Annotated in this window: 41 protein-coding genes and 2 pseudogenes (1 of these 43 running past the window's edge); 20 read left to right on the top strand and 23 right to left on the bottom strand. The window is 74.6% G+C overall.

The features are described 5' to 3' along the window. Positions 1–1224 precede the first annotated feature (1224 nt). Positions 1225–2655 carry a cation:dicarboxylate symporter family transporter gene (locus HCK00_RS09445; RefSeq protein ID WP_375781947.1) on the bottom strand — a complete coding sequence of 477 codons (1431 nt, stop codon included), beginning with the start codon at positions 2653–2655 and terminating at the stop codon, positions 1225–1227. 251 nt (positions 2656–2906) lie between these two features. On the opposite strand from HCK00_RS09445, the gene HCK00_RS09450 reads away from it, so the two are divergent. After that, positions 2907–4745, top strand: a complete 1839-nt coding sequence (locus HCK00_RS09450) for an ATP-binding protein (protein WP_168101382.1) — start codon at positions 2907–2909, stop codon at positions 4743–4745. 65 nt (positions 4746–4810) lie between these two features. Then, positions 4811–5431, top strand: coding sequence for a response regulator (locus tag HCK00_RS09455; RefSeq protein WP_240965446.1), 621 nt, complete (start codon positions 4811–4813; stop codon positions 5429–5431). Positions 5432–5833: 402 nt separating this feature from the next. On the opposite strand, the gene HCK00_RS09460 is transcribed toward HCK00_RS09455, so the two are convergent. Both HCK00_RS09460 and HCK00_RS09465 read right to left on the bottom strand, forming a co-directional pair. After that, positions 5834–6610: a DUF4142 domain-containing protein gene (locus HCK00_RS09460; RefSeq protein ID WP_311765236.1), complete on the bottom strand. Its 777-nt coding sequence runs from the start codon at positions 6608–6610 to the stop codon at positions 5834–5836. A 290-nt stretch (positions 6611–6900) separates the two neighbouring features. Next, positions 6901–7926, bottom strand: a complete 1026-nt coding sequence (locus HCK00_RS09465) for a 6-phosphofructokinase (protein ID WP_168101384.1) — start codon at positions 7924–7926, stop codon at positions 6901–6903. Positions 7927–8351: 425 nt separating this feature from the next. Between HCK00_RS09465 and pta the strand changes: the two are divergent. The 3 genes and pseudogenes from pta to pyk all read left to right on the top strand — a co-directional run. After that, a pseudogene (gene pta / locus HCK00_RS09470) lies at positions 8352–10442 on the top strand (phosphate acetyltransferase); the annotation flags it as partial. Positions 10443–11125: 683 nt separating this feature from the next. Beyond that, complete coding sequence (locus HCK00_RS09480; RefSeq protein ID WP_168101607.1) at positions 11126–12346, top strand: acetate kinase; 1221 nt, start codon at positions 11126–11128, stop codon at positions 12344–12346. 150 nt (positions 12347–12496) lie between these two features. Continuing rightward, positions 12497–13921 (top strand): pyruvate kinase, encoded by a 1425-nt coding sequence (gene pyk, locus HCK00_RS09485; protein ID WP_168101385.1) that lies wholly within the window; start codon positions 12497–12499, stop codon positions 13919–13921. 319 nt (positions 13922–14240) lie between these two features. Here the strand turns inward: pyk and HCK00_RS09490 are convergent, their stop codons facing one another. The 4 genes from HCK00_RS09490 to HCK00_RS09505 all read right to left on the bottom strand — a co-directional run bounded on the left by HCK00_RS09490 (position 14241) and on the right by HCK00_RS09505 (position 19158). Beyond that, positions 14241–15398, bottom strand: coding sequence for an XdhC family protein (locus HCK00_RS09490; RefSeq protein ID WP_168101386.1), 1158 nt, complete (start codon positions 15396–15398; stop codon positions 14241–14243). Then, positions 15391–17508, bottom strand: a complete 2118-nt coding sequence (locus tag HCK00_RS09495; protein WP_168101387.1) for a xanthine dehydrogenase family protein molybdopterin-binding subunit — start codon at positions 17506–17508, stop codon at positions 15391–15393. The genes HCK00_RS09490 and HCK00_RS09495 overlap by 8 nt, the downstream gene beginning before the upstream one ends. Before the next feature lie 100 nt (positions 17509–17608). Continuing rightward, entirely contained in the window at positions 17609–18607 is a 999-nt protein-coding gene (locus tag HCK00_RS09500) for an FAD binding domain-containing protein (protein WP_168101388.1), read from the bottom strand. Beyond that, complete coding sequence (locus HCK00_RS09505) at positions 18604–19158, bottom strand: (2Fe-2S)-binding protein (protein WP_168101389.1); 555 nt, start codon at positions 19156–19158, stop codon at positions 18604–18606. The genes HCK00_RS09500 and HCK00_RS09505 overlap by 4 nt, the downstream gene beginning before the upstream one ends. Before the next feature lie 285 nt (positions 19159–19443). Between HCK00_RS09505 and HCK00_RS09510 the strand changes: the two genes are divergently transcribed. Beyond that, a complete protein-coding gene (locus HCK00_RS09510) occupies positions 19444–20022 on the top strand; it encodes a TetR/AcrR family transcriptional regulator (protein WP_168101390.1) in 579 nt (192 codons plus the stop codon). A gap of 450 nt (positions 20023–20472) precedes the next feature. Here HCK00_RS09510 and HCK00_RS09515 read toward each other — a convergent pair whose 3' ends face one another. The 7 genes from HCK00_RS09515 to HCK00_RS09550 all read right to left on the bottom strand — a co-directional run bounded on the left by HCK00_RS09515 (position 20473) and on the right by HCK00_RS09550 (position 28509). Beyond that, entirely contained in the window at positions 20473–21765 is a 1293-nt protein-coding gene (locus HCK00_RS09515; protein WP_206320137.1) for a hydrogenase expression protein HypF, read from the bottom strand. Between the two features lie 76 nt (positions 21766–21841). Further along, positions 21842–22357 (bottom strand): DUF6114 domain-containing protein, encoded by a 516-nt coding sequence (locus tag HCK00_RS09520; RefSeq protein WP_168101391.1) that lies wholly within the window; start codon positions 22355–22357, stop codon positions 21842–21844. Between the two features lie 112 nt (positions 22358–22469). Then, positions 22470–23105, bottom strand: coding sequence for a DUF6230 family protein (locus HCK00_RS09525; protein WP_168101392.1), 636 nt, complete (start codon positions 23103–23105; stop codon positions 22470–22472). A gap of 1039 nt (positions 23106–24144) precedes the next feature. Further along, positions 24145–25104: a tetratricopeptide repeat protein gene (locus tag HCK00_RS09535; RefSeq protein ID WP_168101393.1), complete on the bottom strand. Its 960-nt coding sequence runs from the start codon at positions 25102–25104 to the stop codon at positions 24145–24147. A gap of 112 nt (positions 25105–25216) precedes the next feature. Next, positions 25217–26917 (bottom strand): coenzyme B12-dependent isobutyryl-CoA mutase large subunit, encoded by a 1701-nt coding sequence (icmA, locus tag HCK00_RS09540; protein ID WP_168101394.1) that lies wholly within the window; start codon positions 26915–26917, stop codon positions 25217–25219. 606 nt (positions 26918–27523) lie between these two features. Beyond that, positions 27524–27856: a DUF3817 domain-containing protein gene (locus HCK00_RS09545; protein ID WP_168101395.1), complete on the bottom strand. Its 333-nt coding sequence runs from the start codon at positions 27854–27856 to the stop codon at positions 27524–27526. A 143-nt stretch (positions 27857–27999) separates the two neighbouring features. Then, positions 28000–28509 carry a MarR family winged helix-turn-helix transcriptional regulator gene (locus HCK00_RS09550; protein ID WP_168101396.1) on the bottom strand — a complete coding sequence of 170 codons (510 nt, stop codon included), beginning with the start codon at positions 28507–28509 and terminating at the stop codon, positions 28000–28002. 294 nt (positions 28510–28803) lie between these two features. On the opposite strand from HCK00_RS09550, the gene HCK00_RS09555 reads away from it, so the two are divergent. After that, a complete protein-coding gene (locus HCK00_RS09555; protein ID WP_240965431.1) occupies positions 28804–29808 on the top strand; it encodes an ArsR/SmtB family transcription factor in 1005 nt (334 codons plus the stop codon). 319 nt (positions 29809–30127) lie between these two features. Here the strand turns inward: HCK00_RS09555 and HCK00_RS09560 are convergent, their stop codons facing one another. Further along, positions 30128–30472: a DUF3817 domain-containing protein gene (locus tag HCK00_RS09560; RefSeq protein ID WP_168101397.1), complete on the bottom strand. Its 345-nt coding sequence runs from the start codon at positions 30470–30472 to the stop codon at positions 30128–30130. Positions 30473–30738: 266 nt separating this feature from the next. Here HCK00_RS09560 and HCK00_RS09565 point away from each other — a divergent pair, with 266 nt between their 5' ends. From HCK00_RS09565 to HCK00_RS09580, 4 genes are all read left to right on the top strand, one after another. After that, entirely contained in the window at positions 30739–31377 is a 639-nt protein-coding gene (locus HCK00_RS09565; protein ID WP_168101398.1) for an AIM24 family protein, read from the top strand. Next, on the top strand, positions 31377–32027 hold the full coding sequence (locus HCK00_RS09570) for an AIM24 family protein (RefSeq protein ID WP_168101399.1): 651 nt from the start codon (positions 31377–31379) through the stop codon (positions 32025–32027). Before HCK00_RS09565 ends, HCK00_RS09570 begins: the two co-directional genes overlap by 1 nt. Beyond that, positions 32024–32809 carry an AIM24 family protein gene (locus tag HCK00_RS09575; protein WP_168101400.1) on the top strand — a complete coding sequence of 262 codons (786 nt, stop codon included), beginning with the start codon at positions 32024–32026 and terminating at the stop codon, positions 32807–32809. The genes HCK00_RS09570 and HCK00_RS09575 overlap by 4 nt, the downstream gene beginning before the upstream one ends. A gap of 123 nt (positions 32810–32932) precedes the next feature. After that, complete coding sequence (locus HCK00_RS09580) at positions 32933–33406, top strand: MarR family winged helix-turn-helix transcriptional regulator (RefSeq protein WP_168101401.1); 474 nt, start codon at positions 32933–32935, stop codon at positions 33404–33406. A gap of 362 nt (positions 33407–33768) precedes the next feature. On the opposite strand, the pseudogene HCK00_RS09585 reads toward HCK00_RS09580, so the two are convergent. Beyond that, positions 33769–34482, bottom strand: a pseudogene (locus HCK00_RS09585) (SDR family oxidoreductase); the annotation flags it as partial. A 208-nt stretch (positions 34483–34690) separates the two neighbouring features. Here HCK00_RS09585 and HCK00_RS09590 point away from each other — a divergent pair. Then, entirely contained in the window at positions 34691–35563 is an 873-nt protein-coding gene (locus HCK00_RS09590) for a helix-turn-helix domain-containing protein (protein ID WP_168101402.1), read from the top strand. 75 nt (positions 35564–35638) lie between these two features. Here HCK00_RS09590 and HCK00_RS09595 read toward each other — a convergent pair whose 3' ends face one another. Together HCK00_RS09595 and HCK00_RS09600 are read right to left on the bottom strand one after the other, a co-directional pair. Further along, a complete protein-coding gene (locus HCK00_RS09595) occupies positions 35639–37285 on the bottom strand; it encodes a sensor histidine kinase (protein WP_311765238.1) in 1647 nt (548 codons plus the stop codon). Between the two features lie 4 nt (positions 37286–37289). Beyond that, the gene (locus tag HCK00_RS09600; RefSeq protein WP_168101404.1) at positions 37290–37952 is read right to left on the bottom strand and encodes a response regulator transcription factor; all 663 of its coding nucleotides are present in this window, start codon (positions 37950–37952) and stop codon (positions 37290–37292) included. Positions 37953–38158: 206 nt separating this feature from the next. On the opposite strand from HCK00_RS09600, the gene HCK00_RS09605 reads away from it, so the two are divergent. Continuing rightward, positions 38159–38932 carry a PepSY domain-containing protein gene (locus tag HCK00_RS09605; protein WP_168101405.1) on the top strand — a complete coding sequence of 258 codons (774 nt, stop codon included), beginning with the start codon at positions 38159–38161 and terminating at the stop codon, positions 38930–38932. A gap of 341 nt (positions 38933–39273) precedes the next feature. On the opposite strand, the gene meaB is transcribed toward HCK00_RS09605, so the two are convergent. Beyond that, positions 39274–40233 carry a methylmalonyl Co-A mutase-associated GTPase MeaB gene (gene meaB, locus HCK00_RS09610; protein ID WP_168101406.1) on the bottom strand — a complete coding sequence of 320 codons (960 nt, stop codon included), beginning with the start codon at positions 40231–40233 and terminating at the stop codon, positions 39274–39276. Positions 40234–40721: 488 nt separating this feature from the next. Beyond that, the gene (locus HCK00_RS09615) at positions 40722–41924 is read right to left on the bottom strand and encodes an acetyl-CoA C-acetyltransferase (protein ID WP_206320140.1); all 1203 of its coding nucleotides are present in this window, start codon (positions 41922–41924) and stop codon (positions 40722–40724) included. A gap of 165 nt (positions 41925–42089) precedes the next feature. Between HCK00_RS09615 and mce the strand changes: the two genes are divergently transcribed. The 5 genes from mce to HCK00_RS09640 all read left to right on the top strand — a co-directional run bounded on the left by mce (position 42090) and on the right by HCK00_RS09640 (position 50788). Further along, positions 42090–42542: a methylmalonyl-CoA epimerase gene (mce, locus tag HCK00_RS09620; RefSeq protein ID WP_168101407.1), complete on the top strand. Its 453-nt coding sequence runs from the start codon at positions 42090–42092 to the stop codon at positions 42540–42542. Between the two features lie 268 nt (positions 42543–42810). Beyond that, positions 42811–46422 carry a polarized growth protein Scy gene (gene scy / locus HCK00_RS09625; protein WP_168101611.1) on the top strand — a complete coding sequence of 1204 codons (3612 nt, stop codon included), beginning with the start codon at positions 42811–42813 and terminating at the stop codon, positions 46420–46422. 137 nt (positions 46423–46559) lie between these two features. Next, positions 46560–47495, top strand: a complete 936-nt coding sequence (locus tag HCK00_RS09630; protein ID WP_168101408.1) for a coiled-coil domain-containing protein — start codon at positions 46560–46562, stop codon at positions 47493–47495. A 342-nt stretch (positions 47496–47837) separates the two neighbouring features. Beyond that, positions 47838–49109, top strand: coding sequence for an ABC transporter ATP-binding protein (locus HCK00_RS09635; RefSeq protein ID WP_168101409.1), 1272 nt, complete (start codon positions 47838–47840; stop codon positions 49107–49109). A 494-nt stretch (positions 49110–49603) separates the two neighbouring features. Continuing rightward, on the top strand, positions 49604–50788 hold the full coding sequence (locus HCK00_RS09640) for an ABC transporter permease subunit (protein ID WP_206320142.1): 1185 nt from the start codon (positions 49604–49606) through the stop codon (positions 50786–50788). A gap of 245 nt (positions 50789–51033) precedes the next feature. Here HCK00_RS09640 and HCK00_RS09645 read toward each other — a convergent pair whose 3' ends face one another. Continuing rightward, the gene (locus HCK00_RS09645; RefSeq protein ID WP_168101411.1) at positions 51034–51378 is read right to left on the bottom strand and encodes an Rv1322 family protein; all 345 of its coding nucleotides are present in this window, start codon (positions 51376–51378) and stop codon (positions 51034–51036) included. A 479-nt stretch (positions 51379–51857) separates the two neighbouring features. On the opposite strand from HCK00_RS09645, the gene HCK00_RS09650 reads away from it, so the two are divergent. Then, positions 51858–52886 carry an LLM class flavin-dependent oxidoreductase gene (locus HCK00_RS09650; RefSeq protein WP_168101412.1) on the top strand — a complete coding sequence of 343 codons (1029 nt, stop codon included), beginning with the start codon at positions 51858–51860 and terminating at the stop codon, positions 52884–52886. Between the two features lie 246 nt (positions 52887–53132). On the opposite strand, the gene HCK00_RS09655 is transcribed toward HCK00_RS09650, so the two are convergent. Continuing rightward, the gene (locus HCK00_RS09655; RefSeq protein WP_168101413.1) at positions 53133–53525 is read right to left on the bottom strand and encodes an SCO5389 family protein; all 393 of its coding nucleotides are present in this window, start codon (positions 53523–53525) and stop codon (positions 53133–53135) included. 229 nt (positions 53526–53754) lie between these two features. Here HCK00_RS09655 and nucS point away from each other — a divergent pair, with 229 nt between their 5' ends. Beyond that, on the top strand, positions 53755–54417 hold the full coding sequence (nucS, locus tag HCK00_RS09660; RefSeq protein ID WP_168101414.1) for an endonuclease NucS: 663 nt from the start codon (positions 53755–53757) through the stop codon (positions 54415–54417). Between the two features lie 207 nt (positions 54418–54624). On the opposite strand, the gene HCK00_RS09665 is transcribed toward nucS, so the two are convergent. Continuing rightward, a protein-coding gene (locus tag HCK00_RS09665; RefSeq protein WP_168101415.1) for an ATP-binding protein crosses the window boundary here: on the bottom strand, positions 54625–57671 show its 3' portion. It continues 82 nt past the right edge of the window; only the last 3047 of its 3129 coding nucleotides appear in the window; the start codon falls outside the window, past its right edge; its stop codon occupies positions 54625–54627.

Below are 57671 nucleotides of genomic sequence, written 5' to 3' on the forward strand. Positions count from 1 at the left end.
GCCGCCTGAACACCCACCACCGCCCCCACTCCGGCCAACCGAAGCGGTGCAGCAGGCGACAGGCCGGCCCCGGCAAAGACCACCCCGGCAGGCAACCCCTCGGCCACCACCCCGAGGGGTCCACACCCCTGCCCGGAACACAACTCGGGGAGAACGGAAGACACCAGGAGACCGAAGACACCTGAGAGGCCGTGGACACCCGAGGGACGGGAGCCACCAAAGACACCAGAGACACCGGAGCGGAGAAGATCCACACCGTCGCCACAAGAGCAGCCAGCCCCTCACCGCAACCACCGACAGCCCGCCACGACGGCAGGACAGCCGAGAAACAACGCACGCGTGTGCCCCGCGCACCCCCACCCACCCCAGCCACTCCGTCTTGTCGAACTCGCCCACCGGGCACGCCCGACCCCGAGTGGCGAAAGGCACCGCGAACCCCCGGCCCCGGCGCCGTAACCCCCGCCCCTCACAAACCCGCCGGCCCGCAACCCACCCCCCACCACCACCGCGCCGCCCACCCGGCGCCGTAACAGCACCCCACCACCACCGCGCCGCCCACCCGGCGCCGTAACAGCACCCCACCACGACCGGGACGGGCCAGGACGACGAGAGGAACAACCCAGCACAGCCGACGAGAGAGCGTGATCAGGTCGAGGATGCCGTCCGGACCGCCCTGCGGGGGTGTCGGCCCAGGCGGAAGCGCATCGGCCGGATCGGACGAGCGCAGCCCCGGGCGCGGAACCTTCCCGGCGCCGCACGAGCCCGGCGCGCGGAGCGGCTCCCCGGTCAGGGGGGCGATGGCTCCCCGGACACGGGAAGGCGCTCCTCCCACGGTCAGGGGGAGACCGTGGGAGGAGCGCCGGGGAGGTTGGACTGGGGTGGTTGTCGAACCGGGGTGGTCGGACCGGGAGGCTGGGCCGAGGCGGTCGGACCGGGGAAGTGCCGGACCGGGGAAGTTGAGCCGGGAAGCCCGGCCGGGCCGGTTGGAGCGGGTCAGTTGGGCCGAGCCGGTTGGGCCAGGCCGGTTGAACCGGGCCGGTTCGACTGGGCCGGTTCGCCTGGGCCGGCTCGACTGGGCCGGTTGGGCCGGTGGCTTTCCGTGCCGGTAGCGGAAGAAGCCCGTGGGTGCCGGACGGGTCCGGGCCGGCCTCGGGAAGCGCCGGGTGGTCGCCCCAGGCTCACCGTGGGCCGTTCACGGTGAGTCAGGGGGCCGGGGCCGGCCTGTCAGACGCCGACGCGCTCCTTCGTCCCGTCACCACCGCCGGGGTGCTCTCCTCCGGGACCGGTCTGCGCCGCTTCGGAGGGCTGCTCCGCCCCACCGGGAGCGCCGTGATCGTCGACGAAGGTCTGCTCGTCGAACGGGATCTTGCCGCTGAGGACCTCGTCGACCCGGGCGCGGTCGATCTCCTTGGTCCATGTGCCGACGAGCACCGTGGCCACGGCGTTGCCCGCGAAGTTGGTGAGGGCGCGGGCCTCACTCATGAAGCGGTCGATGCCGACGATCAGGCCGACGCCGTCGACGAGGTCGGGGCGGTGCGACTGCAGGCCGCCGGCGAGGGTGGCGAGCCCGGCGCCGGTGACACCGGCGGCACCCTTGGAGGCAATGATCATGAAGACGAGCAGCGAGATCTGCTGGCCGACGGAGAGCGGGTCGCCCAGCGCCTGGGCCACGAAGAGAGAGGCCATCGTCAGGTAGATCGCCGTGCCGTCCAGGTTGAAGGAGTAGCCGGTGGGCACGGTGATGCCGACCACGGGCTTGCTGACGCCCAGGTGCTCCATCTTGGCGATGAGCCGCGGCAGGGCGGACTCCGACGACGAGGTCGAGACGATGAGGAGGAACTCCCGGCCGAGGTACTTCAGGAACGTGAAGATGTTGAGCCCGGCGACGACCCGCAGCAGCAGGCCGAGGACGACGAAGACGAAGACCACACAGGTCGCGTAGAAGCCGATCATGATGACGGCCAGCGACTTCAGGGCGTCCATCCCCGTTTCGCCGACGACCGCGGCGATGGCGCCGAAGGCGCCGACCGGCGCCACCCACATGATCATGGCAAGCACGCGGAAGACCAGGCGCTGGATGTGGCCGATGCCGCGGATCACCGGCTCGCCCACGGACCCCATGGCCTGGAGGGCGAAGCCGACGAGGAGGGCGATGAGGAGGGTCTGCAGCACTTCACCCTCGGTGAAGGCGGACACCATGGTGGCCGGGATGATCCCGAGCAGGAAGTCGACGGTGGACTCGCTCGCCCCGGCCGCCTGCGCGGTGCCGGCGTCCCGCGCGGCCTCGCTGAGGTGGAGCTCGACACCGGGGAGCATGTTGCCCACGACCAGGCCGATGGCGAGCGCCACGGTCGACATGACCATGAAGTAGCCCAGGGCCAGTCCGCCCACGGCGCCGACCTTCGCGGCCTTCCGTACCGAACCGACGCCCAGCACGATCGTGCAGAAGATGATCGGGGAGATCATCATCTTGATGAGGCTGACGAACCCGGTGCCCAGCGGCTTCAGCTCGACCGCGACGCCCGGCGCCGCGAAGCCGACCAGGATGCCCGCGATCACCGCCACGATGACGGCTATGTACAGGTAATGCGTTCTGTCGCGCCTCGTCCGGCCGCCCTGAGATGGGGCTTGAGTGGTCACGGCCGTCCTCCTGATCTGTGTGCGGTCCGGTGCCGACGGGCCGGGCCGGTCGTCCTCCGGTCCGGAGTCGGTGTCCCGGTGACTATCCACCTGCGTGTGCCGGGGGTCACCCTTACGTTCATTGAGTTCACGGCCGCCGCGGAACCATCGCCGAAGGGGACGGACCGGAGCCGTCCCCCTGCGGTCCGTCACCCTCGGGGCACAAACGCGCAAAGGTCCTGCCCACCGCTTTCCCCCAGGTGGGGACGGCCCGGCAGACTGGCCTCATGCGTGTCCCCCGTCCCCGGAGCCTGGCCGGCCAGCTGTTCGCGATGCAGGTGGTGCTGGTCGCCGTCGTGGTGGCCGGGTACGCGGTGTTCACCCACGCCGCCGACTGTCGGCAGACGGAGGAGACCGCCCGGCTGCGGGCGCTGTCCACGGCACGGACGGTTGCCGCGTCACCGTCCGTCACGGCCGCGATCCGCGGCGACGACCCGACGGCGGTGCTCCAGCCGTACGCCGAGGAGGTGCGCCGCGGGACCGGCGTCACCTTCGTCACGATCATGGACCCGCGCGGTATCCGCTGGACGCACCCCGACCCCGAGCGCATAGGGGAGAAGTTCCTGGGCCACACCGAGCAGGCGCTGGCGGGCCACACCTTCTTCGAGACCTACACCGGCACTCTCGGCCCCTCGGTCCGGGTGGTGACACCGGTGCGGGACCAGGGCCGGATCGTGGGGCTGGTCAGCGCGGGGATCACGGTGGAGGAGATCTCCGAGGAGGTGCGGAAGCAGATGGCCGTCCCCCTCCTGGTGGCGCTCGCCGCGCTGGTCCTGGGCGGATTCGGGACCTATGTGATCAACGCGCGGCTGCGCCGTCACACGCACGGGATGAACACGACGGAGCTGAGCCGCATGCACGACTACCACCAGGCCGCGCTGCACGCCGTCCGCGAAGGGCTGCTGATGCTCGACGGCGGGCGGCGCATCGCGCTGGTCAACGACGGCGCCCGGGAGCTGCTGGGGCTCGGCCGGGACACCGTCGGGCGGTACGTCGCCGACCTGGGGCTGCCCCCGTCGCTGACCGGGGCACTGCTGTCCGCCGAGCCGCGGGTGGACGAGGTGCACCTCACCGCCGACCGGACGGTGGTGGTGAACACCTCGCCCGTCTCCGGTGGCGAACGGCGCGGCACGGTGGTGACCCTGCGCGATCACACGGAGCTTCAGGCGCTCTCCGGGGAGCTGGACTCGGTGCGCGGGTTCGCGGAAGCGCTGCGGTCGCAGGCGCACGAGGCGGCGAACCGGCTGCACACCGTGGTCTCGCTGATCGAACTGGGCCGGACGCAGGAGGCGGTCCGGTTCGCCACGGCCGAGCTGGAGCTGGCACAGGCGCTGACGGACCAGGTGGTCGGGGCGGTCGAGGAACCCGTGCTGGCCGCGCTGCTGCTGGGCAAGGCGGCGCAGGCGAACGAGCGGGGCGTGGAGCTGGTGCTGACGCCGGAGAGCCGGATCGACGACGGGGTGCTGCCCCCGGAGCTGTCCCCCCGGGATCTGGTCACCGTCCTCGGCAACCTGATCGACAACGCCGTGGACGCGACGGCCGCCGACGGCACGGCCGACCGGCAGCGTCGGCCGCGGGTGACCGTCACCGCCCGCGCGGCGGACGGCGAACTGCTGTTGCAGGTACGGGACTCCGGACCGGGCATCACCCCGGAGACGCTCAACGGCATGTTCGAACGGGGCTGGACGACGAAGGGCCCGTCCCGGGACGACCACCCGAGCGGGCGCGGCGACAGGAACGGGGCCGGGGACGTGCGGGGTGCCGCGCCGGTGGGCCCCGGACGCGGGCTCGGCCTGGCGCTGGTCCAGCAGGCGGTGCGGCGCAACAGCGGGACGATCGAGGTCGCGGTGGCGGGCCGCGCCGGGGTGCCGGGGGCCCTCGGCCCCGGGCAGCGGGCGGCGTCCGCCGGCGAGGGCTCGCCGCCGGCCCGGCCGGACGGTCCTCCGCCCCGGCCCGTGGCCGCGGACGGCTCCGCCGGGAGCGCGGCCTTCACGGGCGGCGCGCAGTTCACCGTACGGCTGCCGCTCAGGGCCGACGTGAGAGCCCCGGCCGGGGTGGAGCAGTGAGCAGGCCGGGCCCGATCCGGGTGCTGGTCGTCGAGGACGACCCCGTGGCCGCGGACGCGCACGCGATGTACGTGGAGCGGGTGCCCGGCTTCGTCGTCGCCGGAACCGTGCACTCCGGGGCGGAGGCGCGGCGCCACCTGGACCGCGAACCGGTGGACCTGCTGCTCCTGGATCTCTACCTGCCGGACGGGCACGGTCTCGCGCTGCTGCGTTCGCTGCGTGCCGCGGGCCGCTCCACGGACGTGATCGCGGTGACCTCGGCGCGCGATCTGACCGTGGTGCGGGAGGGCGTGTCCCTCGGCGTGGTGCAGCACGTGCTGAAGCCCTTCGCGTTCCCCACCCTGCGGGAGCGTCTCGTCCGGTACGCGGAGTTCCGCACCGCGGCCGGTGAGGCGAGTGGCCAGGAGGAGGTGGACCGGGCGCTGTCCGTCCTGCGCGCCCCGTCCCCGGCCTCGCTGCCGAAGGGGCTCAGCGGGCCGACCCTGGAGGCCGTGACCCGGGTACTGCGCGACGCGGACGGGAACGGCATCACGGCGCTCTCGGCCGGTGAGGCGGTGGGCACCTCCCGGATCACGGCCCGGCGCTACCTGGAACACCTGGTGGACACGGGCCGGGCCGAGCGGCGGCCGCAGTACGGCCAGGTGGGCCGGCCCGAGCTGTACTACCGGTGGGTCAGCGGGTCCTGAGCGGGAGCCTCCCGGGCCGGGAGCCGAGGCTGCATTCCCGGCCCCCGGCCCCCCGCCCCGGGGCCGCCGGAACATCCGGACGGGTCCGGGACCGGGAGCCGGGGCGCGAGTCCGGGGCGGGAAGTCGGGGCGGGGAGTCGGGGCGGAGCGGCGCGCTCCCCGGCCTCCCTCACCGGCCTGACCGCTCGGCCTGACTGATGCTTGGCCTGCCTGACCGCTCGGCCTGACTGATGCTTGGCCTGCCTGATGCCCGGCCCTGACCGATGCTTGGCCTGCCTGACCGCCCGCCTGCCCGATCTGCTCCGCCTGCCTGATTCGGCCTGCCTGATTCGGCTGGGCTCGTTCGATCCGCTCGGCCTGACCGATCCGCCCCGCCTGCCTGATCCGCTCGCCCTGCGCGATCTACTTGGTCACGGCTTCCTCGACCTCGGCGAAGGTCTTGGCGTCGACCAGGCCGGTGTCCTCCAGTACTTCGAGGTGGTCCATGACGGTCTGGTTGGCCTGCCGTGCGTGGCGGCGGATCAGATCGTTCTGGGTGGAGCCGCGGACCTCGCCGATGGTGGCGAAGATCTTGCCGTGCGAGGCCCGCAGCAGATTGGCGAAGATCTTGTCGAACTCGGCGCCCTTGGCGGCCTTCATCTGGGCCACCCAGCCCTGCTGCTCCTCCGTGGCCTCGTCGGGGATCTGCACGCCGAGGATCTTGGCGTCCTCCCGGACGAGCTGGTCCAGCTTGGAGTGGCCGTCGATCAGGTGGTGACCGGCGCGCTTGACCGCCTCGCTGGAGGCGTTCGTCTGGGCCAGCCGACCGGCCGGGATCTCCCAGAGCCCGGCCTGGCGCACGGCCACCAGGAACTTCTTGTCCACCTCCGTCACGGTCCCGGCGCTGGTCGAGGTCGCCCCCTGGGCGGAACCGTCCTGCGCCGCCCCGCCCTCCTGCGCCGCCCCGCCCTGCTGGGGCGCGGAGCCGTCCTGCGGGGCCGAGCCCTGGGGCGCGGTCCCCTGGTCCCCCGCCTGGGGCAGACCGCCGGCGACGGTGCCGGGCTCCTGGTTGGCCTGGCTGCTGGTGGTCTGGAGGTTGATCAGTACGGGTATGAGTGCCAGAACGGCGACAATCGCGAGTGCGATGGCCGCCGTGCGCATCGACACTCTGGGCCTTTCGGCCCGACGGTTGCTGCGCACGGTGCCTCCTCCTCGGAACGGGTGTTCTTCGGGGTACGCAGCGGGCGGAGGGGGCGTTCACGGGCCCGGCCGGAAAACTCGATCACCTCGGTCCGGGGCCGCTCGGCCCAGGCGTCCGGCGTCCGGCTGCCGCACCGGCCCGGCGCCGCGGGACCAGGGAACGAGAAAAGGGAGCGGCCCCGGGGAACGCGGCCGGGAACCGGCCGGCCACCGCACACGGCAGCCCCCGGCACGCGACGACGGGCCCGGGGATCCGGCATCCCGGGGCCGGGCACCCCGGCCCCCACCGCTCAGTAGACCGACTCCGCCTCGCTCATCCGGTGCCCCGGCACCGTCTTCAGCGCCGCGGTCGCCTCGGCCAGCGGCACGAGCGTGATGTCGTTGCCGCGCAGCGCGGTCATCTTGCCGAACTGCCGCTCGTGTGCCGCCTCCACCGCGTGCCAGCCGAAGCGGGTGGCGAGCACCCGGTCGTACGCGGTGGGCGTGCCGCCGCGCTGGACGTGGCCGAGGATGACGGGGCGGGCCTCCTTGCCGAGCCGGTGTTCGAGTTCGGCGGCGAGGCGGTTGCCGATGCCGGTGAACCGCTCGTGACCGTACTGGTCGATGGCGCCCTTCTCGTACCGCATGGTGCCCTCGGCGGGGTGCGCGCCCTCGGCGACGCAGACGACGGCGAACTTCTTCCCGCGGGCGAAGCGCTCCTCGATCATCGCGCAGAGGGCGTCGATCTGGAACGGCCGTTCGGGCAGCAGGATCCCGTGGGCGCCACCGGCCATGCCGGACTCCAGGGCGATCCACCCGGCGTGCCGGCCCATGACCTCGACGACCATGACGCGCTGGTGGGACTCGGCCGTCGTCTTGAGCCGGTCCAGGGCCTCGGTGGCGACGCCCACAGCGGTGTCGAAGCCGAAGGTGCGGTCGGTGGCGGAGATGTCGTTGTCGATGGTCTTGGGCACGCCGACGACGGGCATCCCCGCGTCGGACAGCATCCGGGCGGCGGTGAGGGTGCCCTCGCCGCCGATGGGGATGAGGGCGTCGAGCCCCAGTTCGCGGCTGAGCTCCTCGGCGTGACCGCACGCCTCGTCGAGCCGGCCGCGCTCCAGCCGCGCGGACCCCAGGATGGTTCCGCCGCGGGCGAGGATGCCGCTGACGGAGTCCAGGTCCAGCTTGCGGTAGCGGTGCTCCAGCAGTCCCTTGAAGCCGTCCTCGAACCCGATGACCTCGTCACCGTGGCCGGTCAGGGCACGGTGCACGACCGACCGGATCACGGCGTTCAGTCCGGGGCAGTCACCGCCTGCGGTGAGGACTCCGATGCGCATCGTGCTCTGTCTCCTGAGGTTGGATTCCCGGGTCACGAGTGGGGGGAGATACGGACGGGCCGACCATCCGATTGTTCCACGCCCCGCGAGCGGGCGGCGCTCCCAGCCGTCCGGACGAGCGCGGCCCTCGGCGGGGCGGGTCCTGGCGGATACTGTCAGCAGGAGCGCTCGTCGTTCCGGAGGCGGTCCGCCCCCGGAGCGGCCGGAGGCGGTCCGTCCCCCGGAACGGCCGCGCGCCGTCCGGCCACGGACGGCCGGGGACGGTCCGGGCGGGCCGGCCCCGGACCCGTGAGGCTTCCCCGTACCGGGGTCGCGCACACGGGGCGGTGCGGGCATTGGGGGGCGGAGGGCCGGGCAGCCGCGAGCGAGAACCACGGCGTGAGCCCGGCGCGACCGGCCGGGACGAGCGAGAACGGAGAGCAGGCGTGACGCGCAGCGTGTACGTCACCGGCATCGAACGGGGCGACGGCCGTCAGGTGGTCGAGCTGGGAGTGATGGAGCTCCTGACCCGTCACGTGGACCGGGTCGGCGTCTTCCGCCCGCTGGTGCACGACAGCCCCGACCGCCTGTTCGAGCTCCTGCGCGCCCGTTACCGGCTCGCCCAGGACGCCGCCACCGCCCATGGCATGAGTTACCGGGAGGCCGCCGCCCTCCAGGCCGAGGAGGGCACCGACGCGCTGGTGTCCGCCTTGGTGGACCGCTTCCACGCGATGGCCGGGGAGTTCGAGTTCGTGCTCGTCCTGGGCACGGACTACGCCGAGACGGGCGTCCCCGCCGAACTCAACCTCAACGCGCGGCTGGCCAACGAGTTCGGCGCGGCGCTGATCGCGGTCGTGGGCGGGCGGAAGCAGACGCCCGAGTCCGTGCGGGCGGAGGTCCACAACGCCTACGCCGCGTTCGACTCCCTGGGCTGCGACGTCGTCGCGATGGCCGCCAACCGGGTGGCGCCCGAGGACGCCCGGGAAATCGCCGGCGTGCTGGCCGAGCGGTTGCCGGTGCCCTGCTACGTGCTGCCGGAGGAGCCCTCGCTGTCCGCGCCCACGGTGCAGCAGATCGTGCAGGCCCTCGGCGCGGAGGTGCTCCTCGGGGACGCGGCGGGACTGGCGCGGGACGCCCGGGACTTCGTCTTCGGCGGTGCGATGCTGCCGAACTTCCTCGCCGCCCTGACGGAGGGCGCGCTGGTCGTGACGCCCGGGGACCGGGCGGACCTGATCATCGGCGCGCTGGCCGCCCACGCCGCGGGCTCGCCACCCGTCGCCGGGGTGCTGCTGACCCTCGACGAGCGGCCGGGACCGGACATCATGGCGCTGGCGGAACGGCTGGCCCCCGGCACGCCCGTCGTCTCCGTACCGGGCAAGAGCTTCCCCACGGCGGCCGAACTCTTCGCGCTGGAGGGCAAGCTGAACGCCTGGTCACCGCGGAAGACGGAGACGGCGCTGGGACTGTTCGACCGGCACGTGGACACCGCCGATCTGACGGCCCGGATCTCCCTGGCCCCGCGTTCGGACCGGGTCACCCCGATGATGTTCGAACACGCGCTGATCGAGCGGGCCCGGGCGCACCGCCGCCGGATCGTCCTCCCGGAGGGGACCGAGGAGCGGGTGCTGCGCGCCGCGGACGTCCTGCTCCGCCGCGACATCTGCGATCTGACCCTGCTCGGCGACCCGGAGACGATCCGCCGCCGCGCGTCCGAACTCACCGTCGACCTGGGCGCGGCCGATCTGATCGACCCGCGGGTCTCACCGCTCCGCGAGCGCTTCGCCGAGCTGTACGCGGGGCTCCGCGCCCACAAGGGCGTCGACCACGAGCTGGCCTACGACGTGGTCGCCGACGTCTCCTACTTCGGCACGCTGATGGTCCGCGAAGGGCTGGCCGACGGGATGGTCTCCGGAGCCGCGCACTCCACGGCCGCGACCCTCCGCCCCGGTTTCGAGATCATCCGGACGGCGCCGGGCGCGCAGATCGTCAGCTCCGTGTTCTTCATGTGCCTGGCCGACCGGGTGCTGGTCTACGGCGACTGCGCGGTCAACCCGGACCCGGACGCCGAGCAGCTCGCCGACATCGCCATCCAGTCGGCGGGCACCGCGGCCAAGTTCGGGGTGGAGCCGCGGATCGCGATGCTCTCCTACTCGACGGGGACCTCCGGCACCGGCGCGGATGTCGACAAGGTGCGCAAGGCCACCGAACTCGTCCGGCAGCGGCGGCCGGACCTGCTGGTGGAGGGGCCCATCCAGTACGACGCGGCGGTGGACGCCACGGTCGCGGCGGCCAAGCTGCCCGGGTCGGAGGTGGCGGGCCGGGCCACCGTGCTGGTCTTCCCCGATCTCAACACGGGCAACAACACGTACAAGGCGGTGCAGCGCTCGGCCGGGGCCGTCGCGGTCGGGCCCGTCCTCCAGGGGCTGCGCAAACCCGTGAACGACCTCTCCCGGGGCGCGCTCGTGCCGGACATCGTCACCACCGTGGCGATCACCGCCATCCAGGCCCAGGAGCAGAGCCGCCCCCGCGACCCGGCCGGTCCCCACGCGGCCCCGGAGACGGCCCCGGATCCCGCGGCCGGCCGCCGCGCACCGGCGGGCCCGGGGACGGACCCGGGGGCGGGCAGCGGCGTGGGCACGGGCACAGAGACGGGCAGGGACACGGGCACGCCGGAGACCGGCACCACGGGCGCAGGGACCCCGGCCACCGGCACCACGCGCAGGGGCCCGGTGAACACCGGGGCACGACGCACGGCTCCGGCGGATACCGGGAGCACACCAACGGGACCGGCCGGCTCCGGCACACCCCGCACGGGGCCGACGGACACCGGCACTCCTCGCACCGGACCGGCGGGCACCGGCACCCCCCGCACGAGCCCGGCTGACACCGGCCGGGCGGGCACGGAACCCCGCTCGGCGGGGAGCGCGGAGGACACGCCGGGACGGACCGCGCGGGGAGACGCGCGCGGGTCGGTGGAGACGCCGGCGGCACCCCGGGGGCCCGCGCCGCGGAGCCCCGGGATCGCCACCCGGCGGGGCGGACGGGGGGAGCGGTCCGAGTGAACGGCCCCGAGCGCCCAGAACACGCCGAACACCCCGAGCACCCCGAGCACCCCGAGCACCCCGAGCAGGAGAACACCGGACGGGACACCACCGCCCACGCCTCCCCCGCGCCCGCCCACGGCGGCGGCCCCACCGGCGGCGCGCCCCCCGCCACCCGGGTGCTCGTCATCAACTCGGGGTCCTCCTCCGTGAAGTACCAGCTGCTCGACATGGCGGAGGCGGATCCCGCCGACGGCCGGGGTGCCGTGCGGCTGGCCTCCGGGGTGGTGGAGCGGATCGGCGAGGGGCCGGGGGCGGATCACGCGGAGGCGCTGCGGCGAGTCGCGGGTGAGCTCGACGCCGAGGGGCTGGGGCCGGACTCCCCCGGGCTGGCCGCCGTGGGGCACCGGGTGGTGCACGGCGGCACCCGGTTCACCGAGCCGGTACTGATCACCGACGAGGTGCTGGCGGGCATCGAGGAGCTGGTCCCGCTCGCGCCGCTGCACAACCCGGGGAACATCGCGGGCATCACGGTCTCCCGGGAGCTGCGCCCGGGGCTGCCGCAGGTCGCCGTCTTCGACACGGCGTTCCACGCGACGATCCCCGAGCACGCCGCGCGCTACGCGCTGGACACGGCGACGGCGGACGCCTACGGGGTGCGCCGGTACGGCTTCCACGGCACCTCGCACGCCTATGTCTCCCGCGCCGCCGCCGCGCTGCTGGGGCGGGACCCGGCCGAGGTCAACGCGATCGTGCTGCACCTGGGCAACGGGGCCAGCGCCTCGGCGGTGGCGGGTGGGATCTGCGTGGAGACCTCCATGGGCCTGACCCCGCTGGAAGGGCTGGTCATGGGCACCCGCTCGGGGGACCTGGATCCGGCGGTGGTCTTCCATCTGGCACGGGTGGCCGGTCTGGACACCGACGCGATCGACACCCTGCTCAACAAGCGCAGCGGCCTGCTGGGGCTCTGCGGGGACAACGACATGCGGGAGATCGGCCGCCGGATGGCCGAGGGCGACCACGCGGCCCGGCTGGCCTTCGAGATCTACGTCCACCGGCTGCGCAAGTACGTGGGCGCGTACACCGCCGTGCTCGGGCGGGTGGATGTGATCGCCTTCACCGCGGGGGTGGGGGAGAACTCGGCCGCCGTACGGGAGGCGGCGACGCGGGGCCTGGAGGTCCTGGGCATCGAGGTCGACCCGGTCCGCAACGCGCTGCGCGGCTCCGCGCCGCGGCTGGTCTCGGCGGGGAGCAGCCGGGTGGCGGTCGCCGTGATCCCCACCGACGAGGAGCTGGAGATCGCCCGCCAGACATTCGAGCTGGTCACCGGGGCAGACGCGGGACAGCGCGGCGGTGACGGGCCCGCGGCCCGGCCGGCCCCGCGGCAGGAGTCCCCGTGACCTGGGCCGGCACGGCACCGGGGACCGTCTGCCGGACCCGGGCGGGCCACGCGGGCAGCCGCCGGACAGCACTCCGGTGACGGGCCCACCGCCCGGCCGGAGCCAGGACAGGAATATTCCGCTCCGAAACAAACCCGATAGGATCGCCCCATGCGCCGTTCCAAAATCGTCTGCACGCTGGGCCCCGCCGTCGACTCCTACGAACAGCTGAAGTCGCTGATCGAGGCCGGGATGAACGTGGCCCGTTTCAACATGAGCCACGGCTCCCACCCGGAGCACGAGGAGCGGTACCACCGCGTCCGGAAGGCGTCCGAGGAGACGGGCCGGGCGGTCGGCGTGCTGGTCGACCTCCAGGGGCCGAAGATCCGCCTGGAGACCTTCGCCGAGGGCCCGGTGGAGCTGATCCGGGGTGACGAGTTCACCATCACCACCGAGGACGTGCTGGGCGACCGCTCGATCTGCGGCACGACCTACAAGGGGCTGCCGGGGGACGTCTCCAAGGGCGAGTCGATCCTCATCAACGACGGCGCGGTGGCCCTTCAGGTGACGGAGGTGGACGGGCCCCGGGTCCGCACCATCGTCATCGAGGGCGGCGTGGTCTCCGACCACAAGGGCATCAACCTCCCGGGCGTGGCGGTCAACGTGCCGGCGCTCTCCGAGAAGGACGTCGAGGACCTGAAGTTCGGTCTGCGGCTCGGTGCCGACATGGTGGCGCTCTCCTTCGTCCGCGACGCCGGCGACATCCGTGACGTGCACCGCGTGATGGACGAGGTCGGCCGCCGGGTGCCGGTCATCGCCAAGGTGGAGAAGCCGCAGGCGGTGGCCAACATGGAGGAGGTCGTGCTGGCCTTCGACGGGGTGATGGTGGCCCGCGGCGACCTGGCGGTGGAGTACCCGCTGGAGAAGGTCCCGATGGTGCAGAAGCGGCTGGTGGAGATGTGCCGCCGCAACGCCAAGCCGGTGATCGTGGCGACCCAGATGATGGAGTCGATGATCAACTCCTCCCGGCCGACCCGCGCCGAGGCCTCGGACGTGGCCAACGCCATCCTGGACGGCGCGGACGCGGTGATGCTCTCGGCGGAGTCCTCGGTCGGCAAGTACCCGATCGAGACGGTGAAGACCATGGGCCGCATCGTCGAGGAGGCCGAGCAGGAGTGGCTGAACCGCGGGCTCCAGCCGCTGGTACAGGGGAAGAAGCCGCGCACGCAGGGTGGTTCGGTGGCCCGCGCCGCCTGTGAGATCGCCGACTTCCTGGGGGCCACCTCACTGGTCGCGTTCACCAAGTCCGGCGACACCGCCCGGCGGCTCTCCCGCTACCGCGCCGGCCAGCCGATCCTCGCCTTCACCACGGAGCCGGCGACGCGCAACCAGCTCGCGCTGAGCTGGGGCGTGGAGACCTACGTCGTCCCGCACGTGGACAACACCGACGCGATGGTGGAGCTGGTCGACGCCGAACTGCTGAAGCTGCACCGCTACGGCGAGGGCGACACCATGATCATCACTGCCGGCTCCCCTCCCGGCGTGCCCGGCACCACCAACATGGTCCGGGTGCACCACCTCGGCGTGGCGGGCTGAGCACGGCGGCCTGAGCCCGGGCCGAGCACGGCGGAGCCGGCACGGGCCCCGCGTCCGGCCCGGCCTGCTGCGGCCCGGATGCGGGGAGCGCCGGGTGTCCGGACGCGGGGGGCGTCGTGGCCCGCCGCTCGGCTCCCCGACCCCCTCTGCCTCCCCGCCCTGCCTCCCCGCCCCCTGAGAGCGCCGTGAACACTCCGGTTCCGGGGGCGGGGTCGCAGGTGGGGGGGTCCCCGGGGTCGGGATCGCCAGGGCCGGGATCGCCGGTGGCAGGTCCCGGGGAGCAGACCGCCACCGGCGCGCGGCGGTCCGGGGGCTCCGCTCACACCGCCTGCGGCACCACCTCCCGGCCGGCCGCGTGGATCGGCCGGTCCGACCCGGTCAGGGGCGTGCCGGTGCCGCCGTGCCGGGCGGCGATGATCTCCGCGGCGATGGACACCGCGGTCTCCTCGGGCGTCCGGGCTCCCAGGTCGAGGCCGATCGGGGAGCGCAACCGGGCCAGCTCGGCCTCGCCCACCCCCTCCTGCCGCAGCCGGCGGGCGCGGTCGTCGTGGGTGCGGCGCGAGCCCATCGCGCCGATGTAGGCGACGGGCAGCCGCAGGGCCTCCTTCAGCAGCGGCACGTCGAACTTGGCGTCGTGGGTGAGCACGCACAGCACCGTCCGCCGGTCGGTCCGGGTGGCGCGCAGGTAGCGGTCGGGCCAGTCCACGACGATCTCGTCGGCGTCCGGGAAGCGGGCCCGGGTCGCGAAGACGGAGCGCGCGTCGCAGACGGTGACGTGGTAGCCGAGGAACTTTCCCGCGCGGGCGAGCGCCGACGCGAAGTCGATCGCGCCGAAGACGATCATGCGCGGCGGTGGCACCGCCGACTCGACGAGCAGGGTGAGGCCGCCCGGGCAGCGCGACCCGTCCGCGGAGAGCCCCACCGTGCCGGTGCGGCCGGTCTCCAGCAGGGCGCGGGCCTCGGCGACGGCGGTGCGGTCCAGGACCGGATCGCCGCCGAGGCCGCCCTCGTACGTGCCGTCCGGGCGCACCAGCACCGCCCCGCCGAGCAGTTCCGCCGGTCCCCGCACGACGCGGGCCAGCGCCACCGGTTCCCCCCGGGCGGCGGCCGCCACGGCGTGGAGCGACGCGGCGGCAGCGGCCCCGGAGGTGGTCCCCGAGCGCCCCGGCGCAAACGGGGTGATCATGACGTCGATCGTTCCGCCGCAGGTCAGGCCGACCGCGAAGGCGTCCTCGTCGCTGTAGCCGTACCGTTCGACCCGCGTCCGGCCGTCCTTCAGGGCCTCGGCGCAGAGGTCGTACACCGCGCCCTCCACGCAGCCGCCGGAGACCGAGCCGATGGCGGTGCCGTCGCCGGAGACGGCCAGTGCGGCGCCCGGCGGGCGCGGGGCGCTGCCGCCGACGGCGACGACCGTGGCGACGGCGAACTCCCGGCCCTCCTCGAGCCACGTCCGCAGCCCGTCGGCGAGATCAAGCATCGCCGCCCGCCGTCAGGACGCGGTCGGGGCGGATCGGCAGGTGCCGGTGGCGGACGCCGGTGGCGTGCCACACCGCGTTGGCGACCGCCGCGGCGGCGCCCACGATGCCGACCTCGCCGATGCCCTTGATGCCGACGGGGTCGTCCGGGTCGGTGTCCTCGACCCAGCCGGCCTCGACGTTCCGGATGTCGGCGTGCGCGGCGAAGTGGTAGCCCGCGAGGTCGGGGCCGTACAGGCCGCCGAGGGCCTGGTCGCGGACGGCCTCCTCGTGCAGGGCCATGGAGATGCCCCAGGTCATGCCGCCGACGAACTGGTTGCGGGCGGTCAGCGGGTTGACGATGCGGCCCGCCGCGAAGATGCCCAGCATCCGGCGTACCCGTACCTCGCCGGTGGCGGGGTCGACGGCTACCTCGGCGAACTGCGCCCCGTAGGAGTGCCGTTCCCTCCGCGCCAGCGCGCCGACGGCCTCGGTCGTGTCGGAGGTCACGGTGACGCCCTCCGGCGGGATGGTGGCGCCCGGCAGGAGGGAGCCGCGCAGTTCCTCGGCGGCGGCCGTGACGGCCCAGCTCCACGAGCGGGTGCCCGCGGAGCCGCCCGCGAACATGGCGGGGCCGAGATCGCTGTCGCCGATGCGCACGCGGACCCGCTCCGTGGGCACCTCCAGCGCGTCGGCGGCGACGAGGGTGAGCGCGGTCCGGGCGCCGGTGCCGATGTCCGCGGCGTTGATCCGCACCGTGAAGGTGCCGTCGGCCTCCGCGGTGAGGGCCGCCGTGGAGGGCATGGCCATCGCGGGGAAGGAGGACGCCGCGGTGCCGGTGCCGAGCAGCCAGCGCCCTTCCCGGCGGATCCCGGGCCGCGGGTCACGCTCCGCCCAGCCGAACCGGCGGGCCCCCTCCCGGAAGCAGCCGACCAGGTTGCGGCTGCCGAACGGCAGTCCGGACACCGGGCCGACCGCCGGCTCGTTGCGGATCCGCAGCTCGACGGGGTCGACGCCGCACCGCTCGGCGAGTTCGTCGAGCGCGGACTCCAGCGCGAACGAGCCCGGCGCCTCGCCCGGCGCCCGCATCCAGGTCGGGCTGGGGACGTCCAGCCTGATGAGCCGGTTCTCCGTGTGGTGGGCGTCGGCGGCGTACATCGGCCGGCTCGCCCCGGCGCTCGGCTCGATGAAGTCGTACACCGTCGAGGTCCGGCTCAGGGAGCGGTGTTCCAGGGCGCGCAGCCGGCCGTCCGCCTCGGCGCCGAGCCGGATCCGCTGGGCGGTGGGGCTGCGGTGACCGGCGAGGGAGAACATCTGCCGGCGGGTCAGGACGACCCGGACCGGCCGCCGCAGCACGGTCGCGGCCATCACGGCGGCCACCTGGTGCGCGCGTACACCCTTGCTGCCGAAGCCGCCGCCGACGTGCTCGGAGCGGACCCGGACGGACCCCGGGTCGAGGGAGAACAGGCCGGCCAGCTCACCCACGACCCAGTTGGTGCCCTGGTTGGAGTCGACGACCTCCAGCCTGCCGTCCTCCCAGCGGGCCGTCGTCGCGTGCGGCTCCATCGGGTTGTGGTATTCCTCCGGGGTGGTGTACTCGGCGTCGATCACGACGGCGGACGCCGCGAGTTCCGCCTCCAGGTCGCCCTTCTCCACCAGGGCCGGCGGCATGTGGCCGTCGAACGGGGCCGCCTCGGCGTCGCGCCGGGCGGAGAACGCCACGTCGTGCGGCTCCTGGTCGTACCTCACCACGAGGGACTCCGCGGCCTCCCTGGCCTGCTCGGAGGTCTCGGCGACGACCAGCGCGACCGGCCAGCCCTTGTGCGGCACCCGGTCGTGCTGGAAGACCGCGACGGTCGGGTCCGGCGGGACGCCCAGGACGCTGGTGTAACCGGTCTCGACGCGTGGGGCGTTGCCGTGGTGGAGCACGGTGAGGACGCCGGGCATGGAGAGCACGGACTCGGTGTCGATCTCCCGTACGCGGCCGCGGGCGACGGTGGACAGCGCAAGCCAGCCGTGGGCGAGTCCGGCGAAGGAGATCTCACCGGCGTAGCGGGCCGCCCCGGTGACCTTGTCGCGGCCTTCCACCCGCGGGTGCGCGGTGCCGATGAGGGGCTTGGCGGCGGTGGTCACTGGTGGACCCTCCTCTCTGTGGGCTGGGTGGGCTGGGTGAGCTCAGGCCCTGACGGGCTCGTGGTCGGTTGCCGGTGGGAGCCGGGGTGACGGCCCGGGGTCATCGCGCGGCCTCCTCGGCGAGTTCGCTCAGGCAGGCCACGACGAGGTTGCGCATCAGGGTCACCTTGTATCCGTTGTGGGGCAGGGGCCTGGCGGCGGCCAGCTCGGCGTCCGCGGCGGCGGCGAAGTGCTCGGCGTCGGCGGGGGCGCCGGTCAGGGCGCGTTCGGCCGCGTGCGCGCGCCAGGGGCGGGAGGCGACCGCGCCGAAGGCGAGGCGCACGTCGCGGACGGTGCCGTCGCGTACGTCGAGCGCGGCGGCGACGGAGCCGATCGCGAAGGCGTACGAGGCCCGCTCGCGGACCTTGCGGTAGCAGGAGTTGGCCGCAGTCGCGGTGGCACCGGGCGGCAGGGTGACGCCGGTGATCAGCGCTCCCGGCGGCAGCGCGGTCTCCCGGTGCGGGGTCTCCTCCACCGGGAGGTAGAAGTCCGCGAGCGGTATCTCCCCGGGCCCGGTGGCCGTCTCGTACGTCACGCGTGCGTCGAAGGCGGTCAGGGCCACGCCCATGTCGGAGGGGTGGGTGGCCACGCAGTGGGCGGAGGCGCCCAGGATGGCGTGATTGCGGTGCTCGCCCTCGACGGCGGGGCAGCCGCTGCCCGGATCGCGCTTGTTGCAGGGGGAGCTGACGTCGCCGAAGTAGCCGCAGCGGGTGCGCTGCAACAGGTTGCCGCCGACGGTGGCCATGTTGCGCAGCTGCCCCGAGGCGCCGGCCAGCACCGCCTGGGCGAGTGCCGGGTAGCGGCGCCTGACCTCGGGGTGGGCGGCCAGGTCGCTGTTGGTGACGGTCGCGCCGATGCGCAGTCCGCCGTCCTCGGCCGGCTCGACGCGGTCCAGGGGCAGTTCGCGGATGTCGACGAGGCGGGTGGGCCGCTCGACACCGGTCTTCATCAGGTCGACCAGGTTGGTGCCGCCGCCCAGGAAGCGCGCGTCGGGGTCGCCGTCGAGCAGCGCCACGGCGCCGGGGACGTCGAGGGCGCGCCGGTAGCCGAACTCCCTCATGCCGCCGCCCCCTCGGAGCCCTGCCCGGACCCGGCGGCCCGGGCGACGGCCTGCATGATGGACACGTACGCGCCGCAGCGGCACAGGTTTCCGCTCATTCGTTCCCGTATCTCCTCAGGGGTCAGTGCAGGTGGCCCGGCCTCGGGCCGTACGTCGCCGGTGACCGCGCTCGGCCACCCGGCGGCGTGCTCCTCGATCACGGCGATGGCCGAACAGATCTGCCCCGGCGTGCAGTAGCCGCACTGGAGGCCGTCCAGGTCGAGGAACGCCTGCTGCACCGGGTGCAGCCGCTCGCCGTCGGCCACGCCTTCGATGGTGGTGATCTCGCGTCCTTCGGCCGCGACGGCCAGTTGCAGGCAGGCCACGCCCCGGCGGCCGTCGACGAGGACGGTGCAGGCGCCGCACTGCCCCTGGTCACAGCCCTTCTTGGTGCCGGTCAGGTCCAGTCGTTCGCGCAGCGCGTCGAGCAGGGTGGTGCGGTGGTCGACGGTCAGCGTGTATTTCTCGCCGTTGACGGACAGGGTGAGGTCGCTGGACGTCGATGGGGGCATGGAAGCCTTCTTTCTCACAGGGCAAGGTCAGGCGGGAGGCGTATCGTGGTACCGGTGACCTGCCGGAATGCGCGGGCGGACCGGCCTGGACGGACCGGTCCGGACTGTCCCGGGGACGGCGCGTCGTCACCTCCCGGCGGACAGGCCCGACGGCCGCCGGTACCGTCCGCATGACGAGGTGTCGGCAACACCTCAAGCGGACAACTGTCCACTACCGGGAAACGTAACGGACAACTGTCCGCTTAACAAGGTGTCATTTTCGGCCACCGACGGGAGGAGAAGCGGGTGCGGCAACGGAAGCACGCCCTCTTGCGCTCGGACGCGCAACGCAACCGCGAGCGGATCCTGGAGGTCGCCGTGGCCGAGCTGACCCGCTCGGCGAACACGCCGCTGAGCGCCATCGCCAGGAAGGCGTGCGTCGGGCAGGGGACGTTCTACCGGCACTTCCCGAGCCGGGAGGCGCTCGTCCTGGAGATCTACCGCCACGGGATGCGGCAGCTCGCCGAGTCGGCGGAAGACCTGCTGGAGAACCGGGAGCCCGACCGCGCGCTGCGCGAATGGATGGACGGCCTCGCCCGGTTCGCCATGACCAAGGCGGGTCTGGCCGACGCGATACGCCAGGCCACCAGCGCGCCGGGGCAGCCGGAGAAGCCGGGCCCCGCGCCGGTGACCGAGGCGGCCGACCTGCTGCTGCGCGCCGCCGAGCGAGCGGGCGCCATCCGCCCGGGCATCACCACGGACATGTTCTTCCTCGCCATCGGCGGCCTCTGGACGATCGACCCGCACGGCGACTGGCAGCCGCGCGCGACCCAGCTGCTGGACCTGGTGATGGACGCGCTGCGGGTGGGGGCCCCCGGGCAGTGAGCGGCCACCGGCCCCTGCGGCCCGGCCCGCCGGCGCGGCTCCCCTTCCGAACACCCCCGGAACAGCCCGGGTCCACGTCCGCGCAGCCGCGTCGCAACGGGCGGCTCGGCGGCTCCGGGCGGGCTCCGGGCGGGCTCCGGCGGAGGCCGGCACCACGCCCCTGACCTGGGCCGGCGGCGCGGGCGCCCAGGCCACGGAGGCCGGGAGCGTGCCGGCTCGGCGGGAAGGAGCGGCTTCGCCCCGCCGAGCCGGAACTCGTCGGGGCGAAGCCGTGGGGAGCGGTGGGGACGGTGTGGGACGGCGTGGGACGGTGGGGAATGGTGTGGGGCGGCTGAAGAAGCGGTGTGAAGCGGGCGGCGGCGCCCCGGGGTGCGGGGGCGGCCCACCGCCGTCCCCGGGGCTCCGGCGGGTGCGCCGGGCCTGACCGGGTCGAGCCGTGGCGGCGCGGACTCAGCCTCCGTCGTACAGATGCATGCCCGGAACGGTGAGTTCGCCGCCGAACTGGCCGGCCTGGGTGACTTCCACGTTGGTGAAGACCACCTCGGGGAGGTTCAGCGGGGGCGGGCTCTTGGGCGCGAAGGTGATCGGGATGATGCCGAAGAGGTTGCCCTGCAACTTCTCGGTGTACATCGTCACGGTGCCCTTGCGGATGGTGGAGTTGGACCCCTTCGCGGCCTTGACGTGGGTGGTCGTGCCGCCGGGCGCCTGGACGAGCTGGTGCAGGTCCCTGATGTCCACGCCCGTGGCGGTGAACTTCATGACCTCCTTGACGTGCCCGCTCCAGGTCCGGACCTTGACGATGCCCTTGTAGTCGAGACCGTGCAGGGACAGCTTGCTGCTCTCCAGGATCCACGGCTCGTCCGGCAGCAGCGCGGGCTGCTCCGGGTCGACCTCGGCGTCCTCCAGCGCCTGGGCGTCGTACTCGGGGCAGGGGAACGGCTGGAGGCCGTCCTGAGCGGTCGCCGAGGGGGACGGGGTGGCCGCCGCCCCGGCGTCCTCCTCCGTCGCCTCCTCCGCGGCGTCCCCGGCCTTCTCCCGGGCCTTTCCGGCGGTGTCGCGGACGTCCTCCACCAGCTCACCGGCGCTGTCGCGCACCGCGCCGGTGACGCCACCGCCCGGACCGGAGGCCGACGGGCTCGGCGTGGCGGACGGCTCGCCGGTCGCGTCCTTGCCGTCCTTGCCGGCGGCGTCCTCGGCGTTCGAGGGGCTCTCGGCGTCCTTCTCGTCCTCGTCCTTGTTCCCGCCGCCGAGCAGGTCGCCGAGCTTGTCGCCGAGGCCCAGCGGGTCCAGCGGGTTGCGGCTCGCCGACGGGGAGGGCTCCGGCTCGCCGGTGTCACCGGAGGCGCCGGAGGACGCGCCGGCGTCCTCGCCGCTCTCCTTGCCGCCCGTTCCCGCGCCGGCGGAGGAGCCGGGCTCCGGGGCGGCGGACGGGGAGGGCCGCTCGTCGCCGGCGGTCCCGTCCCCGCCGTCCTCGCCGTCGTCCGTGGCGCCCTTGCCGTCGTCGCCGTCGTCGCCGCCGTCGCCGCCGTCGCCGTCCGCGGCGTCCTCGTCCGACGCCTCGGCCTTGCCGGTCTCGTCCTCGTCCGGCTCGTCGGCCTGGGAGACGCACTTGCCCGGTCTGAACTTCGGCTGCGGGTCGGCCTGGGCCAGCGGGGTGGAGAGCCCCATGCCCACCAGGACGGCCGTCGGCATGGCAGCCAGGGCTATCGCCCGGCCGGCCGGCATGTGCAGCCGCGTGAGCATGGATTTTCTCGGGGCCGCGTGACGCGGTCCGTCCGTTCCGGCACGGCGGGTGGTCCCGCCCACGGGCCGGGCCTCGTCAGCCCGCACGGTGCCTCCCGTTGGTGTCGTCGTCGCCCCCGGCCCCGGCGGCCGCGGGGGCCGGCACGGCGGTGGGGTCCGCCTTCTCCGGCGCGGGACCGGCGGCGGGTTCGGGGCGGGGCTGCCCGGGCGCCCAGGCGATGGACAGGGCGCCGCCGATGAGAGCCGGCAGGAAGCCCAGGAGGAAGCCTCCGACGTTGGAGACGACCAGCGAGACGAGCGCGAGCATGATCGCCGCGACGCCCGCGAAGTTCTTCACCGCGGACTGGTACCACATGGTCAGTCCGAGGACCACGAGAAGGACGCCGATGACCAGTGAACCGGCGCCGGCCGTGGTCGCCATACGGATCGTCAACTGCCCGACGGTCAGGTTCGCGTAGGGGAAGTACGCGATCGGGAGCCCGCCCAGCAGGGTGAGCAGGCCCGCCCAGAAGGGCCGGGTGCCGCGCCAGGCGCGGAAACGAAGCCTCCAGTGGTGGAATCGGCCGCTCGGACCCGGTGACTCGGCGCTCATGGAAAACAGCTCCCTGATACGGGCATTGCCTGGGAATGCTCGAAGGTTTCCGGAGGGGGCGGACAGCGGGCGGGCGGCGGGCACGCCGGCCCCCGCCCGCCCGGGCGAGTGCTTAGTAGCACTCCTTGACGCCCTTGTGCAGCTTCATGGAGAGGCCGCTCAGCTTGAAGGTTCCGGCGCTGGTCGCCCACGCCGTCTGCTTCACATCGGTCAGGACGGCCTTGCTGGCCTCCTGGGCGAATCCATAGGGGTTCGCCTGCTCCTTGCCGCCCTTCATGCCGGGGCCCTTGGTGCTGGACCCGGCGGCGACACCGATGTTGATGTCCGTGAAGGTGGCGTTGGCCTTCAGGTCGGCGATGTCGACGTAAAGGTTGTCGGCGGCCACGGCGGTGCCGTTGCCACCCGCCTTCAGCTGAAGCGACACCGAACCGACCATCGGGATGTCCGGTGTGACCACCGACTGGCACATGTTGGTGAGCTCGGCGTGCTTGAACGCGGAGACGGCTACCGGGTGAGCCGCGTCCTTGCCGTCCAGGGTCTTGCCCGTCGCGATCGCCCCGTACTGGACGAAGCCCTCGCCTTCGAGCTTGTCCGCGGACACCTTGAACGACTGGCCGGAGACGCTGAACGACGCCGCCAGCGCACCCTGTGCGAGTGCCACCCCCACCGCGGCGGTGGCGGCGACGCTCGGCACCATCACGACGGCGAACCGCTTCCATCTGGTCCCGCCACGCACCTGGGACTCCATCAATTTCCTCCTTCTCGGACGTACATCTCCGGCCGGGGGAGCCCCTGGCCTGGGATGGGAGAAGTGCTACGTCCTCGGGAAGGGGAGCGCCGTACCCGGAGACGAACGTGCCCGAAATACCGCGATCACCCCCGAGCGACAACCACTGGCCGCGCTCGCGCGCGACCTGCTGGACAGGCCCTGCCCACGGCAGGGACCCCCCTGTCCAAGGCCGGCATCACCCAGGCCGGCCTGCCCGGTGGGGACCCGAAAGACCCGTGGCGCCGGCTGGCTGCGGCGTCGCGGGACGGGACCGAGCGTGGCCGATCGTCGTGCATATCCGCCCGCCACACAAGGGGCTCGTTACTTACGAGTAATGAGATGGTGACCCAAGGCGGCTTCCGGCGGCCGGAACCGGCACTGTCGGTCGCCACCATTCGTCAGGGAACTTCCGGAATGGAAGGACGTACACGGACAGAACACCCGCCGTCCCTTACTGCCAGTAACATCACGGAAGAAAGCCAAGTTTTGGCAAAGTGCGCCCGGTGGGGTGTGAAGTTCCGGCCAAGGGTTAGGGAGAGACAACCCCTGTGGCCGCGGGCCGTCACGCACGGTAAACGCCGCGCCGGGCACGGGAGTTCGCGGCGGCGCGCCCCTCCCCCGCCCCCTCCCCGCCCCCTCGGCCCACCGCCGGCGGACCGCTCCGCATTCCCGGGTCACGCGCTCCCGGGTCACGCGCTCCGCTCCCGGCGCGGCCCACCCGCGACTCCGCTGCCCCGGAAAGGACTTCGGCGGCGCGAACTCGCTTTCCGCGGAAGGGGGGTCGGGCCGTCCCGGGCGCCGGGGGTGCACGCCGGGCGCCCGGGTGCGCTCCGCCGCCCGACCCCGCCCGGGCCCGCGCCCTCCGGGGGACCGCGGGCCCTTCCCGCGCTCGGCGCGACGGGGCCTCAGTTCTCCGGACCGGACGGCCGGGGCGCCGGCCGGACCCGGCAGGCGCCCCGGGAGACCACCGCCCCGGGAACGGCACGGCGCACGGAACGGCGCACGGAACGGCGAACGGTCAGAACAGCACGCGCGCCAGGGCGCCCCGCGCCTTGGTGACCCGCGGGTCGTCCGGGCCGATGACCTCGAAGAGTTCCAGCAGCCGGAGCCGGGCCCGCTCCCGCTCGTCGCCCACGGTGCGGCGCACCGTCTCGACGAGCCGTCCGAAGGAGTCCTCGACATGCCCGCCGACCAGGTCCAGGTCCGCGGCGGCGATCTGCGCGTCCACATCGGCCGGGTCGTCGGCCGCGGCCTTGCGGACCGCCTGCTGGTCGGCGCCCTCGACCCGCTGGAGCAGTTCGGCCTGGGCCAGCCCCAGCTTCGCCTCCGTGTTGGCCGGGTCGTCGCTCAGCACGTTCCGGTACGCCTGGATGGCACCGCCCAGGTCACCCGCGTCCAGCGCCTGGTGCGCCGCCGCGAGGGCCGGGTCCTCCGGGACGGCGGGCGCGGCCGCCTCCTCGCCCTCGGGGACGGGCCCCGCGGCGCCGCCCACGATGCCGAACCGCTCCTCGGCCACCTGGATCAGCTGGTCCAGCACCTGCCGGATCTGCGCCTCGGGGGCCGCCCCCTGGAACAGCGGCAGGGCCTGGCCGCCGACCACCGCGAAAACGGCGGGGATGCCCTGGACCCCGAACTGCTGGAACAGCATCTGGTTCGCCTCGACGTCGATCTTGGCGAGGACGAAACGGCCGGCGTACTCCGCGGCCAGCCGCTCCAGTACCGGGCTGAGCTGCTTGCAGGGTTCACACCACTCGGCCCAGAAGTCGATGACGACCGGCACCTGAGCGGACCGCTGAAGCACCTCCTGCTCGAAGCCGGCCTCACCGACGTCGATCACCGTGGCCTGGGGCGCGGCGGCCGGCCCGCCCTCGCGGGCCGCCTCGGCGCGCGCCTGCTGCGCCTTCTGCCTGGCCTCCCCGGCGGCCTTCACCGCGGCGAGGTCGACCACTCCACTCATGGACATGTTCCGTGGCTGCATGGGTACATCCTCCCCTCTTCGGGCGCCGATCGGAAAAGCGCCCCGAAGGTGCCCGTTCCGGCCGCCCCGGCGGACGGGTGCGCCGTACGCCGGGACGGCCGCGGGGCCGGGGTCAGAAGCCCGCCGGCTCGGTGTAGACCCCCCACTCGTCGCGGAGGACGCCGCAGATCTCGCCGAGTGTGGCCTCGGCCCGTACGGCGTCCAGCATGGGCCCGATCATGTTCCCGCCGTCCCGGGCGGCGGCGAGCATCGCGTCCAGGGCTGCGTGGACGGCGGCGTCGTCCCGGGCCGCCTTGCGCTCCGCCAGCGTGCGCACCTGCTCCCGCTCGACCTCGTGGCTGACGCGCAGGATCTCCAGGTCGCCCGTGACGGAGCCGGTGTGGCAGTTGACGCCCACGACCTTCTTCTCGTCCTTCTCCAGCGACTGCTGGTAGCGGAAGGCGGCCTCGGCGATCTCGCCGGTGAACCAGCCGTCCTCGATGCCGCGGAGGATGCCGGAGGTGATCGGCCCGATCGGGTGCTCGCCGCCCGGCACGGCCCGCCGGCCGCGCTCCATGATCTGCTCGAAGATCTTCTCGGCGTCGGCCTCGATCCGGTCGGTCAGCGCCTCCACGTACCAGGAGCCGCCGAGCGGGTCGGCGACGTTGGCGACGCCCGTCTCCTCCATCAGCACCTGCTGGGTGCGGAGCGCGATCTCCGCCGCCTGCTCGGAGGGGAGCGCGAGGGTCTCGTCGAGGGCGTTGGTGTGCAGCGAGTTGGTGCCGCCGAGGACCGCGGCGAGCGCCTCCACGGCGGTCCGCACGACGTTGTTGTAGGGCTGCTGGGCGGTGAGCGACACCCCGGCCGTCTGGGTGTGGAACCGCAGCCACTGCGCCTTGTCCGTCGTCGCGCCGTAGACGTCCCGCATCCAGCGGGCCCAGATGCGGCGGGCGGCGCGGAACTTGGCGATCTCCTCGAAGAAGTCCAGGTGCGCGTCGAAGAAGAAGGAGAGGCCGGGCGCGAAGGCGTCGACGTCCAGGCCGCGGGAGAGACCCAGCTCGACGTAGCCGAAGCCGTCGGCGAGGGTGTAGGCCAGCTCCTGCGCGGCGGTGGAGCCCGCCTCCCGGATGTGGTAGCCGGAGACGGAGAGCGGCTTGTACGCGGGGATGCCCCGCGCGCAGTGCTCCATCAGGTCACCGATCAGGCGCAGATGGGGTTCGGGCTCGAAGAGCCACTCCTTCTGGGCGATGTACTCCTTGAAGATGTCCGTCTGGAGCGTCCCGTTGAGGACGCCCGGATCGACGCCCTGCCGCTCGGCGGCGACCAGGTACATGCAGAAGACGGGGACGGCGGGGCCGCTGATCGTCATGGAGGTGGTGACCTCGCCCAGCGGGATGCCGTCGAAGAGGACCTCCATGTCGGCCGCGGAGTCGATGGCCACCCCGCAGTGGCCGACCTCGCCGAGCGAGCGGGGGTCGTCGGAGTCGCGGCCCATCAGGGTGGGCATGTCGAAGGCGACCGAGAGGCCGCCGCCCCCGGCCTCCAGGATCATCTTGTAGCGCTCGTTCGTCTGGCCGGCGTTGCCGAACCCGGCGAACTGCCGGATGGTCCAGGTCCGGCCCCGGTAGCCGGTGGGGTGGAGCCCCCGGGTGAAGGGGTACTCCCCCGGCCAGCCGATCCGCTCGAACCCGGGCACGGTGGAGCCCGGGGGCGGGCCGTACACGGGGTCGACCGGGTCGCCCGAGAGCGTCGTGAAGTCCGCGTCCCGCTTACGGGCCGCGTCATAACGGGCCTGCCAGCGGTGGCGGCCTTCTGCGATCGCGTCGGAGTCCATACCCGCCAATTTACTTGGACGTCCTAGTAACTGTCGACGGCGGCGGGCCGCCGGTGAGGACACGGGAGCGTCACGGGGACATGGGGAGAAAGAGGGGGCCGGCCGCTGGGGAACAGCCCCCGGCCGGTGGCACACCGCGTGCCGGCCATCCGTGAGGCGCGCGCGACGGGCGGGGGGCGCTTCCCGGCGCGGGGCCCGCGCGGCGGGCGGGCGCTGCCCGGGCAGCCGCCGGCACCTCTCTCACCTGCGGCGTCGCGGCTGTCCCGGCGCGAGGGCGACTGCGGGACGCGTCGCCGCGGGAGGCGCGGTCACCGGGCGGCGCGGGAGGACGTCACCACACCCGGGAGGAGTTCCGGCCACCGCCGCCAAGCGCCCCGGACCACCGCCGGAGGGGGCCCTCCGAACGTCCGTGTGACGGATGTCCCATCCCCGGGGCAGCGGCGCGCGTCTCCGCCGGAGGATCCCGCGGGCCGGACGGGGTCCGCGGTGGCCTCCCGGCCACCCCGGGCGCGACCGCCCCCGGCCCCCGGCGGAACGGGACGGCACCCGGCCGCCCGCGTCTCCCCCGAAAGGCCGGACGCCCCCGCGGGCCCGGCGCGCGGCCGTTCAGGCCTGCGCCACCACCGGGCCGTCGCGGGTGACCAGCGGTTCCACCTCACGGGTGACCTTGCGCTCAACGAAGAAGGCGACGAACGGGATGGTGCCGGAGAGCAGCACCCACAGCAGCTTGCCGAAGCCCCACTTGGCCTTGGACCCCAGGTCGAAGGCGAAGACCAGGTAGATGATGTACAGCAGACCGTGGGTCTGGGACACCAGGAAGGTGAGGTCCTCACCCTGGCCGAAGCCGTACTTGAACACCATGCAGGTGCTGAGCACCAGCAGCATCACGGCGGTGACGTAGGCCATGACCCGGTACCGGGTCAGCACGCTCTTCTTCATGGCGTCGAGCCTAACCGGAGGGCCCGCGGTGGCCGCCGGGGACCCTGGCTGCCGCCGGGGACCACGGCCTCCGGGCGGGGCCCCTGGCGCCGGGCGGGGAACGTGGCGCCGGGCGGGTGGAGCCGGCAGCCGGCCGTGCCGGGTCAGCTCTCGTCGAAGTCGCCGGCCGCGACGCGCAGCGGGCGGAGGAGGGCGAAGATCTCGCCGCACTCCTCGGCGTCGTAGGCGGTGAGGCCGAAGTCCATCGCCATCAGGTCGCGGGTGGCGGCTTCCACGACCTCGCGTCCCTTGCCGGTGATGGCGGCGAGGGTGCCGCGTCCGTCGTTGGGGTTGGGCCGCTTGCCGACCAGGCCGGAGCGGACCAGCCGGTCCACCGTGTTGGTGACGGAGGTGGGGTGGACCATCAGCCGCTCGCCGATCTTGGACATCGGCAGTTCCCCGGCCTTGCTGAAGGTGAGCAGTACCAGCGCCTCGTAGCGGGCGAAGGTCAGGCCGTACGGCTTCACGACGGCGTCCACCTGTGCGAGCAGGATCTGCTGGGCCCGCATGATCGAGGTGATGGCCGCCATGGACGGCACGGACCCCCATCGCTGCTTCCAGAGGTCGTCGGCTCGGGCGATCGGATCGAACGACAGGCTGAGCGGCTTCGGCACGCCTCGACCTTAGCGGCCCTCCACAGGGCGGTCAGCTCCGTTCCGCATAGCGGTCGCCGTGCCCGCACGCGCCACCGTGGACGGTCCCGGACGGCACCGGAGCAGCCCGGCCACCGCCCCCGTTCCACCGCCCGGCCACGCTCCCCCACCACCCACCCCCCACCGCCGTCAACACGGCGGTACGTCACGGTCGGCCAGGCATGTGACACGGACGGTGGGGTAGATCATTGCCGACATGGTTTCGGACACGGCCGAAGACGGGGCGGCCGGCAACTCCGGCGGAGGGCGGACCGAATGTCGGGCATGTCAGGCGGCGCGTCGTACGAGCTGCGGTTCGGAGCGGGCGGAGTCCCGCGCTGCCGGTTCGCGGTCTCCCCGCTGTGGGAGACGCTGAGCGCGGTGCGCGCCCTGGACCGCCCGGGCGGGCCCGGCACGCGGCTGCCCTGGCTGCGCCGGATCCAGGTGGCGGCCACCGGCCTGGACCTCGCTCCGCTGGCGCTCCTCACCCCCGTGGGCGGCCCGGCCCCCGGCTTCCTCACCCCCCGTCCGGAGGATCCGTACACCCGGATCGACGACGAGCTGTCCCGGGTGCGTACGGCCGACCCGGCCCTGGCCCGCGGGCAGCTGGAGCACGCGCTGACCCGGACCCCGGGCGCGGCCGGCAGCCTGCGCGGACGGCGGATGCTGGACGACCCGGGCCGGGCCGTGAAGGAACTGGCCGACCTGCTGGAGCTGGCCTGGCGGGCACTGATCGAGCCGGACTGGCCGCGCCTGCACGACCTCCTGGAGGCCGACACCGCCTTCCACGCCCGGCGCCTGTCGGACGGCGGGCCGGAGGCCCTGTTCGCCGAACTCCACCCGCACGTGCGGTGGACGGGTTCCGTATCGGCGCTGACGGTGGCAAACGCCGAGCCGGGGCCGCCCGAACCGGAGGACGCCGGGCTGCTGCTGGTGCCGAGCGTGTTCTGCCGGCCGGACCCGCTGGCCGGTGCCGGCGCCCCGTGGCGGCGGGCGCTGGTCTACCCGGCGCGGGGCGCCGGCGGGCTGTGGGAACGCCCCGCCGAACATCCGCCGGAGGTGCTGGCCCGGCTGCTCGGCCGCGGCCGAGCAGCCGTGCTCACCGCGCTGGAGGAGCCGGCGAGCACCACCGGTCTGGCCCGGCGGCTGGGCCTGGCCCCCTCCTCCGTCTCGGCGCATCTGTCGGCGCTGCGCGACGCCGGACTGCTGACCTCGCACCGCTACGGCCACCAGGTGCTGTACGAGCGCACACCGCTGGGGATCGCCCTGGCGGCGGGGTGACGCCCGACGCCGTGGCCGGGTGGGGCGCCTCCCGTCCGGCCGGGCCCGGGAGCCTCACGGCGAATCCGGACCGGCCGGTTCGCCACAGCGGGCAGCAGCATCAGGAACCCTCTCGGGCAGCAGCGCCGGACGCCGGCAGCCGAGACCCGGGCCACCGGCCCCCGCCGGACGGGGGCGGCCTCCCGGCGAACCGGATCAGCGCGCCCCCGGGGCGGAGGCCGACGGCCGGCGACGGGCGGCCCCATGGCGGCCCGGACCACCGTCCCCTCCCGGCCGGCGGCGGAGGCCGGTGGCAGGGCGCGGACGTACCCCCGTCCGGTCAGGCGTTGACGACGCCTTCACGGCGGGCCCGGGCGGCGATGGCGCCGGCCTCCTCCTCGCGGCGCAGCAGCCGCTCGGCGTAGAAGCCCCCGACGGGGATCACCGACAGCACGGTGTAGAGCAGCGGCTTCTTCACGGGCCACTTGGCCCGGTTCCAGGCGTCGGCCAGGACCACCAGGAAGACGACCACCAGCAGGCCGTGCACCGCGCCCATCACCGGAACGGCGTTGAACTCGGTGGTGCGCTTGAGCACCGAGCAGACCAGCAGGACGAGGAAGGAGACGGCCTCGACGGCGGAGACGATACGGAGCCGGCGGATCGCGGCGGCGGTCTTGATGTCCACGGGGAACCTCTCTGGCGGACGGTACGGCCGCGCCGGGGTGTCGGCGGACGGCCGGGGTGGCGGAGCTTGTGAACGGCTGCACAAGCAGTCCCATTCTGACAGCAGGGCCCGGCGGAGGGCCGCCGGGGTGGCGGGTGGGGCGCGTCCGAGGGGGCGCCGCCGGCGCCACGGCCCGGAGCCGGCGAGGTGTCTCCGGCAGGAGCCGGGACCGCCTCCTGCCGGAGACACCCTGTCGGGAGGGCCCCCGCTGCGGATACGGTCAGGGCGTGGCGCAGTTCCGATTGCAAGGCAGCAAAGTACTCGCCGTCGACCTGGCCGGGGAGTCCGTCAAGGCCAGGAACGGCGCGATGATCGCGTACGACGGCCGGATGGACTTCAAGAAGCTGACCGGGGGCGGCGAGGGCCTGCGGGGGATGGTCACCCGCAGGCTCACCGGGGAGCAGATGGAGATGATGGAGGTACGGGGGGAGGGCACCTGCTGGTTCGCCGACCGGGCCACGGAGATCAACCTGGTCCCGTTGCGCGGCGAGAAGCTCCATGTGGAGGCGAGCAATCTGCTCGCGGCCGACGCGGGACTCCGCACGGGCACGGTCTTCACCGGGCTGCGCGGGGCGTCCCAGGGGAACGGGCTGTTCACCACGGTGGTGGAGGGCACCGGCCAGGCGGCGATCACCTCCGACGGCCCGGCCGTGGTGCTCCGGGTGGCGCCCGGCCATCCGCTGCGGGTGGACCCGGGGGCGTACGTCGCCCACACGGGCAAGCTGCGCCAGGAGCTGCAGACGGGAGTGACCTTCCGCACCGTGATCGGTGAGGGCTCCGGGGAGGCGTTCCAGATCCGCTTCGAGGGTGAGGGCCTGGTCTGGGTGCAGCCCAGCGAGCGGAACACGGTCGGGGGGCAGCTCTGATGGCGTTCCGGGAGATCAACGCGAAGCTGGTCGAGGCGCGGGTGACGCCCGGCACGAAGCTGTTCAGCCAGCGCGGGGCCATGATCGCCTACCGGGGTCAGGTCACCTTCACCCCCGATCTGACCGGCGGGCAGGGCGGCGTGCTGTCGATGATCGGCCGCCGGGTGGCGGGGGAGGCGGCACCGCTGATGACCGTCGAGGGCGACGGCACGGTGATGTTCGGCCACGGCGGTCACGAGATCCAGGTCATCGAGCTCTCCGGGGACACCCTCCACGTCGAGGCGGACCGGCTGCTGGCCTTCGACGGCTCCCTGGGCCGGCAGACGGTGTTCCTCGGCTCGCAGGGCGGGGTGATGGGCATGGTGCGCGGGCAGGTCACCGGCCAGGGCCTGTTCACCACGGCGCTCAGCGGCCACGGCTCGGTGGCGGTGATGGCGCACGGCGGGGTGATCGAGCTGCCGATCCGCACGGGCCGGCCCGTGCGCGTCGACCCGCAGGCGTACGTGGCGCACCACGGGGACGTGCGCAACAAGCTCACCGCGGCGCTGGGCTGGCGCGAACTGGTCGGCCGCGGCTCGGGGGAGGCCTTCCAGCTCGAACTCTCGGGAAGCGGCATGGTGTACGTCCAGGCATCGGAGGAGAAGCTGTGACCGGCCCGGTGGTGTACGACCCGCAGACCCTGCCGGCCGACGACAACGTGGACGCCTACACCTTCTGCGTGGCGCTGGACGGCCAGTGGTTCCTCCAGAAGGGGAAGATGATCGCCTACTACGGGGAGATCACCTTCGACGGCGTCGGCCACGGCCGTCTCGACCGGCTGGTGGCGGGCAGCTTCCACTCCCCGCTGCACGCCGCGGACTGGGTGGTGGCCGAGGGCCGGGGCCGGATGCTCCTCGCCGACCGGGCCTTCGACGTCAACTCCTTCGACCTGGAGGACGGGAACCTCACCATCCGGTCGGGGAACCTGCTGGCCTTCCAGCCGGGGCTGTCGCTCAAGCAGTCGATCATCCCGGGCTTCCTCACCCTGATCGGGACGGGGAAGTTCGTGGCCGCCTCGAACGGCCCGGTGGTCTTCGTGGAACCACCGATCCGGGTGGACCCGCAGGCGCTGGTGGGCTGGGCCGACTGCCCCTCGCCGTGCCACCACTACGACCACGGATATCTCCGCGGGGTGCTGGGCGGCGTCCGGGCGCTGACCGGGATCGGCGGGGCGTCCGGCGAGGAGCACCAGTTCGAGTTCACCGGCGCCGGTCAGGTGCTGCTGCAATCCACGGAGCAGTTGCTGGACGAGCGCGCGACGGGCGGCGTCCCCGGGGAGCCGGGGGTGCCGGGCGGCGGCCACCGGGCGGGGCCGTCCGGTGCTCCGGGAACCCCCGGAGGGCCGCAGTCCCCCGGCGGCCTGGGGGGTCTGCAACGCCGCTTCGGTCTGTGAGCAGCGCCACGCGGAATGTAACGTAATCCGAACACCTGCCCTGATCCGGCCGGGGGCGAGAACGCCGGCGGGGGCAGTCCGCCATTGGTCCGTAATTCAACTTTCTTTGGGTAGAATATACATATGGAGACCGAGACGGCCACCCGCTGGCTCACCGATGAGGAACAGCGCGCCTGGCGCACCCATCTGGACGTCAGCAGACTGCTGACGCACCAACTGGAGAAGGATCTGCAGCCGTTCGGCCTGACCATCAACGACTACGAGATCCTGGTCAACCTCTCCGAGTCCGCCGGGCTGCGGATGCGGATGAGCGATCTGGCCGGTGCCACCCTCCAGTCGAAGAGCAGACTCTCGCACCAGATCACCCGCATGGAGACCTCGGGTCTGGTCCGCCGGGAGAACTGCGAGTCCGACCGCCGCGGCCTGTACGCGGTCCTCACCGACCACGGGGCGGAGGTCATGCGGGAGGTCGCGCCGCACCATGTGGCCTCCGTACGGCGCCACTTCATCGACCTGATGCCGGCCGGTGACCTGGAGGCGCTGCGGAGGACGCTCACCCCCGTCGCCGAACACCTCCGCGAGCAGCGGGCGGGGTGACCCCGGCCGGGGGACACCCCCGGACCCATGGAGGAGGCGGGCGTACCGCTTCCGGGTCCGGGGCGTCCCCGCGAGCGTGAGACCGAGGGGCCACGGCTCCGGATCGTCCGTGGCGCCGCCGTACGGCCGGTCGCCACGGACGTCCTGTGTCCACCCGGGCCCTCCGCGCGGTGGGCCGTTCCGATGCCGTTCCGTGGCCGCCCCGTGCGGTGGCGGGCCCGGTCCGCGCGGACGGCCGCCAGGACGGCGGGACGAGGGCAGGACGGCCCCCGGACGCGGCCCCGCCAGCCCTGGCGGGTGGGGAGAACGGCCACCTGCTGCAGGTTCACGTGGCGGGGCAGCGCCGCGGTGAAGGCGACGATCTCCGCTATGTCCTGCGGCCGCAGGAACTCGATGTCCCCCTCCGCCCCGGCGTACCAGTCCCGGGCGCCCTGATCGGTCACCTTCTCCCACAGGTCGGTGCCGACGATGCCCGGCTCCAGGGCGCTGACCCGCACGTCCTTCGGCCCCAGTTCGGTCCGGAGGTGCCGGGTGAGGTGGGAGACGAACGCCTTGCTCGCCCCGTAGACCGCGAAGGTCGGGAAGAGGTACTGCGCGGCGATCGACGAGGTGTTGACCAGATCGGCGGGCTCCCCCGCCGCGGCTGCAGCGACCAGATCGTCCACGAAGGTGTTCAGCGTGGTCAGAGCGGCGGTGATGTTGATGTCCACCTGCTGCTGCCACTGGTCGGCGCGGTGCTCGGTCACCGGTCCCGGGAGCATGATGCCCGCGTTGTTGAAGACCAGGTTGGGGCGGCCGAGTTCGGCGCGGATCCGCTCGGCGGCCCGGACGACCGCGTCGGGGTCGGTCACATCGACGGTCAGCGCGAGGGCCGTGCCGCCGTCGGCCGTGATCCGCCGCGCGAGGCTCTCCAGCTTGTCGGTGCTCCGTGCCAGCAGGGCGACCTTGGCGCCGCGGGAGGCGAGCACCTCCGCCGTGTGGGCACCGATCCCGCCCGAGGCGCCGGTGACGACGGCGACACGGCCTTCCAGGGAGGAGAGGACCGTCTTGGTGGTCGGAACCGTCTTGGTGGTCATGGGAGTGTCAGCCTTTCGTGGTCCGCTGGTGCGCGAGGGCCCGGTCCGGGTCCTCCGCCGGCGCGAGGGCCCGGTCAGGGGCTCCCGGCTCCTCCACACAACCACCGCCCGGCCGCTCGGAAAGCGGTGTGCCGGTCCCTCCCGGGGCTGGTACCGACAGGGCCACTTTGCGGTGGTTCGACCTGCCTCCGGCGCCGATACTGGAACGGTGGAGCACACCAAGGAGATCGCCGACTTCCTGCGCGGCAGGCGCGCCCGGCTCACGCCCGGCGAGGCCGGGCTGACCGACGACGGGCGCGCCCGCCGGGTCCCCGGCCTGCGCCGTGACGAGGTCGCGCGGCTGGCGGGGGTGAGCTCCGAGTACTACACCCGGCTCGAACAGGGGCGGTCCGCCAATCCCTCGCCGGAGGTGCTGGACGCCCTGGCCCGCGCGCTGCGCCTGGATGAGACCGAGCGCGAGTACCTGTCCGGCCTGTGGGCCCGGAAGCGCGGCGCCCGCCGCACGCCCGAGCCTCCGCAGCGGATACGGCCGGGCGTGGGCCTGACCCTGGACGCCCTCGAACGCGTGCCGGCGTTCGTGCTCGGGAGGCGTACCGAGGTGCTCGCGTCCAACCGGCTCGCGCGGGCCGTCCTCACCGACTTCGACGCCCTCCCCGCGACGAAGCGGCAGCTCGCCCGGTGGACACTGCTCGATCCGGAGGCCCGCGAGCGCTGCCTCGACTGGGAACGGCTCGCCGCGGACACCGTGGCCATCCTGCGCTTCGAAGCCGGCCGCCACCCCGGCGACCGGCGCCTGGCCGATCTGGTCGGCGAACTGACCCTCGGCTGCCCCGAGTTCACGGGCTGGTGGAACGACCACCGGGTGCTCCTGCGCACCCACGGCACCAAGCGCTACCACCACCCCGACGCGGGCGACCTCACCTTCGCCTACGAGTCCTTCGCCATCCCCGGCAGCCCGGGCCAGACCCTCTGCGTCTACAACGCCGAACCGGGCTCGGCGACCGCGAGGGCGCTCCGCTTCCTCGGCGACTGGGCCACCCCGCACCCGGACACGGAGACGGACACGGCCCAGGCGGGGTGAGACCCGAACTCCGGGGGGGGGAACCGGGTCACTTACCTGCCGGGAGGGGCCGGGACGGCGGTGGCGAGGGGACCGTCACCCGGCCAGCGGCAGCCGCAGCCGGAACACCGCACCGCCGGCCGCTTCCAGGGTGCCGCCGTGGCGCACCGCGATGTCGCGGGCGATGGCCAGGCCCAGTCCGGCTCCGCCGTCGTCGCGGCTGCGCGCGTCGTCCAGCCGGACGAACCGGTCGAAGATCCGCTCCCGCTGGTCCGCCGGTACGCCGGGGCCGTCGTCGGACACCTCCAGCACCGCGTGGCCGTCTTCCGCGCGGAGGACGGCCGACACCTCGGTCCGGGCATGACGGACGGCGTTGTCCAGGAGGTTGCCCAGGACGCGCGCCAGCCGGTTCCGCGAGCCGGAGACCGCGTACCCGCCGGGTTCCTGGGGTCCACGGGGCTCCTGAGGCCCGCCGGGGCCGCGCTCGGACGACTCCCCGGCTCCGCCGCCCTGCCCGGGAGAGCCGCCGTCCGCCCGGCCCCCGCCGTGCCCGCCGGCCTCTCCGGACCCGCCCGGACCGGGGCCGTCCCCGTCCCGGATCACCACCCGCACCGGGACCGGGTCCCGGCGCCGTGACACCTCCTCGCGGAGCAGGCCGCCGAGGTCCACCCGCGTCTCCGGTGGCCGCTCCCCCGCGTCCATCCGGGCCAGCAGCAGCAGGTCCGCGGCGAGCCCCTGGAGCCGCACCGTGTCGGCGACCGCGCCGGGCACGTCCAGCAACCCGGGATGGGCCTCGCCGACCTCCAACTGCGTCCGCAGGCTGGCGATCGGGGACCGCAACTCGTGGGAGGCGTCGGCGACGAACCGCCGCTGCCGCTCCACGGAGGCCTCCAGCGCGGCCAGCGTCTCGTTGGTGGTCCGGGCCAGCCGTTCGACCTCGTCCCCGGAGTCGCTCACCGGCACCCGGCGGGACAGATCGGCCGAGGCGGTGATCGCGGCCATCTCACCGCGGATGCCCTCCACCGGGCGCAACGCCCGCCGGGTGGTCAGCCAGGTCGCCCCGGCCACCACGGCCAGCAGGGCCGGCAGGCCGGCCAGCATCGCGGTGCGAACGGTGCCCACGGCGTCCTGCTCGGTGGTGAGCGGCGCGCCCGCGTGGACGGTCAGGGACACCTCGCGCGGGGTGGTGGCCTCCACGGACGCGAAGCGGTAGTCCGCCGTCCCGCCGTCCACGGTGGCGGTGCCGGAGCGGAGTTCGGTGTCGTCGGAGACCTCGCCGGGGCCGTTCCCGTCGTCGCTCCCGTCCGCACCGTTCCGATCGTCGTCGTCACCGCCACCGTCGCCGTCACCGTCGCCGTCGCCGTCACCGTCACCGTCCGCCGGCCCGGCGTGGTTCCCGCCGCCCCCGTCGCCGCCTCCGGCCGCGCGGGCGGGTACGGCCCCGTCGTCGCCCGTGCCGTGCACCGCCTCCAGCCCTTCGGTGGAGGCGCGCAGGCGGCCCTCCTCGTCGACGACGAGGACCGGGGTCTCCTCGTCGGGGAGTTCCAGCCCGTCGTACGACTCCCCCGTGGCCAGCTGGGCGGCGACGTCCCGGGCCGCGAGCCGCGCCTCCAGGTCGGCCTTGCCGACCAGCTCGGCGCGGAGCACCCACAGCACCGCGATCCCCGCCGCCACCAGGGCCGCCGCCACCACCAGCGTGGCGCCCAGCGCGGCCTTGGCGCGCACCGACCGGAAGCCGCGCACGCGCCTAGCCATCGGAGACCAGCCGGTATCCCGCGCCGCGGACGGTGGCGATCCGGGAGGCGCCGAGCTTGCGCCGGAGCGCGCTGACGTAGACCTCGACGATGTTGGGGTCCCCCTGGTAGGCGAAGTCCCAGACGTGCTCCAGGATCTCGCTCTTGGAGACGACCTCGCCCGAGCGGGTCACGAGCTGTTCCAGCACCGCGAACTCCTTGGCGGTGAGGGCGATCTCCTCGTCCCCGCGCCGGACGCGCCGGGCGGCGGTGTCGACGGTGAGGGATCCCGCGGTGAGGACGGGCGAGGCCGTGCGGCCCCGGCGCCGCAGCAGGGCCCGCACCCGCGCGACGAGGACGACGTAGGAGAACGGCTTGGTCAGGTAGTCGTCGGCGCCGGTGTCCAGCCCCTCGGCCTCGTCGTACTCGCCGTCCTTGGCGGTCAGCATGAGGATCGGCACCTCGGCGCCGGCCTCGCGCAGCGCGGCGCAGACGCGGTAGCCGTTCAGCCCGGGCAGCATGATGTCCAGCACCACCAGGTCGTACACGCCTTCGAGCGCGCGGTGCAGCCCCTCCCGGCCGTCGTGCACCACGTCCACGGCGAACCCCTCCGCCGTGAGCCCCTTGGCCAGCGACAGAGCGAGGCGCTTCTCGTCCTCCACGATCAACAGACGCACACCCCCAGTCTCGCGCACCGGACCTGAAGGAAACTTCAGCCGCCTTCAGGAGGGCTTCAGCAACGTTCCGGCACGGTGGGATCACCACGGCGGGGCCGGGCACCGGACCCCACCGGACGGACCGGCCGGCGGGCCGGACCGATCGACTTCGAACACCCGATCGGTACAACCCGCCGGTCACCCGCACCTACCCAGAGGAGGCAGTCATGGCATCCACGACGTCCAGGACACCCAGGAAGCGGAACCTCGTCATCGCGTCGGTCGCGGCGCTGGCCCTGGCCGGAGGCGGTACGGCGTTCGCCGTGGCCGGAACCGGCGGCGGGGGCGGGAGCGACCGGGCCGCGGACACGTCCCCGGCGGGCGCCCCGGCGGCCGGCGACGACGACGGGGACCGCGACGACCGGGACGACCGGGACGATGATCAGGACCGGGACGACGACCGGGACCGCGCCGGGGACGACCGCGACGACACCCCCCGGAACGCCGAGGGCGTGAAGCTGAGCGTGGCCGAGGCCGTCCGCGCGGCCCTGGAGAAGCACCGGGGCACGGCCGACTCCGCCGAACTGGAGTCCGAGGCCTCCGGTCCGGTGTGGGAGGTCGGCGTGCTGGGCGGCCAGGGCACCAGCTACGAGGTCCGGATCGACGCGGGCAGCGGCAAGGTGCTCGGCTCCACCGAGGACCGCGAGACCGAGGCCGACGACCGCGCCGAGGACGAGGCGGAGCGGAAGACGATCGCGGGCGCCGGGACGGACCTGGGCGGGGCCGCCGAGGCCGCGCTGAAGAAGGCTCCGGGGACGGTCACCTCGGTCGAGTTCGAGGACGCCGACGACGACGGGACCGACGCCGACGACCGCGACCGGGCCGTGGGCCGGGACGGCGCCTGGGAGGTCGAGGTCCTCGGCAAGGACGGCACCACGCGCGATCTGCTGGTCGACGCCGGGAACGGCAAGGTCACCGCGGCACCGGGCGGGAACGGCTGACCGGCGCACCCCGCGGCGGCGGCCACCCGGGGACCCGCCGGCGGGCACCCCGGCCCGGCGAGACAGCCGGGCCGGGCAAGGCAGCCGGGTCGGGTGAGACGGCCCGGCTGGGCGAGGTAGCCGGGCCGGGCAAGGTAGCCAGGCCGGGTGAGACGGCCCGGCTGGGCGAGACGGCCCGGCCGGGCAAGGCAGCCGGGGCCGGGTGGGACGCAGGCCACCGGCCGGTCCCCCGGCCCCGCCGCCCCTCCCCCACACCGGCCCCGGCCCTCGGTCATGCGCTCCCGGTCATGCGCTCTCGGTCATCCGTTCTCGGTCATCCGTTCTCGGTCATCCGTTCTCGGTCATCCGTTCTCGGTGACCCCCGCGACCAGTTCGTCCGCCGCCGTCCAGGGGTCCAGCGTGCCTTCGGTGATGCGCGCGGCGAGGGCCTCCAGGCGCCGGTCGCCGCGGAGGTCGCCGATCCGCTCCCGGAGAGCGGTCACGGCGATGGTCTCCACCTCGCGGGCGGCCCGGGCGCGGCGCCGTTCGCCGAGGACGCCCCGCTCGTCCATCCAGGCGCGGTGTTTCTCCAGCGCCTCGACCAGCTCGTCGAGCCCCTCGCCCCGCGCGGCGACGGTCTTCACGATCGGCGGCCGCCAGTCGCCGGGGGCGCGGGCCTCCCCGAGGCCCAGCATGTGGTTGAGCTCGCGGGCGGTGGCGTCGGCGCCGTCCCGGTCGGCCTTGTTGACCACGTAGACGTCACCGATCTCCAGGATCCCCGCCTTGGCGGCCTGGATCCCGTCGCCCATGCCGGGGGCGAGCAGCACGACGCTGGTGTCGGCCTGGGAGGCGATCTCCACCTCGGACTGGCCGACGCCGACGGTCTCCACCAGCACCACGTCACACCCGGCGGCGTCCAGCACGCGGATCGCCTGCGGCGCGGCCCAGGCCAGGCCGCCGAGATGGCCGCGGGTGGCCATGGAGCGGATGTAGACGCCGGGATCGGAGGCGTGGTCGCCCATCCGTACCCGGTCGCCGAGGAGCGCGCCGCCGGAGAACGGCGAGGAGGGGTCCACCGCGAGGACCCCGACCCGCCTGCCCGCCCTGCGGTACGCGGAGACGAGCGCCGAGGTGGAGGTGGACTTGCCGACACCGGGCGAGCCGGTCAGCCCGACGACGTACGCGTTGCCGGTGAGCGGTGCGAGGGCCGCCATCACTTCGCGGAGCTGCGGCGACGCGCCCTCCACCAGGGAGATCAGCCGGGCCACGGCGCGCGGGCGGCCCTCCCGCGCCTGCTCGACCAGGGTGGGGACGTCGACCATCGGTTCGGTGCTCCGTATCTCTCCGGGATCTGTGCGGAGTGTCTCTCCGTGATCTCTGCGGACCGGGTTCTCCATGCATTCTCCGTGCAATGCGCGGGGCATCCCCGTGGCATGTGGCAGTGCCGTGGAATTCCGGTGGAATCCCGGCGGAGTTTCCGCCGGGGGTGCCGGGGTCTCCTGTGAAATCCGCGGGGGAATACCGGGGAGACCTCTCCGGGACATCTCCCCGGAATCCCGCCACTCCCTCCACGCCCTCATCGGATCTCCGCCGCCGTCCCGGTGCACCGGCGGCGGAGATCCGATGAGGCCACTTCCGGCGGCGGGGCCGGGCGGTTCCCGTGGGCGGGCGATCCGGCGGGCCGGACGCGCTCCGGACGGCGTTCCGGGGATCGTCACCCGGTGAGGCGCCACCCCGTGTTGCGCCCCCGCCGGCCCCGGCCGCCGGGCCCCGGCTCACGCCGGCACGGGCCCCGCGGCCGGGGCGCCGCTCACTTCCCCGGCACCCGGAGGATCAGGGCGTCACCCTGTCCGCCGCCGCCGCACAGCGCCGCCGCTCCGGTGCCGCCGCCGCGCCGCCGCAGCTCCAGGGCCAGGTGGAGCACGATGCGGGCGCCGGACATGCCGATCGGGTGACCGAGGGCGATCGCGCCGCCGTTGACGTTGACCTTCTCGGGGCCGACGCCGAGGTCCTTCATGGACTGCGCGGCGACCGCCGCGAACGCCTCGTTGATCTCGATCAGGTCGAGGTCGTCCACCGTCAGACCGTCCTTGCCCAGCGCGTGCCGGATGGCGCCCGAGGGCTGCGAGTGCAGGGAGTTGTCCGGTCCGGCCACGTTGCCGTGGGCGCCGATCTCGGCGATCCACTCCAGGCCCAGCTCCTCGGCGCGGGCGCGGCTCATCACGACCACGGCGGCGGCGCCGTCGGAGATCTGCGAGGCCGAGCCGGCGGTGATGGTGCCGTCCGCCGCGAACGCGGGACGCAGCCTGCCCAGCGACTCCGCGGTGGTGTCGGGCCGGATGCCCTCGTCCTCGGAGAAGATCACCGGGTCGCCCTTGCGCTGCGGGACCTCCACCGGGGTGATCTCCGCGTCGAAGAGGCCGTTCTTCCGCGCCGCGGCGGCCCGCCGGTGGGAGGCCGCCGCGATCTCGTCCTGCTCGGCGCGGCCGATGCCCAGCCGGGCGTTGTGCCGCTCGGTGGACTCACCCATGGCGACCTGCTCGAAGGAGTCCGTCAGCCCGTCGTGCGCCATCGAGTCCAGCACCTCCACCGCGCCGTACCGGTAGCCCTCGCGGGACCGGGGCAGCAGGTGCGGGGCGTTGGTCATGGACTCCTGGCCGCCGGCGACGACCACGTCGAACTCGCCGGCCCGGATGAGCTGGTCGGCCAGCGCGATGGCGTCCAGCCCGGAGAGGCAGACCTTGTTGACGGTCAGCGCGGGGACGCTCATGGGGATGCCGGCCTTGACGGCCGCCTGCCGGGCGGGGATCTGCCCGGCACCCGCCTGGAGCACCTGCCCCATGATCACGTACTGCACCTGGTCCCCGCCGATGCCCGCCCGGTCCAGGGCGGCCTTGATGGCCACCCCGCCGAGGTCGGCGCCGGAGAAACCGCGCAGGGAGCCGAGCAGACGCCCCATGGGCGTGCGGGCGCCCGCGACGATCACGGAAGGGGTACCGGTCGTGGCAGTCATGAAGCGGTCCTTTCGGACGGGAGCAGCCTTCCGGGGCGCGGCGGTCCCGCGGAGGTGAACGAGGGTTCACCTCAATGTACTGAGCGGTACCGGCCCGGGTCACCGGTCGGTGGGTGTGATCGCGCGCACGTTGCGTAGTCATGCGGAGGGCGGTGCACTGGACCCATGCTGACCCGTATCGACCACATCGGAATCGCCTGTTTCGACCTCGACCGGACGGTCGAGTTCTACCGCGCGACCTACGGTTTCGAGGTCCACCACACGGAGACCAACGAGGAGCAGGGGGTGCGCGAGGCCATGCTGAGGATCAGCGGGACCTCCGACGGCGGCGCCTCCTACCTGCAATTGCTGGAGCCCGTCCGGGAGGACTCGCCGGTCGCCAAGTGGCTGGCGAAGAACGGCGAGGGGGTGCACCACATCGCCTTCGGCACGGCCGACGTGGACGCCGACGCCGCCGCCGTCCGGGACAAGGGCGTCCGCGTCCTCTACGACGAGCCGCGCACCGGCTCCATGGGCTCGCGGATCACCTTCCTCCACCCGAAGGACTGTCACGGCGTGCTCACGGAACTCGTCACCGCCCGGGACCCGGAGAGCGGCACCGGCGGTCACGGCCACTGACCGCACCTGCCCCCGGCCGGTAGAGTGGCCGTTCGGCCGGGGTTGTGGGGCCCGTGGCGTTCCAGGCTGTGCCCACTTCCCCGCCGACGATCTGACACCATTCCCCGGAAGGCGCACGTCCCGGCAGGCAACCCTTCGCCCGTTGAAGGCATCCTGGTTCCGGAACGTACCTTCCTCGGAAGGGCTGTGAGATCGGAGAACGGGCCGGCGCCTGATCGGGCAGGGCAGCGCCGGTGTCGACGCGACCAGGGGACGGATGGACCGCGCAGTGCGGGGCTACGACCGCTACGAGGCTGACGACCACCTCTCGAAGTTCGAAGCCGAGATGGAGCGGCTGAAGACCGAGCGGGAGAAGGCCGTCCAGCACGCCGACGACCTCGGCTACCAGGTCGAAGTGTTGCGCGCCAAGCTGCACGAGGCGCGCCGCACCATCATGTCCCGGCCCGCCTACGACCACGGCGATCTCGGTTACCAGGCCGAGCAGTTGCTGCGGAACGCCCAGATCCAGGCCGACCAGCTCCGCACCGACGCCGAGCGGGAGCTGCGCGAGGCGCGCGCCCAGACCCAGCGCCTGCTCCAGGAGGCCGCCGAGCGCCAGGCCCGGCTGGAGGCCGAGCTCCACGGCGAGGCGGTGGAGCGCCGCCGCCGGCTGGACGAGGAGCTGGCGGAGCGGCGCCGGACCGTCGAGGCGCACGTCAACGAGAACGTCGCCTGGGCCGAGCAGCTCCGCGCCCGTACCGAGGCGCAGGCCCGCCGGCTGCTGGAGGAGTCCCGGACGGAGGCCGAGCAGTCGCTGGCCGCCGCCCGCAGCGAGGTGCAGCGCCTCACCGAGCAGGCCCGGGAGCGGCTCGGCAGCCAGGCGGAGGCCGCCCGCTCCGAGGCGGAGCAGATGCTGCGCCGGGCCCGGCAGGACGCCGAGCGGCTGCTGAACGCCGCGTCCAACCAGGCCCAGGAGGCCGCCGACCACGCCGAGCGGCTGCGCACCTCCACGGTCGGCGAGTCGGAACAGGCCCGCCGGCAGTCCGCGGAGCTCACCCGCGGGGCCGAGCAGCGCATGAAGGAGGCCGAGGAGGCGCTGCGCACCGCGCGCGCCGAGGCCGAACGGCTCCGGGAGGAGGCCGAGGCGGAGGCCGCCCGCAAGCTCAGCGGCGCCGAGTCCGCCAACGAGCAGCGGACGCGCACCGCCAAGGCCGAGATCGCCCGCCTGGTGACGGAGGCGACCAAGGAGGCCGAGGCCCTCAAGTCCGAGGCCGAGCAGATCCGTGCGGACGCCGAGGAGGCCGCCGAGCGGATGCGCGCGGAAGCCGAGGAGGCGGCCCGCTCCAAGGTCGCCGAGGACTCCGCCGCCCAGCTCGCCAAGGCCGCCCGCAGCGCCGAGGAGCTGCTGTCGAAGGCCGCCGAGGACGCCAAGGACACCACGCGCGCCGCCACCGAGGAGGCCGAGCGGATCCGCCGCGAGGCCGAGGCCGAGGCGGCCCGGCTGAGCAGCGAGGCCGCCGACGCGGCCGAGCAGGTCAAGGGCGCCGCCCAGGACGACACGAAGGAGTTCCGCGCCAAGACGGTCGAACTCCAGGATGAGGCCCGACGGTTGCGCGGCGAGGCCGAGCAGGCGCGGGCGGACGCCGTCGCGGAGGCCGAGCGGCTGCGCACCGAGGCCCGCCGCGAGGCCGCCCAGCGGATCGAGGAGGCCGCCAACCAGGCCGAGGAGCTGCTCTCCCAGGCCAAGTCGGACGCCGAGGAGCTGCGCAACGGCGCCAGCTCCGACAGCGAGCGGGTCCGCACCGAGGCCATCGAGCGCGCCACGAATCTGCGGCGGCAGGCCGAGGAGGCGCTGGAACGCGCCCGCGGCGAGGCCGAGGAGCTGCGCAAGGAGGCGCTGGCCCAGGCCCGGAAGACGGCCGACCAGGCGGTGGAGGAGGCGGCCCAGCTCCGGGAGGAGGCCGAGCAGGCCGCCCGCGACCGGCGCGCCGAGGCCGCCGCCGAGCTGGAGCGGCTGCGCACGGAGGCCGAGGAGCGGCTGGCCTCCGCCGAGGAGGCGCTGAGCGAGGCGCGCGGCGAGGCGGAGCGGCTGCGCCGGGAGGCCGTGGAGGAGGCCGAGCGGCTGCGGGCCGAGGCCGCCGAGCGGCTGCGCGCGCTCCAGCAGCAGGCCGAGGAGGAGGCCGAGCGGGTCCGCGGCGAGGCGGTGTCCGACGCCTCCGCGGCGCGCGCCGAGGGTGAGGCGGTGGCCGTGCGGCTGCGGTCGGACGCCCTCGCGGAGGCCGAGGAGCTGCGCGCCCAGGCCCAGGAGACGGCCGACCGCATCCGCGCCGAGGCGACCGCCGCGGCCGAACGCCTCGGCACCGAGGCCGCCGAGGCGCTGGGCGCCGCCCAAGAGGAGGCGGCCCGCCGCCGCCGGGAGGCGGAGAAGCTCCTCGGGGACGCCCGGGAGGAGGCCGAGGAGGAGCTGCGCCGCGCCCGCGAGCAGTCCGAGGAGCTGCTGGCCTCCGCCCGCAAGCGGGTGGACGAGGCCCAGTCCGAGGCGGCGCGGCTGCTGCGGGAGGCCGAGCGGCGCTCCGCCGAGATGGTGGACGCGGCCGAGCAGACGGCCCAGCAGGTGCGGGATTCCGTCGCCGGGCTGCACGAGCAGGCCGAGCAGGAGATCGCCGGGTTGCGGTCGGCCGCCGAGCACGCGGCCGAGCGCACCCGCGCGGAGGCCCAGGGCGAGGCGGACCGGGTCCGGGCCGACGCCTACGCCGAGCGGGAGCGGGCCTCGGAGGACGCCACCCGGCTCCGCCAGGAGGCCCGGCAGGAGAACGACGAAGCCAAGGCGATGGCCGACCGGACGGTTTCGGAGGCGATCGAGGAGTCGGAGCGGCTGCGCGCCCGGTCCCGCGAGGAGGCCAACAAGCGGCGTTCGGACGCCGCGGAGCAGGCCGACCGGCTGCTGTCGGAGGCCGGCGAGGAGTCCGAGCGGCTGCGCCGGGAGGCCGCCGAGACGGTCACGGCCGCCCAGCAGCACGCCGCCCGCGTCCGCGCGGAGACGGAGCGCGCCACCGCGGAGGCCGAGGCCCTCGCGGAGCGGCTGCGCCGGGAGGCCCAGGAGGAGGCCGACCGGACGCTGGACGAGGCCCGCAGGTCCGCGGCGCAGCGCCGGTCGGACGCCGCCGAGCAGGCGGACCAGCTCGTCGCGCAGGCGCGGGAGGAGGCGCTGCGGTCGGCGACCGCGGCCGAGGAGCAGGCGGACACCATGGTGGGCGCCGCCCGCCGGGAGGCCGGCCGGCTCGTCGACGAGGCGACCGCCGAGGGCAACGGCCTGGTCGAGCGGGCCCGTACCGACTCCGACACCATGCTGGCCGAGGCCCGCCGGGACGCCACCGCCATCCGGGAGCGCGCCGAGGGGCTGCGCCGCCGCATCGAGTCGGAGATGGAGCAACTGCACGAGCGGGCCCGCCGGGAGGCCGCGGAGACCGTGAAGGCGGCCGGTGAGCGGGCGGACAAGCTGGTCGCGGCGGCCACCCGGCAGGCCGAGGAGGCCGAGCGCAAGGCCGAGAAGCTGGTCGCGGACGCGAACGGCGAGGCCGGCCGGGTCCGGATCGCGGCGGTGAAGAAGGCCGAGGCGCTGCTGAAGGAGGCCGGGCAGAAGAAGGCCGAGATCGAGCGCGAGGCGGAGAAGGTACGGGCCGACGCGGAGGCCGAGGCCAAGCGGACGGTCGACGAGGGCCAGCGCGAGCTGGAGATCCTGGTCCGCCGGCGCGAGGACATCAACGCCGAGATCTCCCGGGTCCAGGACGTCCTGGAGGCCCTGGAGTCCTTCGAGGCGCCGGGGGCCGCCGGGGCCCCGAACGGGGTGAAGGCGACGGCCGGGTCGGCCCGCGCCGGCGGCAAGAGTTCCGAAAGCTGACCGATCGGAAACGCGGAGCCCAAAAGGAGGCCCATTCTCCACATCAACCGTGCAACGACTCGATGACACGCCGTACCGGCGCCTAGGATTCGGCCTATCACCTCACCGGCTCTCTCAGTCTCTTCGACAGGAACCTCATGAGCAGCGACACTTCCTCCCCCTTCGGCTTCGAGCTCGTGCGGCGTGGATACGACCGCGGCCAGGTGGACGACCGCATCACGAAGCTGGTCGCCGACCGCGACAGTGCCCTGACGCGCATCAACGCCCTGGAGAAGCGGATCGAGGAACTGCATCTCGAAACGCAGAACGCCCAGGCCCAGCTCAACGACAGCGAGCCGTCCTACGCCGGTCTCGGAGCCCGGGTCGAGAAGATCCTCCGCCTCGCCGAGGAGGAGGCCAAGGACCTGCGTGACGAGGCCCGCCGCGCCGCCGACCAGCACCGTGAGCTGGCCGAGTCCGCCGCGCAGCAGGTCCGTCACGACGCCGAGAACTACGCCACCGAGCGGAAGCAGAAGGCCGAGGACGAGGGCGCCCGCATCGTCGACCGCGCCAAGGGCGACGCCTCCACCCTCCGTGCCGACGCCCAGAAGGACGCCCAGGCCAAGCGCGAGGAGGCGGACGCCCTCTTCGAGGAGACCCGCGCCAAGGCCGCCCAGGCCGCCGCGGACTTCGAGACGAACCTGGCCAAGCGGCGCGAGCAGTCCGAGCGCGACCTGGCCTCCCGCCAGGCCAAGGCGGAGAAGCGGCTCGCGGAGATCGAGCACCGCGCCGAGCAGCTCCGGCTGGAGGCGGAGAAGCTCCGCACGGACGCCGAGCGCCGGGCCCGCCAGACGGTGGAGACCGCCCAGCGCCAGGCCGAGGACATCGTGGCCGACGCCAACGCCAAGGCCGACCGGATCCGCAGCGAGTCCGAGCGGGAGCTGGCGGCGCTCACCAACCGCCGCGACAGCATCAACGCCCAGCTGACCAACGTCCGCGAGATGCTGGCCACGCTGACCGGTGCCGCCGTGGCCGCGGCCGGCTCCGCGGGCGACGACGAGACCGCGACCGTCCCGGCCCAGCAGCGCGGCTGACCCCCGCCGGGCCGTTTGCCGTACCGCGCCCCCCGCCGCCGTCATCCGGTGGCGGGGGGCGCGGCGCTGTGGTGCCCGGCCGGCGACCGGATGGCGCCGGGGTGGGATCGTGACGGGGACGGGCGCGGGGCCGCTCCCGCACGCCGGGGAACGCCCCGGGATCGCGGGGCGGAGCGGTGGACCGGCGAAGGGGCGGAGGGGCCGGGTGGCCGGCGGGGCCGGGGGCCGGCCGGAGGGGGCCACGGGAGGCGGGCGCGTCGCCGGTACCCTCCTAGGACCCGGGGGACGCCGACGTTCACGCAGGCACCAGGCCGCCGGGGACCATCCGGCGAGGGGCGGAGAATGATCGAGGCAGTCGGCCTGACGAAGCGCTACGGCGCCAAGACGGCCGTGTACAACTTGTCCTTCCAGGTGCGGCCCGGGGTCGTCACCGGGTTTCTGGGGCCGAACGGCTCCGGCAAGTCGACGACCATGCGCATGATCCTGGGGCTGGACGCACCGACCAGCGGCCATGTGACCATCGGCGGGCTGCCGTTCCGGCGGGTGCCCAACGCTCCCCGCCAGGTGGGGGCATTGCTGGACGCCAAGGCGGTGCACGGGGGCCGCAACGCGCGGAACCACCTCCTCGCCCTCGCCCAGCTCTCCGGCATCCCCGCGCGCCGGGTCGACGAGGTGCTCGGCCTCGTGGGCCTGCACGACGTGGCGAAGCGGCGCTCGGGTGGCTTCTCCCTCGGCATGGGGCAGCGTCTGGGCATCGCCGGCGCGCTGCTGGGCGACCCGCAGGTGCTGCTCTTCGACGAGCCGGTCAACGGACTCGACCCCGAGGGCATCCTGTGGGTGCGGAACCTGATGAAGGGCCTCGCCGCCGAGGGCCGCACCGTGTTCGTCTCCAGCCATCTGATGAGCGAGATGGCGCTGACCGCGGACCATCTCATCGTGATCGGCCGGGGCCAGCTGATGGCCGATATGAGCGTCAAGGAGTTCATCTCCCGTCACTCGACCGGCTACGCCCGGGTCCGGACCCCGGAGGGCGCCCCGGAGCAGCGGGAGAAGCTGACGGCGGTGGTGAACGAGGCGGGCGGCCAGGTGGCGCCCGAGCAGGACGGTGCCCTGCGCGTCTCCGGGCTGCCGCTGCCGCGGATCAGCGACCTGGCGCACGACGCCGGGGTGCGGCTGTGGGAGCTGTCACCGCACCAGGGCTCGCTGGAAGAGGCCTACATGCAGATGACGCAGGGGGCGGTGGACTACCGCTCCTCCTCCGACCCGCGGGCCGGGCTCCAGCAGCCGGGCCCCGGGCCGATGGGGCAGCCGGGTCCGGCGGGGGCCATGGGACCGGGCGGGCCGACGGGTCCCGCGGGCCCCGGTCAGCTTCCCCCGGGCGGATATCCACCGCCCCAGGGCGGCTACGGCCCGCAGCCCGGCGGCTACCCGCCCCCCGGGGCCGCACCGGGGCAGCCGTACGCGGCCGGAGCGCCGCAGACCGGTACCGCGGCCGGAGCGCCGCAGTTCGGCACCGCGGCCGGAGCGCCGCAGCCCGGCCCGTACGGGCCGCCGCCCACCGCCCCCGGAGCCGCTCCCGAGATGACGAAGCGTGACAGCGAGGACGCCCGATGACCACCCCTCAGCAGCCCCAGTCCGGTACCCCGGCCACGCCGCCGCAGGCCCCGCCGCCGGACGGCCCCGCCGGGACCGCGCACGGATCGGCCACCGGCCCCGCCGTTCCCCCCGCCGCCCCGGCGTCCCCGCCCGCGCGGCCCTCCGGGGCGCCGGACGCAGGCGCCGCGGGTGCGCCGGACGCGGGCGCCGCGGGTGCGCCGGACGGGGCTGAGGCGCCCTCGCCGGCCACCGCCGTGCTGCGCAGGGTCACCGCCGGATCCGACGGACCGGCGGCGTCCCGGGAGGACTCCGCGAGCTCCTCCGAGCCCGCGGCCGCCGCGCCGGGGTCCCCCGGGGCGCCGGACACCTCACCGGCGCCACCGGCCCCGGAACAGGCCCCGTCCGGGGCGGATGCCGTGTCCGCCCCCGCCGGCGCCGGGGCGGACACGGGGTCGCCGGGTGCCGGGCCGGACCCGTCCGGGGCGGCCGCCCCGCCGGCGCCGGCCGGGCCCATGCCGGCCGCCGCCGCGCCGTACGGCGCTCCCGGTGCCCCGGAGGGGCCGCCGCACCAGCCGTCCGCCCAGGGCGCGCAGGGTGCCCCGGGAGCCCAGCAGTTCGGTGCTCCGCACCCGCACTACCGGCCCCCGCACCCGCAGCAGGCCCCCCACCAGGTACAGGCACAGACCCAGCCGCCGGCCCAGCCGCAGTCCGGATACGGCCACCCCCAGCCGGCGGCCTCCGTCCCGCAGCCCGGTGGGGCCCCGCAGCCGCACGCGCAGGCACCGGTACCGCCACCGTCCGGGTACGGCCACCCCCAGCAGGCGACCGCCCAGCAGGTGCCGTCCGGGCAGCCCGGTTACGGCCACCCGCACCAGGGCCAGGGCGCGGGCCAGGCGTCGCCGGCCGCCATGGGCTACCGGTCACCGATCCCGGTGCGGAACACCCACCTCGGGCACGCCCTGGCCGCCGAGTGGACCAAGATCCGTACGGTCCGCTCCACGGTCTGGACGCTGACCGTGATGGCGGTGCTCGTCCTCGGCATCGGCTTCCTGGTGAACAACTTCACCGAGACCAGCGACTACGACGCGAACCCGCCCATCATGAACGGGCTGTTCGGGCTGATCCTCGGCCAGATCTGCGTGGTCACCCTCGGCGTGCTGGTGATCTCCTCGGAGTACGGCACCGGCCTGATCCGCACCACGCTCACCGCCGCCCCGCGCCGCTCCCGGGTGCTGACCGCCAAGGTGCTGGTCTTCCTCGCCGTCTCGTGGACGGTCACCACGGTGGTCTGCGCGCTCACCGCCCTCATGGGCACCGCGATGCACAACGGACCGGGGGTGGCGGAGGCCACCGCCTCCGAATGGGCCGGCGCCACCGTCTGGGCCGGTCTGTATGTCGCCCTGCTCGGCGTGCTGGCGATGGCCGTCGGTGCCATGCTCCGCCACTCGGCCGGAGCGATCACCGCCATGCTCGGGGTGGTCCTCCTGCCCGCGATCCTCCCGGCGTTCATGATGTTCTCCGAGAGCATGCGGCCCGCGGCCGAGAAGATCCTGGAGTACAACGCGATCAACTCCCTGGCCGCCCTGCACCAGGTGACCGGCGACGGTGACGGGATGAGCCAGCTGCTGCTGCTCGCCGGGGTCACGGCGGTGGCCCTCGCCGGCGCGTACACCCTGCTGGAGCGGCGGGACGTCTGACCGCCGGTCCCGGCGCCGGCTGGTCACCGGCGCCGGGACCGGGCCGTCACACCGGGCTCCACAGGGGGCTCCACAGCGGGCCGCCACCCCGGTCCCTCACAGGGGCCCGCGGTCACCGGGCCGCGCGCGGTCGAGTCGCGCGCGGCCCGGTGCCGCCGTTCCGCACCCGTCCGTTCCGCACCCGTCCGCCGGGCCGTACCGGCCCGGTCCCGCCGGTCCCGCCGGACGCGCCGGGGCCTCGGCGTTCAGTAACGCGGCGCGTTACGGGACCGCTGCACCCGAGTGGTGCGGCGGTCCCGGGCGTTCCAGCAGGCGCGGTGCCAGTGCCGCCGGTCGTCCACCGGGCGCAGCCGGGCCCAGGCCACCACATGCGGCACGCCGGGCGGGATCTCCTGGTCACAGCCGGGGCAGCGGTAGTGCTTCGCGGCCGTCGGCCCCCCGACGGGGCGTACCACCCACTCCTCGCCCTGCCAGGTCACCGTGGTGCCCCAGCCGCCGCCGAGCGGCGCCTCCTCCTCGGCTCCGCCGCGTCCGGCGCCGGTACGGGAAGGGCTGCTGCCGCCACGGGGGCGGTTACGACGCGGGGACACGGGGCACCTCTCGTCTCGGTCTCCGGCGTGGACGGTCTTCCGCCACCCAAGCCTACGCGCCGGCACGCTCCCGGCGTCCGGAACTCCCCGGATCCTCCCGGAACCTCCGCGAGGCTTCCGGCCCCGTCCGGGCCCCGCGCCACAGAACCGCAGGCCCCACGGAAGCGCCCCACCCCGCCGCCCCAACTCGCCCGGTCCCCCGAACCACGGGGAGCCCGGAACCCCGGCCCGCCCCGCCGACCCCCCCGTTCGGATACGCAGATGATCGGGCAAATTCCCCGGCGGGCCGTTGCCCCGGACATGGATCGGACGTTGTTGCCAGTGGAACGGCCGCCCCAAGGGCCGGCGGGGGGTGCCGGGCGTTCACGGCCCCGGCGCGAGGAGACGGAGACGCGATGCGGGTGGGAGCGTACGGCCAGCCGACAACCGGCGGAGGCGCCCCGGAACTCACACCCCCGGCGCGAGGAGGCAGAGGCGCGATGCGGGTCGGAGCGTTCGTCCTGGCGGCCCAGTTCCCGGGCCAGGGGGCGGGGGAGGCGCTGCGCCGCGCGGTGCGTACCGCCGAGGAGGCCGAGGCGGCGGGGCTCGACGCGGTGTGGCTCGCGGAGCACCACTTCGTCCCGTACGGGGTCTGCCCGTCCGCCGTGACGCTGGCGGCGCTGCTGCTCGGCCGCACCCGCCGGATCCGGGTCGGGACGGCGGTGAGCGTGCTGCCCACCCTTCACCCCGTCCAACTCGGCGAGCAGGCCGCGCTGTTGCACCTGCTCTCCGGTGGCCGCTTCACCCTGGGCGTCGGGCGCGGCGGCCCGTGGGTGGATCTGGAGGTCTTCGGGGCGGGGCTGCCCGCGCACGAGCGGGGCTTCCCGGAATCCCTGGACCTGCTGTTGCGCTGGCTGAGCGAGCCGGCCGTGGGCGCCGCCGGCGAGCGGTACCGCTTCCGCGAGGTCCCGGTCGTCCCCCGGCCGGACGACCTTCCGGAGCGGCCGGAGGGCCCGCCGGTGCTGGTGGCGTGCACCTCGCGGCGGGGTGTGCGGCTGGCCGCCGAGCGCGGGCTGCCGATGCTGCTGGGGATGCACTGCGGGGACGAGGAGAAGGCCGAGATGGTGGCCTTCTGGCAGCGGTGCGCCCGGGAGGCGGGGCGCGGCGCGGGGGAGATCGCGGCGGCGGGACACGTGTCCGCGGGCGTCGCCCAGGTCGGCGACTCCCGTGCGGACGCCGTGGAGACGCTGCTCAAGGCGATGCCCGGCTGGCTCCGTCAGGGGCTTGGGGCCCATGTCACCGTCGACGGCCGGCCGCGCCGGATGCGGGATCCGCACGCGTACACCGAACTCCTCTGCGCGCTGCACCCGGTGGGACCGCCGCGGCTCTGCGCGGACCGGCTCGCGGCCACCGCCGAGCGCACCGGCATCACCCGCTTCGCCCTGCTGGTGGAGGGGTCGGGGGAGACAGCGGCCACGGAGCAGAACGTCCGGCGGCTCGGCCTGGACGTGCTGCCCCTGCTCGGGTAGGGGAGAGCGCGGGAGGGACGGCCGTGGCCCGGCCGGGGCCGGCGGAGAACCCGGGGGATGGCCGGCCGGGGCCACGGACCCCGGCGGGGCTCCTCTCCCCCGTCGCCCGTTCCCGCCCCGTCGCCCCGTCTCCCCCGTCGCCCGTTCCCGCCCGTCGCCGCCGGGCCCTGCGCCCCACCGGCCGTGGGCCGGCCGCCGCCCCGCCCGGAGGGGTCCCCGGTGCGGGTGCGGGGCGGCGGGCCGGGATCAGCAGTCGCGCAGGGTGGGCGACTGGTTGAGGATCTGGCCCCGCACGGAGGTGAAGCGGGCGAGACGCTCGTCCGCCGACGCGTCGAGCGGGAAGACGGCCACCCGGTGGCAGTTCTGGAAGGCCAGGCGGACCCCGAAGTGCCGTTCGAGGGCGCCGCGTATCGCGTTGCTGGCCAGGGCGCGGAGCAGCTGGCCGCGGGCCCGTTCGTCCGGCGGCGGCACCTGGTTGTCGGCGAACTCCCCCCCGTCGACCTTGAGCTGGGCCACCAGAGAGCTGATCATCTCCCATGCGTACGGCAGGGAGGTCCGGACGCAGTCGACGAACTCCTTCTCGTCGACCTCGCCTCGCTCGGCCTGTTCCAGCAGGGCCGGTGAGACGTCCAGCGACATGGGGTTCTCCTCTCGCGACCCCGCGGGGTCCTCGGACGGCGAAAGGAAGCGCCGCGACGGAGCGTGCCCGCGCGGCGACTTCGCGCGTCCACGGTAGGCCGCGCAACGGGTGCGCACCAGGAGAATGGCGACAACCGGCCAGTGGTCCCCCGTTCCGCCGCCGGAGACCGGCCAGGGCGGTCCGGGGCGAATCGCGCCGGCCCCGGGTGGTCGAGTAGCGTGACGCCCCATGCGTCTCGTCATCGCTCGCTGCTCCGTGGACTACGCGGGCCGCCTCACCGCCCACCTCCCCTCCGCGCCCCGGCTGATCCTCGTCAAGGCCGACGGCAGCGTCTCCGTCCACGCCGACGACCGTGCCTACAAGCCCCTCAACTGGATGTCTCCGCCGTGCACCCTCAAGGAGGGCGAGGACGGCGTGTGGACGGTGGTGAACAAGGCGGGCGAGAAGCTCGTCATCACCATGGAGGAAGTGCTGCACGACTCCTCGCACGAGCTGGGCGTCGACCCGGGCCTGATCAAGGATGGCGTGGAAGCGCACCTTCAGGAACTGCTCGCGGACCGGATCGAGACCCTCGGCGAGGGCTACGTCCTGATCCGGCGTGAATACCCCACGGCCATCGGCCCGGTGGACATCCTCTGCCGCGACGGCGACGGGGCCACCGTGGCCGTGGAGATCAAGCGGCGCGGCGAGCTGGACGGCGTCGAACAGCTCACCCGCTACCTCGAACTCCTCAACCGGGACCCGCATCTGGCGCCGGTGCGGGGCGTGTTCGCGGCCCAGGAGATCAAGCCCCAGGCCCGGGTGCTCGCCACCGACCGGGGCATCAGCTGCGCGGTGCTGGACTACGAGGCGCTGCGCGGCATCGAGGACGACAAGCTGCGGCTGTTCTGAACCGTGACCTGAGTCCGGCCTGCCCCTGACCTGCCCCTGACCTGCCCTGACCTGAGTACGGCCGGAATCCCGCCCTGAGGCCGGAGGGGGAACCGGTCCGTCGCCTGAAGGGGAAGCCGCTCCCCGGCCGGCGGCCGGAGCGGCCGGGCCCGGGCCGCCCGGATGACCGGGCGGCCTTCAGGTGGGACCGGACGGCCTCACGGGGCCTCAGATGACGGGGGTGCCCCCGCCCGCGCCGGGTGTGGCGCTCCCGCCGCTCGCGCCGCCGCCCGGGGCCGGACCGTCCGTGGTGACCCACGACGCCGGCCGCGAGGCCTGCCCCGACGGCCCCGTCGATCCCGTCGACCCGGACGGCGACCCCGCCGACGGAGCCGACGCGGTGCCGGTCACCGGGTCGGGCGCCGGGCCGCTCGCCGTGGTGGAGGTGTCCGCGCTGCTGGTGGGCTCGGGGGGATCGGTGTCGGAGGGCTCCTCGGACGGCTCCCCGCTGGGCTCCTGGGACGGCTCCGAGGTGGGCGTCCTGCTGGGCGGAGTGGCGGGACGGCTCGTGGAACTGCCCGAGCCCCCGGTGGAGCCGGAGGAACCGGAGGAGCTCCCGCCGCTCTTCGACGCGGACGGGTCCGTCCCACCGCTCTCCTCCGGGTCCTCCCCGGAGGCGCTGGGCGACGGCGAGTCGGTGGCCGTGCCCGGGGCGGCGGCGGAGCTCACGCCCGCGGCGGGGCCGCTGGTGGCTTCCCGGGCCGGGGCCTCGGCGGGGAGACCGCCGCCTCCGCCGTCCTCGGTGGCCGACTGCTCGGTGGTGACCCGTCCCGGTGGCTCCTCCTCCTCGCCGCCGGAGGTGGCGCCGAGGGTCACGACCGTGCCCAGCGCGACGGCGAGCAGCGTCCCCGCGCCGACGGCCGCGAGGTTGCGGCGGGCGCCGCCCAGCAGGGCGCGCGGGGAGCGGCCCCGGTGGGCTCCGCCCCGTCCCGCGCCGGGCGCCGTCACGGCGCCCGTCACCACGGTCTCGCCGGTTCCGGCCGTCCGCGCGGCCCCGGAGGCGGCGAGCACGCCGGTGACCCCGGCGGGCGGGGTGGCGGTGTCCTGGGCGGCCCCGTCCGGGGTCTCCCCCGCCGGACCGGCGGGGCCCCCGGCGCCGGGGTCGAAACCGTCCGTCCGGTCTTCGACCAGGGCGAGCGCCCGGCGGCCGGACAGCGCGCCACGGCGGTCCGCGAGGACGCCGCGCAGCGCGATGGACGCCTCCAGTTCGGCGCGCGCCCGGTCCAGCTTGCCGGAGCAGAGCGCGAGCACGCCCAGCTCATGGTGGAAGTAGGCCTCTTCGGCCACCTCGCCGGAGAGGCGCGCGGCCTCCTGGCCGTGGCGCAGCATCCGCTCCCAGGCGCTCCAGTCCAGCGCCGCGGCGAGGACGGGCGCGGTGGTGCGGGCCAGCAGCACGGCACCGGTGGCGTGGGCCGGCTCCTCCCCCGCGACCAGGGCGGCGGCCACGGCGAGGAGCGTCTCCGCCTCGGCGGCGGCCTGCTCGGGGGCGATCGAGGGGTGGCCGGCCCACCAGGTGTAGTGGCGGCCCGCGAGGTGGACGCGTTCCGCGGCGCCGTCCCCGTAGCCGGCCGCCTCCAGCTGCGCCGCCACGCCGGCCGCGAGCCGGTGGCGGCCCCCGGACCGGGAGACCAGGCCGCAGGCGAGCAGTTCGCCGAGCGCGCCGTCGGCGTGGCTGTCCTCGGTGAGCGCCGGCAGGTGGGAGTGGTGCGGGCAGACGCCGCCCAGGGCGAGGGCCAGCCGCAGCGTCTCGCGGGCGGACTCGCTCAGCCGGGAGGCGAGCAGCCCCGCGGGCGCGGCGGCCTCGGCGAGGGTCGGCAGGGCCGGGGAGGGGGCGCCGCCGGCCATGGCGCCGATGCCCTCCGGTCCGGCGCCGGGCTCGCCGGGGGTGAACAGCTCCACCGCCCCGTACGCCTCCGTACCTCCGTGCGCGTCCCCGGGGCGGGGGCCGTCGAAGGCGTGGGGGTCGGCGCGGAGGGCGTCCCGCTGCCGCAGCAGCGCGCCGGCCTGGACGAAGCGGAGCGGCAGCCCCTCCGACTCGAACCAGAGGTCACCGGTCCAGGCCGACTCGTCCTCCGTCAGGGGGCGTTCCACCACGTGCGTGAGGAGTTCGGTGCAGGCGCCACGGCTGAGGCCGGGCAGCTGGACCTCGGCGACCTGGGAGTCGGCGGACGGGGCGGGGGTGTCCGGGCCGGCCGCCATCAGGAAGGCGCACTCGGGGGTGGCGTCGAGGAGTTCGTCGAGCGCGGCGCCGCCGAACTCCAGGTCGTCCAGAACGACGACGGCCCCGATGGTGCGGACGAGGCCCAGCAGCTCCGCCGGGGCCCGGCGGTGGCTGCCCGTCGCGAAGACCACCGAGAAGAGATCGCGCACGAGGTCGGAGGCGGTGCGGTGCCGGCCGGAGAGCCGGACGACGCCGTCGGGGGCGAGGTCGGTGCACTCCTCGGCCACGGCCTCCAGCAGAGCGCTCCGCCCGGAGCCGCGGGCGCCGGTGACGCGGACGGAGCGCCCGCGGGCGAGCAGGCCCCGCAGCCGTATCCGCTCCTCGGCGCGCTCCAGCAGCGGCAGGGTGGAGACGACGGCGTAGCCGGAGGCCGCGGCGTGGGCCGCGCCGGAGGGCGCGGGCGGCGGCGCGGGGCGGTCGATACGGGCCCGCGCGGCGGCGCCGCGGCGGGCGGGCGGCCCACCGGGGCGCGCGCCGGGCGGCAGGGTCTCGACCTCGCTGCCGTCCAGCGGATTGATCGTCAGCAGATAGCCGCTCGCGTCGGTGGCGGCGCCGCTGGGGGCGGTGCCGGTGCCGGTGCCGGTACCAGTGCCGGTGTCGGTGCCGACGACCAGTTCGGTGGTGCGGACGGGCTCGGCGGCCGGCGAGCCGCCGGCGAGCTCGGAACGGCCCCGGGGCGGGGCGGGCAGCGCGGCGCCGCGGGGGCGGTGCACCAGGGCCGCCGACGGGGAGGGGGACGCGGGGGCACCCGGCTCGTCCGGGCCGCCGACCGGGGTGCCGGGGTACCAGGGGCCCCCGGCGCCGGCGTCGCCCCTCCCGCCGTCCGCAGCGTCCGCGCCGTGGCCGCTTCCGTATCCGGGGCCGGTGCCGGCGTCCCGCTCGCCGCGGTGACCCGCCTCGTCGCCGTGCTCGCCCTGCTCTCCGTAGTGGGCGGGGTCTCCGTAGTGGACGGGATCGCCGTGGTGGACGGGGTGGGCGTCCGTCTCGTCGTGGC

The sequence above is a fragment of the Streptomyces zingiberis genome (assembly GCF_012034935.1).
Classification (GTDB): Bacteria; Actinomycetota; Actinomycetes; order Streptomycetales; family Streptomycetaceae; genus Streptomyces; species Streptomyces zingiberis.

What these genes read in the sequence shown, in the direction of transcription:
- HCK00_RS09655 (WP_168101413.1), bottom strand. Translation starts at nt 53,525, where the DNA reads ATGTCGCTGGACGTCTCACCGGCCCTGCTGGAACAGGCCGAGCGAGGC.
- HCK00_RS09505 (WP_168101389.1), bottom strand. Translation starts at nt 19,158, where the DNA reads ATGCCCCCATCGACGTCCAGCGACCTCACCCTGTCCGTCAACGGCGAG.
- HCK00_RS09615 (WP_206320140.1), bottom strand. Translation starts at nt 41,924, where the DNA reads ATGACTGCCACGACCGGTACCCCTTCCGTGATCGTCGCGGGCGCCCGC.
- HCK00_RS09630 (WP_168101408.1), top strand. Translation starts at nt 46,560, where the DNA reads ATGAGCAGCGACACTTCCTCCCCCTTCGGCTTCGAGCTCGTGCGGCGT.
- HCK00_RS09640 (WP_206320142.1), top strand. Translation starts at nt 49,604, where the DNA reads ATGCCGGCCGCCGCCGCGCCGTACGGCGCTCCCGGTGCCCCGGAGGGG.
- HCK00_RS09635 (WP_168101409.1), top strand. Translation starts at nt 47,838, where the DNA reads ATGATCGAGGCAGTCGGCCTGACGAAGCGCTACGGCGCCAAGACGGCC.
- HCK00_RS09650 (WP_168101412.1), top strand. Translation starts at nt 51,858, where the DNA reads ATGCGGGTCGGAGCGTTCGTCCTGGCGGCCCAGTTCCCGGGCCAGGGG.
- mce (WP_168101407.1), top strand. Translation starts at nt 42,090, where the DNA reads ATGCTGACCCGTATCGACCACATCGGAATCGCCTGTTTCGACCTCGAC.
- HCK00_RS09525 (WP_168101392.1), bottom strand. Translation starts at nt 23,105, where the DNA reads ATGGAGTCCCAGGTGCGTGGCGGGACCAGATGGAAGCGGTTCGCCGTC.
- HCK00_RS09500 (WP_168101388.1), bottom strand. Translation starts at nt 18,607, where the DNA reads ATGAGGGAGTTCGGCTACCGGCGCGCCCTCGACGTCCCCGGCGCCGTG.
- HCK00_RS09545 (WP_168101395.1), bottom strand. Translation starts at nt 27,856, where the DNA reads ATGAAGAAGAGCGTGCTGACCCGGTACCGGGTCATGGCCTACGTCACC.
- HCK00_RS09515 (WP_206320137.1), bottom strand. Translation starts at nt 21,765, where the DNA reads ATGCTCACGCGGCTGCACATGCCGGCCGGCCGGGCGATAGCCCTGGCT.
- meaB (WP_168101406.1), bottom strand. Translation starts at nt 40,233, where the DNA reads ATGGTCGACGTCCCCACCCTGGTCGAGCAGGCGCGGGAGGGCCGCCCG.
- pyk (WP_168101385.1), top strand. Translation starts at nt 12,497, where the DNA reads ATGCGCCGTTCCAAAATCGTCTGCACGCTGGGCCCCGCCGTCGACTCC.
- HCK00_RS09580 (WP_168101401.1), top strand. Translation starts at nt 32,933, where the DNA reads ATGGAGACCGAGACGGCCACCCGCTGGCTCACCGATGAGGAACAGCGC.
- HCK00_RS09455 (WP_240965446.1), top strand. Translation starts at nt 4,811, where the DNA reads ATGTACGTGGAGCGGGTGCCCGGCTTCGTCGTCGCCGGAACCGTGCAC.
- icmA (WP_168101394.1), bottom strand. Translation starts at nt 26,917, where the DNA reads ATGGACTCCGACGCGATCGCAGAAGGCCGCCACCGCTGGCAGGCCCGT.
- HCK00_RS09465 (WP_168101384.1), bottom strand. Translation starts at nt 7,926, where the DNA reads ATGCGCATCGGAGTCCTCACCGCAGGCGGTGACTGCCCCGGACTGAAC.
- HCK00_RS09535 (WP_168101393.1), bottom strand. Translation starts at nt 25,104, where the DNA reads ATGCAGCCACGGAACATGTCCATGAGTGGAGTGGTCGACCTCGCCGCG.
- HCK00_RS09520 (WP_168101391.1), bottom strand. Translation starts at nt 22,357, where the DNA reads ATGAGCGCCGAGTCACCGGGTCCGAGCGGCCGATTCCACCACTGGAGG.
- HCK00_RS09490 (WP_168101386.1), bottom strand. Translation starts at nt 15,398, where the DNA reads ATGCTTGATCTCGCCGACGGGCTGCGGACGTGGCTCGAGGAGGGCCGG.
- HCK00_RS09450 (WP_168101382.1), top strand. Translation starts at nt 2,907, where the DNA reads ATGCGTGTCCCCCGTCCCCGGAGCCTGGCCGGCCAGCTGTTCGCGATG.
- HCK00_RS09555 (WP_240965431.1), top strand. Translation starts at nt 28,804, where the DNA reads ATGTCGGGCATGTCAGGCGGCGCGTCGTACGAGCTGCGGTTCGGAGCG.
- HCK00_RS09605 (WP_168101405.1), top strand. Translation starts at nt 38,159, where the DNA reads ATGGCATCCACGACGTCCAGGACACCCAGGAAGCGGAACCTCGTCATC.
- nucS (WP_168101414.1), top strand. Translation starts at nt 53,755, where the DNA reads ATGCGTCTCGTCATCGCTCGCTGCTCCGTGGACTACGCGGGCCGCCTC.
- HCK00_RS09570 (WP_168101399.1), top strand. Translation starts at nt 31,377, where the DNA reads ATGGCGTTCCGGGAGATCAACGCGAAGCTGGTCGAGGCGCGGGTGACG.